The following is a 57,671-nucleotide window of genomic DNA, read 5'->3' as shown; positions in this document are numbered from 1 at the left end:
TTATTAGATATAGAACAACGATTTGGCTCAGAATTGATTACAGATCAATATGAACATTATTACCGTCAAATGTTAAATAAAGGTGAGAACTTGCATGAGTAATGAACTATTTGAAAAAGCCAAACCCATATTAACTCAAATACAACAACAAGGATTTCAAGCTTATTTTGTAGGTGGCTCTGTAAGAGATTATCTCATGCATAGAGAGATTCACGATATAGATATTACTACAAGTGCAACACCAGACGAGATTGAATCCATTTTCAGCCATACTATCCCAGTAGGAAAAGAACATGGTACGATTAATGTAGTATTCAATCATGAAAATTATGAAGTAACAACATTTCGTGCAGAAGAGGAATATATTGATCACCGTCGCCCAAGTGATGTTCATTTCGTAAGAGATTTATACGAAGATGTTCAAAGACGTGATTTTACAATAAATGCGATTGCAATGGACACTGAGTACAAGACATTTGACTATTTTAATGGTGAAAGTGATATTCATCAAGGCATTATAAGAACAGTGGGTAATCCTTCTGAAAGATTTGCCGAAGATGCACTTCGTATATTAAGAGGTTTACGTTTTCAATCTCAGCTTAACTTTTCAATAGAAGATAACACGTTCCAAGCTATGGTAAATCAAATTGAAGATATCAAATATTTATCCATTGAACGTATTATCGTTGAACTAAAGAAATTAATCAGTGGTCAAAATATTGCTACTAGCTATCATCATTTAATTCAATTAGATGCCTTTAAATATATTCCATATTTTGAAAAATTAGACATGCAACGTTTAATAATTGATGAACCTATGCAGTTTGATGTATGGATTGCTATACTTAATGCGAAAATGAATAATGAAGAACCATTATCAAAACTTAAAATAAGTAATAAAGAACAATCACATATTAAGCATCTGGTTTCAATCATCAATCAATTACCGGAAGTCAATTCAAAATCAGATTTAACAATGATGGTGTATGATTTTGATATTAATGATATTTTAACTATTATTGAGCATACGCCAACTCTTTCTAAAAATCACATTAAAACTGCAAGTCCACTGATTATAAATCAACAGACAATTAAAGATTCATATCAACAATTACCTATTAATCAACGACAACAACTAGCTATAAACGGGAATGATTTGATGCAACATTTAAATCAACAAGGTGGTCCATGGGTCAAAGATGTCTTAAGAAAAGTAGAAATTGCCGTCGTAACTAACAAAGTAAGCAATACGTATAATGAAATAATGAAATGGGTGGATAGTCATGTCAAAATATAGTCAAGATGTTGTAAGAATGCTATATGAACATCAACCTGAATATATTTCAGGTCAATACATAGCAGATCAACTTAATATTTCAAGAGCAGCTGTTAAAAAAGTCATTGATCAATTAAAACTAGACGGTTGTGATATTGAATCTATTAATCATAAAGGGCATTTACTAAAAACACTCCCAGATCATTGGTATAGTGGTATTGTTAATCCGATTATCGAGCAACGTGATTTATTTGATCAAATAGAAGTGATGAGTACAGTAGATTCAACACAATTAAAAGCGAAACAAGCACTAGTAGGTAATCATGATACCTTTTTAATATTGAGTGATGAACAAACAAAAGGGCGAGGTCGCTTTAATCGAAATTGGGCTTCTAGTAAAGGCAAAGGTCTTTGGATGTCACTAGTACTTCGTCCTGATGTACCGTACGCAATGATTCCGAAATTCAATTTATTTATGGCATTAGGAATTAAAGATGCGATTCAACAATTTTCAACTGATGATGTTACGATTAAATGGCCTAATGATATATACATAGATGGCAAAAAAGTGTGTGGTTTCCTAACAGAAATGGTTGCCAATTACGATGCGATTGAAGCAATTATTTGTGGTATCGGTATTAATATGAATCATCAAGAAACTGATTTTGATGAAGAGATAAGGCATAGAGCAACAAGTATGCGTATACATTCAGAATACGATTTTAATCGTTATGAATTTTTAGATATATTAATTAAAGAAATTGAAAAGCGATATAATCAATTCTTAAAAGTACCATTTGAAGAGATTCGTGAGGAATATATTGCAGCTACAAACATGTGGCAAAGACCATTACGTTTCACAGAAAATAATGAACAATTTATCGGTGAAGCCATTGATATTGATCATGATGGTTTCTTAATGGTTAAGGACAATCAAGGACAACTTAGAAGGTTAATTAGTGCAGATATAGAATTATAACAATGTAAACTAGGAGAGATAGCTATGGGAATAGCAACATATGCAGTTGTTGATTTAGAAACTACAGGTAATCAACTTGATTACGATGATATTATTCAAATCGGCATTACTTTCGTTCGACAAAACAAAATAATAGGCACATATCATTCAATGATTCGAACTGATTTAGAAATACCTCCGTTTATTCAAGCACTTACTTCAATTGAAGAGACAATGCTTGAACAAGCACCGTATTTCAAAGATATTGCTAATGATATTTATCAACAACTTAAAGACTGTGTATTCGTTGCTCATAATGTCGCGTTTGATTTAAACTTCATTAAAAAAGCATTTAAAAATTGCAATATCAAATACCGACCTAAACGAGTTATGGATACGTTAGAATTATTTAAAGTTGCCTTCCCAACAGATAAAAGCTATCAATTAAGTGAATTAGCCGAAGCACATAACATCCCTCTAACAAATGCACATAGAGCAGATGAAGATGCTACAACCACGGCTCACTTAATGATTAAAGCCTTTGAAAAGTTTGAACAATTACCGCTTGATACATTGAAACAATTATATTATTTAAGTAAAGACTTAAAATATGATTTATATCACATTTTATTTGAAATGGTAAGACAACATAAATCCGCAACATTAGATCAACAATTTGGTCAATTTGAACAAATTATTTATAAAAAGCAAGTAGATTTAAAAGGACCTGTTACTGAATTTAATGGCACATTAAAGACGCTATATAAAAAAGCAACTAAACAATTAGATTTAACATATCGACCGCAACAACTTTATTTATCAGAAATTATTTTAGAACAACTTATGCATGGTGAAAAAGCCATGATAGAAGCACCACTTGGAAGTGGCAAGTCTCTAGCATACCTTTTAGCTGCGTTAATGTATAATATCGAAACTGGTCGACATGTTATGATTTCAACAAATACAAAGTTATTACAAAGTCAATTATTAGAAAAAGATATACCGGCTTTAAATAACGCACTCAATTTCAAAGTCAACGCAACACTTATTAAAAGTAAAAATGACTATATTTCACTTGGACTTATAAGCCAAATTTTAAAAGAAGAAACTAACAATTACGAAGTTAATATACTTAAAATGCAATTATTGATTTGGATTACAGAAACGGATACAGGTGATATTCAAGAATTGAACTTAAAAGGCGGACAAAAAATGTATTTCGATCAGAAGATTGAAACTTATGTTCCAGTTCGTCATGATATTCATTACTATAATTACCTCAAACGCAATGCTCAAAATATCCAAATTGGCGTTACGAACCACGCTCATTTAATTCATTCTGATGCTGAAAATTCAATTTACCAGCTATTTGACGATTGTATTATTGATGAAGCACATCGCTTACCTGATTATGCACTTAATCAAGTTACAAATGAATTAAACTATGCAGATATTAAATATCAGTTAGGGCTTATCGGTAAAAATGAAAATGAAAAATTATTAAAAGCCATAGATCATTTAGAACAACAACGTATTTTAGAGAAATTAGATATAGCTCCAATAGATGTGTTTGGTCTGAAATCAAATATTAACGATATTCATGAACTTAATGAACAGTTGTTCAATAATATTTACGATATTGTACAAAACGCAGACGTATATGACGATGACATACACAAATATCATTATGTTTACGAATTTGACAATGATCAGATTATCAAAGATTTACATCGTTTAATACACAAATTAAACAAAACATTAGAAGTGTTTAATGGCATGAGTCACAAAACTATAAAGACTATGAGAAAGCAATTATTATACCTAAAAGAGCGTTTTAGACAAACAGAACAAAGTTTGAAAGATAATCATACAAGCTTTATTTCAATTAAAAATTTAAGCCAAAAATCAACGATTCGTTTACTTGTAAAAGATTATGCTGTTAAAGATATTTTGACACAACAAGTCTTAGATAAATTCAAATCCTTAACATTTATTTCAGGAACATTAACGTTTAATCAGTCGTTTGACTCCTTTAAAAATTGGTTTAACAAAGATGTTAAATTTAATACGTACGAAGTGGCATCAGCATTACAAAATACTAAAAACACTAATGTATTTATTCCGTCGGATGTCGCACCATACAACTATAAGAATGTCGACGATTATGTAGCATCAATTGTTAATTATGTTATTGAATATACAACGACAACAGAATCTAAATGTTTAATCCTTTTTACAAGTTATAAAATGATGCATATGGTTCAAGATATGCTTAATGAACTGCCTGAATTTGAGGATTATGTCATATTAACACAACAACAAAATCAAAATTATAAAATTGTTCAACAGTTTAACCACTTTGATAAGTCTATTCTTTTAGGTACTTCAACATTCTTTGAAGGTTTTGATTTTCAAGCTAATGGTATTAAATGCGTCATGATTGCGAAATTACCGTTTATGAATAAAAACAATGCTAAATATTGGTTAATGAATTCTGAATTTACATCAACTTTTAAAGATTATGTATTACCTGATGCTGTGACACGTTTCAGACAAGGTTTAGGGCGCTTAATACGACATGAAAATGATAAAGGATTAATTGTGTCATTCGATGATCGTCTCATCAATAGTAATTACAAAAGTTTCTTTGAACAAACATTAGAACATTACCGCCAGAAAAAAGGTGACATTAATCAATTTAGTAAATTATTATCACAAATCCAAAAATCAGTGGATAAATAAAAGTTGTGTGATAGGATACATATACTTTTAATTCAACTTGTAGAAGTTGGTAATATATTTTGTTAAAATAAATAAGTATTGAAAAAAGATAAAATAATAGGAGACTGGTTATGAATACAACGATTAAACAAGCAAAACAACATCTTAACCAAGAAGTGACAATTGGCGCTTGGTTAACTAACAAACGTTCTAGTGGTAAAATTGCGTTCTTACAATTACGTGATGGCACTGGATTTATGCAAGGTGTAGTAGTGAAATCAGAAGTAGACGAAGATGTTTTTAATTTATCTAAAGAAATTACACAAGAGTCTTCTTTATATGTAACTGGTACAATCACTGAAGATAACCGCTCAGATTTAGGCTACGAAATGCAAGTTAAATCTATCGAGGTTATCCATGAGGCTCATGATTACCCAATTACACCAAAAAATCACGGTACTGAGTTCCTTATGGATCACCGTCATTTATGGTTACGTTCTAAGAAACAACATGCTGTTATGCAAATTAGAAACGAAATCATTAGAGCAACTTATGAATTCTTTAATGATAATGGCTACACAAAAATTGATCCACCAATTTTAACTGCAAGTGCTCCAGAAGGCACAAGTGAATTATTCCATACTAAATATTTTGATGAAGATGCATTCTTATCACAAAGTGGGCAACTATACCTAGAAGCTGCAGCTATGGCTCACGGATATGTATTTTCTTTCGGACCAACTTTCCGTGCAGAAAAATCAAAAACAAGACGTCATTTAATTGAGTTTTGGATGATTGAAGCAGAAATGGCATTTACTGAACATGCAAGAAGCTTAGAAGTTCAAGAACAATTTGTGGCACACGTTGTACAATCCGTTCTTAAAAACTGTGAATTAGAATTAAAAATATTAGATAGAGACACATCAAAACTTGAAAAGGTTGCTACGCCATTCCCTAGAATTTCTTATGACGATGCAGTTAAATTCTTAAAAGAAGAAGGATTTGATGATATTGAATGGGGCGAAGATTTCGGTGCACCGCACGAAACTGCTATCGCTAATCATTATGATTTACCAGTATTTATCACTAATTATCCTACAAAAATTAAACCATTCTATATGGAACCTAACCCTGAAAATGAAGACACAGTATTGTGTGCTGATTTAATTGCTCCAGAAGGTTATGGTGAAATTATCGGTGGATCAGAACGTATCAATGATTTAGAGTTACTTGAACAACGTATTAATGAACATGAATTAGATTCAGAAGCTTATAGCTATTACTTAGATTTACGTCGTTATGGTAGTGTACCTCACAGTGGCTTCGGTTTAGGATTAGAACGTACGGTTGCTTGGATTTCAGGCGTAGAACATGTACGTGAAACTGCACCATTCCCACGTTTATTAAATCGTTTATACCCATAAGCATCATTCATTTAAATTTAAGTTATTATATTACATGTCGTCCAGTCGTATAAATAGACTGGGCGTTCATTTTTATCTTATACTAATTTATAATGATGCATTGCATTTTATAAAGGGCATCCATAAATCCTTCTATTTAATCAAATATAATGAAGGTCTAAATTTTAATGATAGGAGGGGTTACAATGGACAAGTTTCAATTAAAAACACGGCCAGTTGTGATTCGTCGTGAATTGTTAGATCATTACAGTGAACTAGGTATAGATGAACAAGATTTAATCATTTTAATCAAACTTATTTATGCATCAGAAACATCAAATAAACAACCATCCATTGAATCACTTCAACAGGGATCTACGATGCAACCACGTGAAGTTACTGCAGTCATTCAAAATTTAATTCAACGAGAATTATTAGAATTAAACGTTAATAAAGATGAAGAAGGTCGCTTCACAGAATATATGAATTTAGATCCTTTTTATGAAAAACTAAGTCAATTGCTTAAAAAGCAAACAATTGATACCAATGAACAAAGTGATAAAGAAAAGTTTAAAACATTATTCCAAATGATAGAACAAACATTTGCTAGACCATTGTCACCTTATGAAATTGAAACGTTGAACCAATGGATTGATGTTGATAAACATGATATATCAATTATTCAAGCTGCTCTTGATGAAGCAAATAGCCAAAATAAATTAAGTTTTAAATATATGGATAGAATATTGTTAAATTGGAAGAAAAATAATGTCAAAACAATTGATGACTCAAAAGAAATTAGAAAGCAATTTAATAAACCAAAAATGAAACACACTGTTAAGAAAGTACCAAAATTTGATTGGTTAAATGGAGAGAAATCAGATGATTAGTAAGAAAAAAGCACTTGAAATGATTGATGTAATTGCCGATATGTTTCCAGATGCAGAATGTGAACTAAAACATGATAATGCATTCGAATTAACAATTGCAGTACTTTTATCTGCGCAATGCACCGATATATTAGTTAATAAAGTTACTCGTTCATTATTTGCCAAATATAAAACACCAGAAGATTATCTAAATGTAAGTGATGAAGAATTACAACAGGATATTCGTTCCATTGGATTATATAGAAATAAAGCTAAAAATATCAAAAAACTTTGCCAATCATTACTTGATCAATTTGATGGAAAGATTCCACAAACACATCAAGAACTAGAAAGTTTAGCTGGTGTTGGACGTAAAACTGCAAATGTCGTAATGAGTGTCGCTTTTAATGAACCTTCACTCGCTGTAGACACACATGTGGAACGTGTTTCTAAACGTTTAGGTATTAATCGCTGGAAAGATAATGTAAGACAAGTTGAAGATAGACTTTGTTCTGTCATACCAAAAGACCGTTGGAATAAAAGCCATCATCAACTTATTTTCTTTGGTCGATATCATTGTCTCGCTCGTAAGCCAAAATGTGATATTTGTCCATTGTTCAAAGATTGTAGAGAAGGTCAGAAAAGATACAAAGCAAGTTTGAAAGAAGCGTGAAACATTTGATAACTAAACAAGACTTTGAAGAGTTAGAACAACAACTCGATCAATTCGCAAGCCAAAAACAATTAAAATCAGCAGAAGCAAAACCAGTTATAGATGCTTATTTCAAAATGATTATAAGTTATTTTAAACAAATAAATGAAATCAATGAGTTAAATCTAAATGAGCTTGATAACTATCCAGTTGTTCCTATGAATTTTGGTGAGCGCTATCAATACATGTTAGCAAGAAAATATCATTTTATGGGTTATAGACAAATGAAAACATTAAAATCCGAGTTAATAAAAATGAATGCTTCGTACCAAATTCGTAAAAAAAGAAACCAATAAATGTATTGTGATTCACTAATCATTTCATACTTATAATAAAGTTGAAGTACCCACTGGTTAAATCTAGTAGGTACTTTTTAATTTATATAAAAACAAAAAAACGCCCAAATCCTATTTTAGGATTTGGGCGTTTCGTCTATATTATGAAGCTTTATTATTAAATATTGAATTAAAGCTGAATAGACTAGTTAGGGCATTTCCGCTTTGTTGGGAACTGCTATTTGAACTATTTGAGCTGTTAGAGCTTGATGAACCATTTGATGATGATCCATTACTTCCATTGCTGTTACCGCTATTAGAAGATGTTGATGAATCACTATCACCATGTGTGCTCTTATTAGTTGTATTACTATCTGAATGTCCTTTTACTGATAATGAATCAGGGTCACTACCTTCAACTGAGCTTGGTTTTTTAAAGTCTTTACCATCTCTTGAAGAAATGTCTGACATGACTTCTTCAAATAGATATTGTGGATATTCTTGTTCAGAATGTCCTACGAAAGAGTTAGTTCCGTATTCTTTAACTTTGTTGAAGCCCATCCACACTGACATAGTGTATTGAGGTGAGAATCCGTTGATCCAAACATCTTTGGCTGCATTATCAGGTAAGTTATATTGACTATAAACTTCAGCACCGTAAGTACCAGTACCTGTTTTAGCACCCATATTAACACCAGATACGCCGTGACCATAAGCTGAACCATAGGCTTTAAATGTACCTTTAAGCATTTCAGCTAACATATAGGCTGTAGAATCTTTCATTGCTTTATGGCTAGTATGATCATATTCAATAGTGTCACCATCGTGAGTAACAACTTTTTGAATTGAATGAGCATTGTTATAAGTACCACCATTTGCTAATGAAGCAAATGCAGATGCTAATTGAGTTGGTGAGAATTCTGATGAAGAACCACCAAGTACTTCAGATGGTCCAATTTTACCATCGTAATCTAAACCAACTTTAGATGCGAATTTCTTAGGTGCATCGTTACCTGCGCTAGATTTAGTTTGTTGCCAAGTTTTAAGGGCAGGGATGTTGAAACTTTGTCTTAATGCATCATATGCAGAGACAGTTCCGTGACTCTTCGTATCATAGTTTCGGAATGTTGAACCGTCTACTTGATATGAAGATTCGTCTTGAATAGCATGATTAGTTGCCCAATTCATGTTTTCAATAGCTGGACCATAAGCTAAGAATGGTTTTAATGATGAACCAGTAGGATGTGGATCTGTAGCTTGGTTTCTGTCAACGACGTCTTTATAATTACGTCCACCAGAAATGGCTACTAAACCACCAGTTTTACTATCTAAGATAGTAGCACCAACTTGTTGGTCATCGTTTTTGTAGAAGCTACCATTGTTAATCTTATCTTGAAGCGTTTGTTGAACATCTTTATCCATATTTGTATAGATCTTAATACCACTTTGAAGAACGTTACCTAAGTTTTCTTTCTTGAAGTGTTTGTTATTCATTAATTCTGATTTAACAAAGTTCACATAAGATGCTAACTCTGGGTTTTTATCTTCTGTAGTATTTTGACGTTCTTTATCACTTCTTTGAACTAAGTTAGCTTTAACATCGATTTTCTTAGCTTTCTCATATTCTTTATCGCTTATTCTATGATGATAATGCATTAAGTATAATACAGTGTCTTTACGATCTTCAGCTTGTTTAGGATGATCGTAAATATTGTAATTATTTGGTACTTGAGGTAAGCCGGCTAGGTAAGCTTCTTCAGCTAAGTTTAAATCTTTAAGGTCTTTATTAAAGTAATACTTAGCAGCAGCTTTAACACCAGTTACACCATCAGAGTAGTAAATTTTATTCAAGTAAACTTGGAATATTTCATCTTTACTGTACTCTTGTTCTAATCGGTATGAAAGGTAAGCTTCTTGAGCTTTACGACCGATAGATTTTTGTTGTGATAAGAATGAATCTTTAACAACTTGTTGAGTTAAGGTAGAAGCACCTTGAGCCCCAAATCCACCAGTTAAGTTTTTACCTATTGCACCGAATAGACGTTTATAGTCCAAAGCACCGTGATCATAGAAGCGATTATCTTCTGTAGCTAAGACGGCATCTTTCATACTTTGTGGTACATCTTTGATATTCACATGTTCATGACGTTGACCATAATCTAACGTCTTAACTAAGTCACCGTTTTTATCATAAATCTTAGCAGGGATAGGATCCTCTAACTTAGATTCAGTGAATGCAGGTGCTTTCCATGCGTAATATGCAAATAGTAAGATACCGAGTAACAATAGAACAATAAAGGCAATAAACATAAAGCCAATAATCTTAATAATCGTTCTCTTCACATTTCTATTCTTTTTTTCGTCGGACTTCCCATTATTGCCTTTATTTTTAGGCTGAGAAGACCCTTTGTTTTCCGTCATACGCGGTCCTCACTTTCATCTAATATCAACTTATCAACTGCTTTGAGGTAATTCAATCTAGGTTGATACTGATAAGGAATATGGTAACCATTTTTTCGTATTTCTTCAACTGTTATCGATTTTTTAATATCTTTTTTGTATCTATCCCAAAAGAATTCAAATTTAGAATAGGGTAATAGATAAACTTCATCAAGTGATTTAAATCTTATCATTAAAAAAACAATACCTCGTTGTTGGTATGTGTTCTTCATATGATCAACTTGATGATCATGGATATTATTCAAGGGGAAAGAAGTTTTATTCTTCGTTTCCTTTGCTTCAAAATCGATATAATAGCCATTATAGACACCATTATAATCTGTTGTTGAAGGCGTACGAAAATAAGCTTCATTTATCACAGCTTTACTCCGTTTTGGATAGTGAACATTGACTATCTGTACAGGAGTAGGTTTCTTGTGAATGACTGCGATGCCACTTTTTAAATAGTAAGCATTAGAATGCTCAATATCTTTTTCCAGTGACATACCTCGTCCACCATATTCAATATTACTTGAGTATGATGACGATTTGCGTCCGTCCAAAGTCTTATTTTCTTTGTATGGTTGACCATTAGGATAATTCATATATTTCACCACACAAGTCTGGTAGTAAACTGCGATTATTATACACAAGATTTTACAATTAACCAAACTTTTATAAAATTAATGCATTTTTCACTAACCTAAAATACATCAAAACTTATTTTAACGTGCTTTCATTAAATAAACAATAAAAATAGACACATTTATTTCCTTTGTATGCTTATTTAACACGTTTATTTTTATATAAAGCATAGTAAACAGGTAGTTTTTTTATTTAACGTGCAATTTATAACTATAAAAACAATACGTCACGTATGACGGGGGATAAACAATATGATAGATTAATAATGTAGGAGGCTACTAGATGTTAGATATCATTAAAAATTTAATATTAGAAGTCAATCATATGGGCCAAAAATATGAACGAGTTAGAGAAAAAGAGGAAGACGAAGATTTTCATAAAGTTGTAGAACCATATGTTCGAAATATAGATACACAGCTCAATCAACTGAGAAACTATGAACAATCACTCGTTAATACTACATATATGAACAAGAAGAAAGTTGATTTATTATTTAAAAATATTGAAGAACTTTCCGTAGAATGCCATTTTAAACGAACAAGTCGAAAGCTTTTTACAGAAAAAATTAAAGCTGTACAATATGATTTGAATAATATTTTAAAATTTAATGTTTAAAGAGGGAAATTATGGTTAAAACTGTTTATATCACTGGATATAAATCTTATGAATTAAATATATTTAAAGATGATGCTCCAGAAGTTTACTATCTAAAGCAATTTATTAAACATAAAATTGAACAGTTATTAGATGAAGGTTTGGAATGGGTATTAATACAAGGTCAGATGGGCATTGAATTATGGACTGCAGATGTTGTTATTGAATTAAAAGAAATATACCCCGAACTTAAACTAGGTGTGATAACGCCTTTCGAGGGACATACATCTAAATGGAATGAACAAAATCAAGCTAAGTACATGAATATTATTAATAACGCTGATTTTACTGAAAGTGTTTTTCATTCTGAGTATCAGGGGCCGTTTCAATTTAAACAAACCGACCAATTTATGCTAGACCATACTGATCAAACTTTATTAATATACGATGAAGAACAAGAAGCAAGTCCTAAATTTTTTAAATCTATGTTAGTTGATTTTATGGAAAAAACAAACTATACTTGTGATATTGTGACGTTTGATGAACTCACTGACTTCATCAACGACTTGCAGTGGTCTCAAGATCAAAGTTTCGAATGAGGTGGAAAAAATGTCAGATGTTTCATTAAAATTATCAGCAAAAGATATTTATGAAAAAGATTTTGAAAAAACTATGGCTCGTGGCTATAGAAGAGAAGAAGTAGATGCTTTTTTAGATGATATCATTACAGATTATCAAAAAATGGCAGACATGAATAATGAAGTTGTAAAACTTTCAGAAGAAAACCACAAATTAAAAAAAGAACTTGAAGAATTAAGATTACGTGTTGCGACAACTAGACCACAAGAGAATAAAAACTTTTCTTCAAATGGTTCTAACAACAACGCATCATCAAACAATGTAGATATTTTAAAACGTATCTCTAACTTAGAAAAAGCAGTATTTGGTAAATAATATTTGAATTGGTTTAGACAAAGCTTTCTATTAGTGTGAGCGTAACACTTTGTTTCCATTTAGATGGGGACTTAAATTTTAAAAGGCTTTGTCTAGACCCTTTTTTATGTTATACTCTCAAAGGTGATATTTTGGGTAATCGCTATAGTGATATAGAGGAAAGTCCATGCTCACACAGTCTGAGATGATTGTAGTGTTCGTGCTTGATGAAACAATAAATCAAGGCATTAATTTGACGGCAACGAAATAACCTACGTTCTTTGAATAGGGTTAGAATAGTTTGAAAGTGCCACAGTGACGTAGCTTTTATAGAAATATGAAGGGTGGAACGCGGTAAACCCCTCGAGTGAGCAATCCAAATTAGGTAGGAGCACTTGTTTAGCGGAATTCAACGTATAAACGAGACACTAACATTTTAAATGTTATGGTAGACAGATGGTTACCACCAACGTACCAGTGTGGCTAGTGCACGTTTAGAGTACAATGGAACAGAACATGGCTTACAGAAATATCACAACTAGTTTAGCTCTCCCATCAAACGGAGAGCTTTTTTTAATGATATATTTACTTAAATCAATTTTACCAAAAATATTTTAATTCACTTTATAAAAATAAATGACTATGTATGATTAAACTTTAAAAGTATCTTTGTTAAAATAAACATAAATCAAATGAATCTAAAGGAGAACAATGCATGTTTCAATTATTAGCAGTATGTCCAATGGGATTGGAATCAGTAGTAGCTAAAGAAATACAAGAATTAGGCTATGAAACACAAGTAGAAAATGGTCGTATCTTTTTTGAAGGTGACGAAAGTGCTATTGTTAAATGTAACTTATGGTTACGTACAGCAGACCGTGTCAAAATCGTTATGGGGCAATTTAAAGCCACAACATTTGATGAACTTTTTGAAAAAACTAAATCATTACCATGGGAAACAATTATTGACCAACAAGGGAGTTTTCCTGTGCAAGGACGCATTGTAAAATCAACACTTTATAGTGTGCCAGACTGCCAAGCTATCACTAAAAAAGCCATCGTTGAATGTCTAAAACATGCATATAATGAAAAAGGCTGGTTAAATGAAACAGGGACTAAGTACCCAGTAGAAGTTTCTATTTTAAAAGATAATGTATTACTTACAATTGATACATCTGGCTCTGGATTAAACAGAAGAGGTTATCGTTTAGCTCAAGGTGAAGCGCCAATTAAAGAAACGCTAGCTGCAAGTTTAATTAAATTAGCCAATTGGACTGGCGATACACCATTAATTGATCCGTTCTGCGGTTCAGGGACTATTGCTATCGAAGCATGTCTAATTGCACAAAACATTGCACCTGGGTTTAATAGAGACTTTGTATCTGAAGAATGGAATATCATGCCACCAAATATTTATGATGAGATGCGAGATGAAGCTGATAAGCAAGCTGATTACGATAGAGAGATTCAAGTTTACGCTTCTGATATTGATCCAGAAATGGTTGAAATCGCTAAACGTAACGCTGAAGAAGTTGGCTTATCAGATATCATTCAATTCAACGTTAAAGACGTCAATACATTAACGATTGATAGTGAAGAACCTATCGCTTTAATTGGTAACCCACCATATGGTGAACGTATCGGCGATAGAGAAGAAGTAGAAGAAATGTATCGTTATATGGGTACATTGATGAAACAACACCCATATCTATCTACTTATATCTTAACAAGTAATAAAGAATATGAGTTTTTAGTAAATAAAAAAGCAACAAAACGTCGTAAGTTATTTAACGGTTATATTGAATGTACTTATTATCAATATTGGGGTAAGAAACCTCAAACGAAAGATTAAATTAATCAAACAGTTCATTAGCACTCTCATTGCAACTATAGTAAAGTTGTTTTGAGAGTGTTTAAATTTAAATTACTGATGAAATTAATAAATAATATAATCAATACATGAGAGGAGTAATATATATGAAGAATGTTTTAATTATTGGAGCTAATGGTAGAGTGGCCATTGAAGCAACCAAAATTTTCTTAGAAAACTCAAATTTTAATGTAAATCTATTTTTAAGAAATGCACACCGTATTCCAGATTATGGTTCAAACAGAGTAACTGTATTTGAAGGTGACGCTAAAAATCAAAGCGATTTAGAGAAAGCATTAGATAATATCGATATCGTATTCACTGGAACATCTGGTTCACTTAATCGTCATGCTGAAACGATTGTAAAAGCCATGGATGCAAAAGGAATTAAACGTTTAATTTTAATTGCTGCCCCAGGAATCTATGATGAATTACCTGAACCATTTAATGAATGGAACAAACAACAATTTGGCGAGAAACTTAATTTATATCGTCAAGCTGCAGATACAATTGAACAATCAGATTTAGATTATACAATTATTAGACCAGGTTGGTTAACTGATAAAAATGAAAACATTTATGAAATCACTACAAAAGATGGCCAATTCGAAGGTACTGAAGTATCTAGAAAAAGTGTCGCAAACTTAGCAGTACAAATAGCAAAACACCCTGATTTACATTCAAAAGAGAATATTGGTGTATTCAAGCCAGGCACTGAAGGCGACAAACCAGCTTGGTTTGAATAATCCTTCCCTAAATTCATAGGTTTTGAGTAATATATATGATAATATTTTAAGTAATATCATAATCTATGATTATTGGCTTACTCAAAAGAGGTTATGACAAAGTATCTTACATTAAAATTGCGTTTTGGATTTTAAGTCGTTTTGTCTTGACCTCTTCTTTTTTTATCGAAAGAACTAAAGGGGATTAAAACGTATGACACACACTGAACAATTAGACATATTATATAAACTAAAAAAAGAAGTCGAAAAATCAAACAACACTGCTTTATTAAACACAATTAATCAAGTTATTAAAAAGGTTTACAAAAATCAATTTACTACTTCATTTGTTGGTCACTTTTCAGCAGGTAAATCAACACTAATTAATTTGTTATTAGAACAAGATATTTTACCTAGCTCTCCAGTACCAACAACAAGTAATACAGCAATCGTCTCAGTTTCTGATTCAGAAGACATTATTGCCAATTTACCGGATCAACAATATACAAAATTAAAAACATACGACGAAGTAAAACAGATGAATCGCCAAAATATAGACGTAGAGTCTGTAGAAATCAACTTTAAGTCTGATAAATTTGATAATGGCTTTACATTTCAGGATACACCCGGCGTTGACTCTAACGTAGCCACTCACCAAACTACAACTGAACAATTTATGTATACGAGTAACGTATTATTTTATACTGTTGACTATAATCATGTTCAATCAGCACTCAATTTTCAATTTATGAAACGAATTAATGAAGTAGGTATCCCTGTTGTGTTCATCATTAATCAAATAGACAAACACAATGATGACGAACTTTCATTTGATACATTTAAATCTAGAGTTGAAAAATCAATTAACGAATGGGAAATTAAATTAGAACATATTTATTATGTATCTAAATTTGACCATCCTGAAAATCAAATCAAGCAATTATCTGATTATCTCTTATATTTAGACGAAAATAGAGAATCAATGGAAGATTATATTGAACGCACAGTATCATTTATTACTGATGCACAATTATCATATATCCAAAATGAAATGCAAAGTATTTTAGAATACTTAAATATTGAAGAAGAATTTGAACAAGCATATTTAAATTTCCAACAAACACAATCTGTATCAGAAGAAGCACAATTACTAAATGATAAAGATAAACTAAAGTCTTATCTCAAACAAAAACGTAAAGACATTTTAGAAAATGCTTATATTATGACTCATGATATGCGAGAACAATTAAGATCGTATTTAGAAAGTAAGGCTACAGATTTTAAAGTAGGTGGATTTTTCAATAAATCTAAGAAGAAGGAAGAAGCACAAACAGAACGTTTAAACAAAGCAGTTGATATGCTTCAAGAAAAGATAAACACCCAAATTCGCCAACCTATGAGAGAAGATATGTCATTTTTAACACGATTTATTAATCAGAAAAATATTAATGAACATATTTTAAATCAGTCTTATGATATACCAAACGATTTAGTTTCTTCTTTATATCAACCACAAACAACTATAAGTAATACGTATGTATTAACATTTTCTGATGAAGTGGTTAAAGCAATTAATCAATTTGTTGAACGCCAATCAAATCCATTATTTGAAAAGGCCATTCAACATGTTCAAGCTAACGAAATAGAAACTGAAGATAGTGAAGCATCAGAAGAGTATCAACGATATATGAAATTAAATAATTTGAAAGAATCTCTAACAACACGCAATTATCAACATTATTATATACATTTAGAAGATTCTTTAGATAAATTAACAGGACGTACTGAAGCTAATTTCACGATTAAACAACAAAATGATACAACACATCATCAAAATAGAGACTCAATTCAATCTGAAAGCGACGATGTCTCAAGTTCACAAATTGATATTGAAAAGGCATTAAATGTAATCGAAGATATACCGTTATTTGAGCGAACTCAAATGGACATAAAGCAAACATTAACTCGTCTAGATCAAAAAATCACAAAAATTGGCGTATTTGGTACATTCAGCGCAGGAAAGAGTAGCTTAATTAATGCCTTATTAGGTGGTCAATATTTAGTAAGTTCACCAAACCCAACAACAGCGGCGACAACCGAATTGACTTACGGTGAAAATAGCAGTATTACTTTAAAATCATCAAAGCAATTACTTCAAGAAATTAACCAAATGCTTGAATACTTCAATCAGTCATTCGATTCACTTGATGAATTTATTAATAGTGATATAACGCAATTAAAATCAAAATTAGAAAAAAATCAACTTGCGTTTATTTCTGCTGTAGAAAAACATTATGACATGTATATCAATATGTTAAATGATGGAGAAGTACATCAAATCGACCAAGATGATGTTAAAAAATGGTCTGCAGAAGATGAATATGCAACATTTGTTAAAACAGTTCATTTACAAGTACCTGTTGAATGGCTTAAAGGAAAAATTATTGTCGATTCACTTGGTTTACATTCAAATAACCAACGACATACAAATGAAACAGAACAAATACTTACTTCTTCAGATTTAATTTTATATGTTAGTTACTTCAATCATTCATTTACTGACAATGACAAAGCCTTCATTGAACATATGAAAGATATGAATCAGCTAAACGAAAATCAAGCTTTCAAAATGATTATCAATGCGGTTGATTTAGCCGAGAGTGAACAAGATTTAGATGCTGTTAAAGATTACGTTGCTGATGCACTTAATCAAGTACAGTTACAATCTGACGTTTTTGGTGTATCTAGTCGAGAAGCATTAAAATCTAACGATGAAGGTATCAATCAATTGAAAGAAAGCATTCAACACTTTGTCGACATTGAATCTAAGACAATTCTAGAACAACAAATGATTCATCAACTACAACAAATCGACAAGTCATATGTTGAAATGATAGAAGAATTTGAATCTAATAAAGATGATATTGCTAAGCGTCAACAAAAATTAGAAACATATAAAGACCAACAAAGACTTGGTCATCAACTGATAGATACAACATCACAATATACGAATAATGAAGTTGAAGAACAAGTTTATCATTTAAATTCACGACTAAAACTTCAATTAATGGACGATATTAAATCTGTATATAACAGTCAAATGACTCAAAATAGTGATTTTAATGAAGAAAAGAAAAATTCGACTAAAATTTATTTAGATCAAATTCATCAAAGACTGTTCTTAGAACAATCATTAATTACTGAAAGAATTAAAAGATACTTTAATCAACAATTAGATGAACAAGTGGCACCTGTGTTACAACAATTAAGTAAATTGCATATCATAGTTAATCCACGTTTCAATTTACAACCAGATGTCATTGATAAACCGTTACTTCATATTGAACTTAACGATATGATGAGTGAATTACCTAAACAATTAACAAAACGTAAAATCCTTAATCCAAATTCACAGAAAGAAATTCACGAATATATTTGTCAAAGTACATTAGAATTGCTTCAATCAAATTTCAATCAGTTAAGACAACAATTGGAATCATATGTTAATCAAATGTCTTTAGAAGCAGAAGAACAATTTAACAGTATCGAAGTAAACATTCAAAGTCAGATTAACGAACTGTTATCATTTAACTTGGATGAATCATTAATTACACAACTCAAAGATAAACATCAACAATTAGTAGCAATCATTTATTAAGAAAGAAGGATTACCAAAATGCCTAACAAAGTTTTACTCGTTGATGGCATGGCATTATTGTTTAGACACTTTTTTGCAACTAGTCTACACAGTCAATTCATGTATAATTCAAAAGGCGTGCCTACCAACGGCATTCAAGGGTTCGTTCGCCATATCTTCTCTGCTATCAAAGAAATTCAACCAACTCACGTGGCTGTTTGTTGGGATATGGGACAATCAACATTTAGAAATGATATGTTTGGTGGTTACAAACAAAATCGATCAGCACCTCCAGAGGAATTGATACCTCAATTTGATTATGTAAAAGAAATCTCTGATCAATTTGGCTTCGTTAATATTGGTGTTACTAATTACGAAGCAGATGATGTGATAGGAACATTAGCAAAATCATATTCAACAGATAATGACGTTTATATTATTACTGGCGACAGAGATTTACTTCAATGTATTAATGAAAATGTGGAAGTATGGCTAATTAAAAAAGGATTTAATATTTATAATCGTTACACATTAAATCGATTCAATGAAGAATATCAATTAGAACCTCAACAATTAATTGATATTAAAGCGTTTATGGGTGATACTGCAGATGGTTATGCTGGAGTAAAAGGGATAGGCGAGAAAACGGCTATTAAATTAATTCAACAATATGGCAGTGTAGAAGAAGTCATCAATCAAATTGACGCTTTAACACCCGGACAAAGAAATAAAATTAATGACAATATGAATGAATTACATTTATCTAAACGTTTAGCTGAAATTCATACAGAAGTTCCTTTAGATAGTGAACAATTATTTATGGATATGGCTTTTGCCACAACATTAAATCATATTCTATCTATTTGTAATGAACACGAACTATACGTTTCAGGAAAATATATTTCAAGTCATTTATAAGACAAAGCAATCTAAACTCCATATGGATAATCTTATTGATAAGAATATCCATATGGGGTCTTTTTTAAAATTTTGTGACTTAGAATCATTATATTTAGAATAATAAATAAATTTTAATACAAAATCATAATGTTTTATGCTATTATAATTTGGAGCATAAATAAATTGTTCAATACCATATTGTGTATGTATATAATTTTACAAGCGATTTCGAGGAATATTTAGAATTCATTGTTTGATAAATAGCGTTATTGTAATTATTTATATATACATAACATTACATCTACGAAACAACATCAAGACAAGGAGTGAACAATAAAAGTGAACAATCGTGAGAAATTACAGAAGTTTAGTATTCGTAAATACACAGTTGGTACATTTTCAACTGTAATCGCAACATTAGTATTTTTAGGATTTAACGCATCTAATGCACAAGCTGAAGAAACAAGTTCTAATGTGCAACCTAAAAATCAAACTTATCAGCATCAAGATGGACAACAGTCAAACACATCTGATTTAGCTAAACAAGAAACAAATACAATTTCACAGACAACCGATAAAGCAAATACTAATGTAGAAACTTCTATCGATAACTCAAGTCAAGAGTCTACAAAAGTAGCAAATTCAAAGAAATCTAATCAATCAGAACAAAATAGTTCTAAAGCACCGCTTCAAAATTCAGAAAATAATGTAAATAAGAATCAAGAAGTTACAAATTCATCTGATTTAGAGCAGGGTAACACATTACAAAATGAACAACTTAATCATGCTGAGAATAAATTAACTGCACATGTTGAAGATAGCTCACGTCAAATTGACCTAAATAATAACAATGACAATGCTCAACCTTCACAAATTGATAAAAATGCTTTACAAGCATTTTTTGATGCAAATTACCATGATTATCGCTTTGTTGATAGAGAAAAAGCTGATAAAAGGGCTTTCAATCAAATAAAAGCAGCATTCGATAAAATTAATTTATTATTAGGAAGTAATGATGCATTAGACAATAAAACATTGCAATTAGCATATAAAGAATTAGAACAAGCTGTTGCAACTATTAAAACTCTACCTAAAAGACAAGCTCAAGTACGACGTAATCACCGTATAGAAGAACGTGCAGTAGAAACAAAATCTGGCTCAGATTATCAAAATGCTAATTCTGCATATTATGTAACTAATAACAACGATGGCTCGGGGTATTCAGTAGGTACATACATAAGTGCATCAAATCGTGTACCACCTATCCATCTACCTAATCCAAGATGGAATACCTTACGTGCAGCTGATACAAAAGAAATTGCATTAGTTTATACAAAACAAGTAAAAGACGGTTATGAATGGACTATTAAGTTCAATAAAAGTCATTGGAATCACGAACATATGGTATTTTGGTTTGGTTTACCTGAAGGACAAACTCCAGTCGGGCGAACAATTTTTAGTATTTTAAACAAAGAAGGCACACATTCTTTCAGTAGTTTTGAAGATAAGTCTCTCTCAGAATTTTGGAAAAATACCAGATCGCTTGACAATGGAGCAGCCGATAGTTTTGTTCAAGGCCCAATCCAAAACCATACATTTTATGATGACCCAACTTTTCAAATAAGAAGTTTTACTGATTTTTCTAGAGCAGGTGATTACTTTAATCAGAATGGGGCAAGCGAAACCGCTAAAAACTTTGGGTTAGAAAACTTTAAATTATTAAATAAAGAAAAGCCAAGTGAAATACCCGGGTTAGATAAAATATATGCTTTTATTGGACATGGTGAAAATAGTTATACTATCCAATTTAAAACAACAGGCCCAACAGCAGATAGACTTTATTATGCAGCAGGGGGACGTGCATATGAATACAACCAACTGTTTATGTACAACCAATTATATGTTGAACCAAGATCTGAATTAACAAAACGTACAGAATCCCTATACCAAACTATCAATCGTACTTATCATTTAGGCAACACAGTAACTGCATATGATCCAGATAGAAGAATGGATGTAACGAGATACGTTTTAGATGGTACAAAAAATAGTAATGATTTTGTTACTGATCCACTTAGTTATGTAGCTTCACCGAACAATCGTGTTTTAGGGTTTTTCCCAGCAGGTGTCGATTATAGTCATAAAAGAACACCAGGCTCTATATCACCATTAAATTCATTCCAAGTACATCAAATGTTTAACGATAGTACACTAGAAGAAGCTGCAAGAACTGGTAGACCTATTAAATTTATGATTGGTTTTGATATTCAAGATGGAGCTGGAAATGAAGAAACAATTGTACCTGCCCAATTAACTGTCAAACCCGCTGTTCGTAATATTATCAATTTCTTTACAAATGATGAAACTTTAGACAGAGGAGAACAACCTATATCTAAAGCAGCTAATCACCCAGTATTTGCAGTAAATCCTGGTGAAATGCAAAATAGTACTTCACAAGTAGGAAATAAAACTGTACATAATCAACCATTACGAATTAATTTGGTTAGTAATGAACCTTTTACTGATAATGATTGGACTATAAGCGGTTTCCCAAGTACACTTAGAATTGAAAATTCTGTAGATCGTGTGAATACAAATTATGAAAAGAATATTGAATTAGTTGGAACGCTTGCACCTGGTGATTATTTTGGAACAGTTAGATTTGGTAAAAAAGAACAAACTTTTGAAATAAGAGTAAAACCAGAGCCACCTCATATCGATACAACAGCTGAGGAATTGCGTGGTAAAGGTGGCACAAAACAAGATATAGTAGTCTCAAACGTACCACTAGATCCTAAAGCAATTGTATATTTAATCAATACTGGACCGTTAGGACGTAATGGTACAAATGATCCAAATACTGTTCCTATTAATTATAATATTTTGGCAACAGGTAATGCTGACGGAGAACATAGTACTATAACTATTTCCAAAGATAGTTACAATATACTACCTTTACCAAAAAGCGGTAATATTAAAGCAATAGTTTTTTATAATAAAAATGTTCAATCTAATTGGGGCAATGAAGTAGAAATATTACCAGATGTTACATCACCAACAATTAGTAACCCAATAAATAAGGAAAATAAATATTATAGAGGAGATAATGTTAGTTTTACTGTGAATGTGTCAGATGAACAATATGGTTCTGGTCTTAAAAGTACTAATATTACAAATTTACCTAGTGGATGGACATCTAACTTTGTTAAAAATTCAGATGGACGAACAGGAGTTTTAAGTATATCAGGTACTATACCTAATAATCAGGCTTTTAATAGTCACATCACTTTTACGATTACAGCAACTGATAACGCAAACAACATAAGCCAAGGTAAGCAAATATCAATAGATGTTGGAGAAATGAGTCAAGATTTTCAACCTATAGGTCTAGATAATGCTGAAAAGATAAAAGTATCAGATCCAAGATCGGTAACAGATCTTGAAAATATACTTAAAATATTACAAGCGCTTCGAAGCAAAAATGCAACTATAATAGATAAATTAGCTCAAAGAAATCAGATTGTTGTTAATTCAAATGGTTCTGCTAGATTTACTTATTTAGATGGGTCTACAGATAACATGCCTGCTTCAGATATAATCACTTACAATCCTATTAGAAATACAGCATTTGCTAGTGGAGATAATTTAAAACAAGCTACAATTGTTATCGCTAAAGGGCAATCATATAATATTGGTGATTTAAAACAATATTTTGCGCTAGAAGATGGATCTGCGTTACCAAATGATTCATTTTACAATATTTCAGGGGATAATACATTACCTACTGCATCACAAATTTCACGTCTTGATGCAGGAACATATGACTATCAAGTTCTAGCTGCTAATGCGTATCATCAAACTCAAGCACCGTTAACTTTAACTTTAAAAGTTATAGATGTTCAACAACCAACAGATGATCAAAGGGTATATAGAGTATCAAATTATCAATTAACTGATGAAGAAGTTACTCGCGTTAAACAAGCGTTTATTAATGCTAATAGTCAAGTACTTCCATTAACAGAAAATGACATCACTGTAAATAACCCTGATGCTAGACAAGGTGTAAGTACTGTAACTGTGACAGTATCTAAAGATAGATTAGTTAAGACATTTACATCTAATTTGAATAATATGTCATTCCTTCGTTGGGTTGACTTTCCAAATGATTACCAAGTCAGTTGGACTAATCCTAAGATAGCAAATAGACCAACTGATGGGGGACTTGAATGGACACCTGATCATAAATCTTTAATTTATAGATATGACGCTACTTTAGGCCAAGATTTTAATACAAATGAAGTATTAAACTTATTAGTTGCTAATACTAATATTCCAGGTTTAAGAACTAACATTGTCGGTACTGAAAAAGAAGCTGCAGAAGCTGGTAGAAGAGCATCTAATACAACAGGATACTCTTTATCTACACCAAAGACAGATGGTCAAAGTTTATATACACTCGATGGCCAAGTTATTCAAGTACTTGATATTGTAACAACTAATACCGGTATCGGTGGACAAACAATTACTTATTCTAATTTGAGTAACAATAGTCAAAATTCAACATTAGTGAATGTAGACAAACCAGCTATTAATGGTGCAGGTGCATTTACTATTGATAAAGTTATTAAAAACAATACAATTAGCAATGCACATCATTCGATTTATCGAGCTCAATTATATTTATCACCTACAGGTCCTAAACCTTATATTGAATATTTACGTTCAAACATGGATCGTACAACTGACACTATTAATGTGTACTTTGTTCCAAGTGATAAAGTTAATCCAACGATTTCAGTTGAAAATTCAAATAATCAGCAAGTTTATTCTGGGGAAACATATACAAATCATATTACTGCTAATGATAATTATGCATTGCAAGATGTTACAGTTGCACCTACCTCGCAATTAACGGGGAATGTATCAAATAATAATCAACAAGCGTCGTTTACAATACCGAATGTAACTAGTTCAACATCTAAAGCAATTAACTTAATTGCAACAGACACAAGCGGTAATAGTACTGAACATTCATTCAATATAGCAATCAAACCATTAAAAGATAAATATCGTGTTTCAACAACTTCTACAGCTCAAAATCCAGTCAGAATCGCTAATATTAGCAATAATGCGAGTATTTCACAAGAGGACCAAGAAGCTATTACAAACTCAGTTACTTTGACAGAAATAGTACCTAATAGAAGTTATGCCACAGCATCAACAAATGAAGTTCAAAGTAAAACTGTAAGTAATGTTCGTAGACGCGGTAATAATGCTGATGTAACTGTTACAGTAACTTATACAGATGGAACTTCATCAACTGTAACCGTATCAGTTAAGCACATTCTTTATAATGTGATTGCTTCACCAAAATTTACAATACAAGGTCAAAATTTTGTTAGTGGTAAAGGATCAGCTCCAAGTGATTTCTTCACATTAGATAATGGAGACCCTGTACCTGATGCGACAATCACATGGTTACCAAATAACACACCTAATAAAAATAATGCTCAAATAGGTGAAAGCATCACAGTTAGAGCTAATATTTTATTTGATGGTGAAACTTCACCAATTGAAAAAGAATCATCGTATATGGTTGTAAAGACTGTGCCTAAACAAGTATTTGTTGCACCTAAATTGGGAACATTCCCTGATATTACTGACGTCAACAACCCTAAAGAATTTTTAAAACCTATTAATAACTCATGGTCTAACCAACCTGAAAATATGAGATTTGAGTTTATTGGCAATAATGGCTTAGGACCAAATACACGTCAAATAGGATTCCAAACTAGACTAGTACGTGTAACTTATGCTAATGGTCAAACTGAAAATGTTAGATTCTTATCTAAAGTACGTCCAGACCCACCAATTATTGATGCAAATTCTGTAAGTTACAAAGCTGGATTAACAAATCAAGAGGTTAAGTTATCTAATGTATTACCAAATTCAACAGTCCAATTATTTAAAGCAGATGGCACACCATTAACAATTACAAACCCACAATTTGGCGACAATCGTACACTAGTCGTTACTGTCTCTGATGCATTACCTGATGGTGATATTAAAGCTACTGCAACGTTGTCAGAAGGTAATCTTTCTTACACATCTATAAATGATCGTGGCCAAGTTACAAATGAAAGACACTCTGAAACTGTAGATTCGTTAGATAGTGATAGTGTTCGAGTAACACCACAGTTACAAGCTATTGACGAAGGAGCAGTATTAGTTAAAGGTGGAAATAACTTTGATTTTGATCATGCAGAACGTTTTATTAAGAATGTACCAAGTGGCGCAACAGCTACATGGCAAGATAATCCTGATAATTGGAAAAATAATGTAGGCTCATTTACTAAAACAGTTACAGTCACATTACCAAACGATCAAGGCACTAGAACTGTTGATATACCAGTCAAAATTTATCCATCAGCAGTCGCAATTAGTCCTGCTCGTGATAAAAAGGGTACAAATCTTACTCACGGCACTCAAGCTATTAATTATATAATTTTTGAACCAAATCAAAATACAACAGGAATTACTGCTGAATGGGCTAATAATTCTGCACCAACTTCTAATACTGCAGGCGTACAAAACTTAACAATTAACGTAAATTATCCTGGTATACCTACACCAGTGCAAGTACCTGTAAAAGTGTATGTATATCAATTTGATTTCCCTCAAAGTGAATATACAACAACAATAGGTACAACATTTGCGTCAGGCATTGATGCTTCTCAATATGCTCATAATGAAAATGGTGATGGCCTACCTACTGACGGGTTCACATATCGTTGGAACAAAACTGCAACTGGTACTAATAATGCAAGCTGGTCAGCTATGAACAAACCAAATGCAGCTAAAGTAGTAAATGCTACATATGATGTTTTATACAATGGTCGAACATTTGCGACATCTCAACCAGCTAAATTTATTGTTAAAAATGTTCAACCAACTAAACCAACTATCAGTGAAACAGCTCAGGGTGTATTAACAATTGCACCAGGTAATGATCAACGTATTAATACAAGTTCTGGTAATGTTACAACTTATGCCGATAGATTAGTAATTAAACGTAATGGAAATGTAATTACTTCATTTAATAGAAATAATAATAGAAGCCCTTGGACTAAGGAGCAAACTGCTCATACTGTAGCAGGACTCGTAGGTACTGGTAATGGAATTACCGTTGCAGCAGGAACATTTAACCCAGCTGATACAATTCAAGTTATCGCAACTCAAGGTAGTGGAGAATTAACTAGTGCTGAACAACCAAGTGATGAATTCACAGTTATAGCACCACAACCGAATCAAGTTTTATCTACTGCATGGGACAATGGTCAATTAGACATTACACCTAATAACCCAACAGGCAATTTAGTTAACCCAACAAATGCTGTTGATATTACTTACACTGAAAAACTTGCTAATGGTACTGAACAAAATAAAACATTACATGTTGTTAAAGGGGCAAACGGCAAGTGGTCTATAGCTGGTCAACCAAGTTACATTACATTAGACAGTACAACTGGTAAAGTAACGTTTAATGCTAATACAATTAAGCCAAATTCAGAAGTAACAGCAGTTGCTAAAGCAGGTTCTGGTAATGCAGCAAGTTCTAATTCTAGAACATTACCATCACCAACAGAGCACACAGTAACAACGGATCAAATTATTAAAGAATTCGGCGACAATGTTACTGCAGAAGAAATCAACAATGCTGTACATGTTAATAACAAACAAAATGCTGCTATCAAACAAGGTACAAATATGCCTACAAACTTAGATGGCGGTAGCACAACAACAATTCCTGTCATCATTACTTATAACGATGGTAGTACTGAAGAAGTTACAGAAACAATCTTTACGAAATCAGATAAGCGTGAGTTAATTGCCGCTAATACACATTTAGATGATGCAATTAGTACTGACGGTAAAACACCATCAAGTATTAATCAATATAACCAAGCAATGACAGCTGCCGAGCAACAAATCAATGCTGCTAAAGCTGAAGCAAATCAAGTCATTCAAGATCAATTTGCGTCACCTCAACAAGTTAGTGCTGCTTTAACAAAAGTACAAGCAGCTCAAACGAAAATTGATCAAGCAAAAGCATTATTACAAGATAAAGCTGATAATAGTGAACTAGTAACAGCGAAAAACAACTTACAAGCAGCTGTTGATCAAGTACCTTCAACAGACGGTATGACTCAACAAAGTATTGATAATTACAATACGAAACAACAAGTGGCTCAAGTAACTATTACTAATGCACAACAAGTGATTGATAATGGTGATGCGACTGAACAAGAAATTGCTGATGAAAAAGCAAGCGTAGAACTTGCATTAACTGAACTTAACGAAGCAAAAGCTAATTTAACTGCTGATACTACTGCATTACAACAAGCAGTACAACAACTTGATAGAACTGGTTCAACTACTGATAAGAAACCAGCTAGTATTACAGCTTACAACCAAGCAATGCAAGCACTTAATAGTGATTTAACTAGTGCTCGTAACAATGCGAATGCCGTCATTAATAAACCAATTCGCACTGTACAAGAAGTACAAGATGCGATGACTGCAGTAAATAGAGTCAATGAACAAATCACTCAAGCTATCGATCAATTACAACCTTTAGCAGATAACAGTGAATTAAAAGCAACGAAAGCTAAACTTGATGAGGAAATAAATAAATCTGTATCAACAGATGGTATGACTCAAGAATCAATCAATGCTTACCAAACAGCTAAACAAACGGCTCAAGCTGAATCAAATAACGCACAACAAGTCATTGATAATGGAGATGCAACTGACCAAGACATCGCAGCTGAAAAAGCTAAAGTTGAAACTCAATACAATAACTTAAAACAAGCTATTACTAACTTAACGCCAGACCAAGCACCGTTAGAAGCAGCGAAAAATGATTTAGAAAATGATATTAACCGTTCGACAAGTACAACTGGTATGACTCAAGATACAGTGAATGCATTTAATACAAAACTTGCTGCAGCGAAAGAAAAACTAAATGCTATTACTCAAGTATTAAATGGCAGTCCTTCAGTAGCAGAAATCAATACAAATACAAGCCAAACTAACAGTGTTAAATCTGAATTAGATCAAGCAATAACAAATCTAACACCAGACAAAGCACCACTAGAAGCGGCTAAACAAGCGTTAGAGCAAAGTATTAATCAACCAACTGATACTGTTGGTATGACAACCGCTTCACTAAATGAATATAACCAAAAATTAGAAGCAGCACGTCAAACTTTAAATGCAGTGAATCAAGAACTTGCTGGCCAACCATCAGTTCAAACTATCAATGATAAAGTGACTCTAGCAACTAATGCTCAATCTGAGTTAGATCAAGCAAGAGCTGGTTTAACTTTAGATCGTCAACCAACTTTAGAAGCATTACAACATGCAACAAGTCTTAACCAAGCTCAAAAAGATAACTTTAGAGAGCAAATTAATGCTGCATCAAATCATGCTGGTCTTGAAACAATTAAAAATAGTATTAACTCATTAAATACTGCTATGACAGCATTACGAGACAGCATTAATGATAATGATTCAATCAAAACTGGTATTAACTATACTGAGGCAACATCTTCTAACAGAACAAATTATGATAATGCAGTAAACGCAGCTAAAGGCATCATTGGAGAACAAAATAGTCCAACAATGTCTCCTGACGCTATTAATCAAAAAGCAAATACTGTTAAATCAACTAAAGCTGCCTTAGATGGAGAGCAAAACTTACAACGTGCTAAACAAGAAGCGATTGATACAATTACTAACGCTAATGACTTAAATCAAGCGCAAAAGAACGCTTTAACACAACAAGTAACGCAAGCTCAAAATGTACTAGCAGCGAATGATATTAAACAAAATGCAATTGCTTTAGATACAGCTATGGCCAATTTAAAACAAGGTGTCGCTAACCACGCTCAATTAGTTCAAGACGACAACTATGTCAATGCAGATACTAATAAGAAGAATGATTATGATACTGCTTATAACCAAGCTAACGAAATCATTAATGGCAACGCTCAAAATCCAACGTTAATACCTAATGATGTAACTAACGCATTACAACAAGTGTCTCAGGCTGAAACTGCATTAAATGGTTCTGATAACCTTAACAATGCGAAACAAGAAGCTCAAACAGCACTCGATCAATTAACGCATTTAAATGATGCTCAACGTCAACAGTTACAAACACAAATCAATGATGCCCATCAAGTTGATACTGTTAATGCAGTGAAACAACTTGCATCTAATTTAGATATGGCAATGAGTAACTTACAACAAGCTATTGCGAATAACGATGCGGTGAAACGTGGCGAAGATTACTTAGATGCAGATACTGAAAAGCAAAATAACTACAATCAAGCAGTATCAACTGCTAAACAAATCATTAATGAAACAACTCAACCAACAATGACTGTTGATGCAATTAAACAAGCAATAAACCAAGTTACATCAACAGAATCTGCATTAAACGGTGAAGAAAAGCTTGAACAAGCAAAACAACAAGCAAACAATGAGTTGAATACACTATCTCATTTAAATAATGCTCAAAAAGCAGACATCACTTCTAAAATTAATGATGCAACTAATATTGCTAACGTTAATTCAGTGAAACAATCTGCCAACGATTTAAATACTGCAATGGGTAACTTACAAGATGCTATTAGCAACGAAAATGACACATTAAATAGTCAAAATTATCGAGACGCATCATCTGATAAACAAACTAATTACACATCAGCAGTTAATGAAGCTAAAGCAATCCTAGCTCAAAACGGTCCTAATAAAACTCAAGACCAAGTTAATGCAGCTATTGCTAAAGTGAATACAGCTAAGAGCGAATTAAACGGTAACCGTAATTTAGAACAAGCACAACAAACTGCTAAACAAGCATTATCACAATTAACTCATTTAACTGATGCTCAAAAAGATCATTTAACAACTCAAATTAATAACAGTACAACAGTGGCAGATGTTCAAAGTATCCAAGGTAATGCGAATACGTTAGACCACGCGATGGATACATTAAGACAAAGCATTGCTGACCAAAATACTGTAAGAAATAGTGAAGATTATAACGATGCATCACCTGATAATCAAAATTCATATAATAACGCAGTAACTTCAGCTGAAGACATCATCAATGCTTCAACTAAACCAGAGATGAGTGCTGATACAATTAATGCGAAAGCTCAACAAGTGCTTCATGCTAAAGGCGATTTAAACGGTGACGAAAACTTATCAGCTGCTAAACAAAATGCACAACAGTATTTAGATACGTTATCTCATATTACTAACCAACAAAAAGATAACTTAAATACTCAAATCACTAATGCTCAAAATATTAGCCAAGTTGAACAAGCAAAACAAGTTGCTCAAAGTTTAGACACTACAATGAATAACTTACAAGATGCTGTTAATAATGAAAATCAAGTAAAAGCAACAGAAAATTACACTGATGCAGATACTAATAAACAAACAGCATACGATGAAGCGATTGCAGCTGCCAAAGCGATTTTAAATAAAGATGCAGGTCCTAACACACCACAAAATGATGTAGAAACAGCATTACAAAGAATTACTAATGCACAAAATGAATTGAATGGTGATCATAAAATTAATGATGCTAAAACAGCAGCTATTCAACATTTAGGTACATTAAATCATTTAACTACTGCTCAACATAACGCATTAGAAAATGATATCAACCAAGCAACTAATCTTGCTGGCGTTGAACAAGTAAAACTAAATGCTGATGCATTAAATACATCAATGGGACAATTACAAACACTAGTTGATAATAAAAATAATATTCAAAATAGCCAAAACTATTTAGACGCAGATTCACAAAATCAATCAAATTATGATATGTATCTTGTAACTGCTGAAGCAACTGTAAACAAAGCGACTGGACCAAATACATCTAAATCAGATGTAGATACTTTAGTTAACCAAATTACTCAAGCACAACAAGCATTAAACGGTCAACAAAACTTAGATCAAGCTAAACAAAGTGCAATCAATACAATTGATCAAAGCACTAACTTAAATACTGGTCAAAAAGACGCTTTAAAAGCTCAAGTTACTAGTGGTAATCGTGTTGCAGATGTAAATGGCGTTAACCAAGTTAAAACAACTGCTCAGAACTTAAATTCAGCTATGCAACAATTACAACAAGCTATCGCGAATAAAGATGAAACTTTAAACAATCAAAACTACTTAGATGCTAATACAGATAAGAAAAATGCATATACTGGAGCAGTAGCAAATGCCGAAAGTATTTTAGACAAAACGAGTGGCACAAATGCTGATCAAAACGCAGTTGAACAAGCAATTCAAAACGTTACTCAAACTGCTAGTGAATTAAATGGGATTCAAAACTTACAAATAGCTAAAAATGATGCAACACAAGCAATTGAAAACTTAGCACATTTGAATACACCACAGAAAAATGCACTAAAAGAGCAAGTTAACCAAGCTCAAAATGTAGTAGCTGTTACTGACCTTCAAAATAATGCTAATGCATTAGACACTGCAATGGATCAATTACAACAAGCTGTAGCTGACCATAATACAATTGTTACTGATGGTAATTACACTAATGCAAGTGCTGAGAAACAAGGTAAATATACTGATGCTTACCAACACGCACAAAACTTAATTAACGGTTCGCCAGATGTTGTTACAAATCCAGCAGACATCAATACTGCTACACAAAATGTAATCAGTGCTGAAAATGAATTAAATGGTAATACAAATCTTACAAATGCGAAACAAGAAGCAACAGAAGCACTAAGTCATTTAACAGATCTCACTGATGCACAATGTCAAAGTATTACAAACCAAATTAACAGTGCTACACAACTTGATGAAGTTGCTAATATCAAGTCAAATGCAAATGCACTTAACAATGCGATGACTGATTTAAGACAAGAAATAAGCCATCAACAAGCAGTTAAAACAAGTCAACCATTTGTCGATGCTGATAACGATAGACAAACAGCCTACAACGATGCGATTAATCATGCTGAAAGTATTGTTAGTGAAACTACTCAACCAGAACTTAATCCTTCAAACGTTTCACAAGCTATGCAACAAATTAAAACAGCAGAAACTGATTTAAATGGTGCCGCTAACTTAACACGTGCTAAAGAAAATGCATTACAAGATTTAAATCAACTGACTCATTTAAATCAAGCACAACGTACTGACTTTACTAACCAAATAAATGATGCTGCAAATATTGCAACAGTAACTCAAGTTACTTCTATTGCTTCATCACTTGATCAAGCAATGGGGCAATTAATTGATGCTGTTAATGAGCAAACTGATGTTAAACAAAGCATCAATTACACTGATGCTGAACCAGCTAAACAACAGGATTATATTAACGCAATAACAAGTGCTGAAAGCATCACGAACCCAACAACTGGTTCTAATGCAAACCAAACTCAAGTTGAAACAGCACTGTCAGCAATTAATACTGCTAAACAAGCGTTAAACGGTACGCAAAAAGTCAATGAAGCTAAAAATAATGCATCTCAAGAATTAAATGGTTTAGATAATTTAAATAATGCTCAAAGAGAAAATGTAGCTCAAAAAATTAATCAAGCTCAAACAGTTGCTGAAGTAGAGAAAATTAAAAAAGATGCTCGAGATTTAAACACAGCTATGACTAAATTAAAAGAAAGCTTGGCTGACAAAGACAATACGTTAGATAGTCAAAATTATTTAGATGCTGATAATAATAAGAAAACTGATTATACAAATGCAGTGACAAATGCTGAAAATATTTTAAACCCTACACAAGGTACAAATCTAACTAAAGAACAAGTTGAAGCTGCAACTAACCAAGTTAATTCAGCTAAGAATGATTTAAATGGTACTCAAAACTTAAATAACGCTAAACAACAAGCTACAACAAATATCGATGGATTAACTAATGTTACTGATGCTCAAAAAGAAGCACTTAAACAATTAGTTGGAAATTCATCGAATGTAGCAGAAGTTCAAGCTAATTTACAAAAAGCTCAAGACGTTGACCAAGCGATGAATCATTTAAAACAAAGTATTGCAGATAATACAGCAACTAAGAATGATCAAAACTACTTAGATGCGTCACCAAATAAACAAGAGGCATATAACAATGCAGTTGATAGTGCAAAAGATATTATTGATAACACTTCTAATCCATCATTAGATCCGACTGTTATTAATCAAGCCACAACTAACGTGACAAACGCTAAAAATGAATTGAATGGTAATGATAATCTGAACCAAGCAAAACAAGAGGCTAATCAAACAGTAGGTGGACTTGATAACTTAAATAATGCACAACAACATGCTTTAAATGAGCAAATTAGTCATGCAACATCAGTTGATGAAGTAAATCAAATTAAAAACAATGCTCAAAATCTAAACAATGCTATGGCTGGTTTAAAACAAGCAATTGCCGATAAAGATTTAACAACATCAAAAGTTAACTTCACTGATGCTGATCCTGAAAAGCAAGCTGCTTACAATCAAGCTATTACAAATGCTGAAAATATATTAGATAAAGCTAGTGGCAGTAACGTATCTCAAACTGAAGTTGAACAAGCAATTCAACAAGTCAACAATGCTAAACAAGCATTAAACGGTGATGCAAACGTTCAACAAGCTAAAGACGAAGCAACTGAACTCATCAATAATGCGAGTGACTTAAACCAAGCTCAAAAAGATGTATTAAAAGGTCAAGTGAATAATGATACAACTGTTGCTGAAACAAATGGTATTAAACAAACTGCTCAAGACTTAAATAATGCAATGACACAATTGAAACAAAGTATTGCAGATAAAGATCAAACTAAAGCTGATGGTAACTTTACAAATGCTGATACTGATAAACAAACTGCATACAACAATGCTGTCACTCAAGCTCAACAGTTAATTGACGGAGCTCCAAATGTAGTTGTAACACCAAGTGAAATTACTGATGCGCTTAACCATGTTAATCAAACTAAAGACGAATTAAACGGTAATACAAACTTAGCTAATGCTAAACAAACAGTTACAAATGCAATTGATCAATTACCAAACTTAAATCAAGCTCAACGTGATGAATATAATAAACAAATCACACAAGCTACAGCAGTTCCAGATGTAAATGCGATTCAAACAGCTGCTGAAAAGCTTAACGAAGCTATGACAAACTTGAAACAAGGTATCGCTAACAAAGACGATATTTTAGCAGGCGAAGACTATCACGATGCCGATCAAGATAAACAAGCAGCATTTAACGATGCTATCTCTGCTGCACAGGATTTATTAAATCAAACAGCTAGTCCAACAATGGATCCAACTCAAGTGACTAACGCTTTAACGAAAGTTCAAGAAACGACTCAAGCATTAAATGGTAATGAAAAACTTGAAACTGAAAAGCAAAATGCAAAAGCAACAATAACTACACTTGATCATTTAAATAGTGCACAACAACATGCTCTAACTGATCAAATTGATCAAGCACCAGATATCGAACATGTTAACCAAATCAAACAAGTAGCGGAAAACTTAAATAATGCTATGACAGCCTTATCTAATGGATTACAAGATAAGACAGAAATATTAGGCAACATCAATTACACAGATGCTGATCAAGATAAGGAAGATGCATATAATGCTGCTATTGCACATGCTGAAAATATCTTAGATAAAGCTAATGGTGGCAATGTACCTCAAACTGAAGTTGAACAAGCATTACAACAATTAACTGATGCGAAACAAGCATTAAATGGTAATAACAATGTTCAAAATGCCAAAAATGAAGCAATTCAAGCTATTGAAAATGCAAGTGAGTTAAACCAAGCTCAAAAAGAAGCGTTAAAACAACAAGTAGATTTAGCTACTACAGTTGATAAAGTCAATGGTATTAAACAAACAACGCAAGATTTAAATCAAGCAATGGCTGATTTAAAACAAGGTATTGCAAATCATGACCAAGTGATTACAAATGGTAATTACTTAAATGCAGATCAAGATAAACAATCAGCATATTCTGATGCAGTAAATCATGCTCAACAAATTATTAATGGAACTCCAAATGCTATAGTTAATCCACAAGAAGTAACTCAAGCATTACAACAAGTGACTCAAACTAAAGGCGAATTAAATGGGGATCAAAATCTTCAAACCGCACAACAAAATGCGACAACAATAATTGATCAATTACCTAATTTAAATACACCTCAAAAAGAGGCGCTTAAACAACAAGTAACTCAAGCAGGTTTAGTTCCAGATGTTGATCGTGTAAAACAAACTGCTAATGATTTAAATACTGCAATGGGTAACTTGAAACAACAACTTCAAGCTAATAGTCAAGTGCCGCAATCAATTGATTACACTCAAGCAGATAACAGTAAGCAAGTTGCTTATGACAACGCTACAAATCATGCTCAACAAATCGTAGATGGCACACCAACACCTGTATTAAACGTTGATGAAGTTAATCAAGCACTAACAAATGTTAATCAAACTAAAGATGACCTTAATGGTAATGAAAACTTAGATCAAGCTAAACAAGAAGCAACAACTCAGCTTGGTGCTTTACAAGATTTAAATCAACCACAACATGATGCACTTACTGAACAAATTAACCAAGCACAATCTATTGATGCTGTTAACCAAATTAAACAAACTGCACAAGAAGTTAACAATGCAATGAATCAATTAAAACAAAGCATTGCTAATAAAGATCAAGTATTAGGTAGTGAAAATTATCACGATGCTGATGCAGACAAACAAACAGCATACACGAATGCAGTGAACCAAGCAGAAACTATTATTAATCAAACATCTAATCCAACGTTAATTGCTAGTGACATCGAGAACACGATAAACCAAGTTAATAACGCACATAACGAGTTAAACGGTGATGCAAAACTTGCTACTGAAAAGCAAAATGGCAATACAGAAATTAATGCAATGTCTCATTTAAACGATGCTCAAAAACAAGCACTCACAACTCAAATTGAACAAGCACCAGATATTGCAACAGTAAATCAAGTTAAGCAAACTGCTCAAAACCTTGATCAAGCAATGAATCAATTAGCTCAATCAATTAATGACAATGCACAAACATTAACTGATGGTAATTATTTAAATGCTGATCAACAAAATCAAGAAGCGTATAACCAAGCAGTTGCTAATGCTGAAAATGTATTAAATCAACATGCTGGCACAAATGAAATTCAAGATGCAGTTGAACGTTTAACAAATACAGTTAATAATGCGAAACAAGCGTTGAATGGTAATACAAACTTAGCTCAAGCTCAACAAGAAGCTACTCAGTTTGTTAATCAATTACAACATCTTAACGATGCTCAAAAGCAAAATTACAATACTCAAATTAACCAAGCACCATTAGTTACAGATGTTTTAACAATAAAACAAAACGCTCAAGCGCTTGACCAAGCTATGGAACAATTGAGAAATAGTATTGCAGATAACCAAGACACATTAGCTTCTGAAGACTATCATGATGCGACAAATGAACGTCAAAATGACTATAACAATGCAGTAAATGCAGCAAATAATATCATTAACGAAGCTACTTCACCAATCATGGATTCAAATGATATCAATTCAGCTACATCTCAAGTGAACACAACTAAAGTAGCACTTGATGGTGATGAAAATCTTGCAAATACTAAACAACAAGCTACTGAAACGCTTAGACAATTGAGCCATTTAAATCAAGCTCAAGTCCAATCTTTAGAAGCTCAAATTACTCAATCGTCAGACATAGCTACAGTGAATCAACACTTACAAACTGCACAAGATTTAAACAGTGCAATGGGTAATTTAATTCAAGCTATTGCTAACCATAATGACATTGAACAACAAGGTAACTTTACAAATGCGGATAATGATAAACAGACAGCATACACTGATGCAATTGCGAATGCAGAAAGTATCATTAACCCACAAACGGGTCAAAATGCATCACAAACAGAAGTAGAGCAAGCAATTACTCGTGTTCAAGATGCGTTACAAGCATTAAATGGTGATCAAAACTTACAAGATGCAAAAGTCAATGCTGAACAAGCAATTAATGCACTAGTTGATTTAAACGATCCACAAAAACAAGCTTTAATACAACAAGTGAATAGTGCGCCATTAGTGACTGATGTTCACCAAATTGAACAAAATGCTAATACACTAAATCAAGCTATGCATGGTTTACGAGAAAGCATACAAGATAACGCAACAGTCAAAACTAATAGTATTTACATTAATGAAGATCCAACAGAACAACAAAACTATGATCAAGCAGTTCAACATGCGCAATATATCATCAACGAACAAACTGCTACGTTAGATGAAAATACTATTAATCAAGCTACTGAAGCAGTTAACAATGCTAAGCAATCGTTACATGGTGATGTGAAATTACAAAACGACAAAGACCATGCTAAACAAATAGTTAGTCAGTTATCTCATTTAAATGATGCTCAAAAACATATGGAAGATGCATTAATAGATAGTGAAACTACAAGAACAGCTGTTAATAATGACTTAACAGAAGCACAAGCACTTGATCAATTAATGGATACGTTACGTCAAAGCATTGCTGACAAAAATGATATTCATGCAAACAGTCAATATATTAATGCTGAACCTAACAAACAACAAGATTATGACACTGCTTTACAAAATGCTGAAAATATCATTGCTGGAACTAATAACCCAACAATTAATAAAGGTGATGTATCTCAAGCAACTCAAGCTGTCGATAATGCGAAACAAGCATTAGACGGAGTTCAAAGATTAGAAGAAGATAAACAAAATGCAGGTACATCATTAAATCAATTTGATCATTTAACACCTGCTCAACAGCAAGCTATAGAAAATGCTATCAACAACGCTTCCACTCGTGATGAAGTTGCACAAAAACTTGAAGAAGCGCAAGCACTTAATAATGCAATGCAAGCTTTAAAAGATAGTATTCAAGATCATGCACAAGTTGAAGCGAGCAGTAAATTTATTAACGAAGATCCTACTCAAAAAGGTGCTTATACTGATGCAGTTAACCATGCTTTAGACATTATAAATAATGATTCAAATCCAATACTAGATAAGTCTGCGATTGAACAAGCAACTCAAGCAGTATATAATGCTAAAGATAATTTACACGGTGATCAAAAATTAGCTGATGATAAACAACATGCTAATGAAACTCTAAATCAATTAAATAATCTTAATACTGCTCAACGTGATACGCTACAAAATCAAATTAATGGTGCATCAACTAGAGATGAAGTTGCACAAATTATCAATAATGCTCAAGCACTTGATTTAGCAATGGAAAATCTAAAAGTAAGTATTAAAGACCAAGCTCAAACTGAAGCGAGTAGCAAATTTATTAATGAAGATCCTGCACAAAAAGACGCATATACACAAGCAGTACAACATGCTCAAGACTTGATTGACCAAACGTCTAATCCTACATTAGATATCACTCAAGTTGACCAACTAACTCAAGCAGTGAATAATGCCAAAGATAATTTACATGGTGACCAAAAACTTGAGCAAGCGAAACAACGAGCTTTAGAGAGCTTAAATAACTCAACTGATCTTAACCAACCACAACATCAAACGCTTGAAACACAAATCAATCAAGCAACAACTAGAGATGACATTAATCAAATCTTAGTAAATGCTGCTGACCTTAATACAGCAATAGGCAATTTAAAAGCAAGCATTAATGACCAAGCACAAGTTGAAGCAAGTAGTAAATTTATTAATGAAGATCCTGCACAAAAAGATGCATATACTGAAGCAGTAAATAATGCCAAAGATTTAATCAAGCAAACTTCAAATCCAACGATGGATACAAGCCAAATTGAACAAAAAATCCAAGACGTTATCAATGCTAAAGATAATCTTCATGGTGATCAAAAACTTGAACAAGACCAACAGCAAGCAACAACTACTGTTGATAGTTTAGATCATTTAAATCATGCGCAACAACAAGCTGCTAAAGATGCAATTGCTAGTGCTACAACTAGAACAGAAGTAGCACAATTAGTTCAAACAGCAACTCAACTTGATCAAGCGATGAAATCATTAAAAGATCAATTGAATCAAATTAATACTGATAAAACTGAGCCTAATTACACTGAAGCTTCAACAGATAAACAAGATGCATTAAATCAAGCAATAAGTAATGCTGAAAATATCGTTAACCCAGCACAAGGTACAAATGCTAATCAAACTGAAGTTGAACAAGCTTTAACACAACTTCAAGAAACTGCAAATGATTTAAATGGTAATCAACGTGTTGCTGATGCTAAAGCACAAGCTAAAACAGATATCGATCAATTAACACATCTTAATAACGAACAGCAAACTGCTATTAAACAAAATATTGATAACGCTACTCAACTTCAACCAATTGCTCAAATAGTTGAACAAGCAACTCAATTAAATACAGCAATGCAACAATTACAAGATGCAGTTAATGATCATACTAATGTTGAAAATTCAGTTGATTACAGCCAAGCAGATAACGATAAACAACAAGCATATCAACAAGCAATAACACATGCTCAACAATTACTTACAGAAAATGCATCGCAACAACAAGTTGAACAAGCTTATCAGGACATACAACAAACTAAACAAGCATTAAACGGTGATGAAAGAGTAGCTGAAGCGAAAACTCAAGCTAACCAAGCTATCGATCAACTCAATGCTATTAATGATTCACAACATCAATCTTTAGTTGAAAGAGTTAATCAATCAAATGACTTAAATGAAATTCAACAAATTGTTGATGAAGCTACATCATTAAATACAGTCATGAATCAACTTCAACAGACTATCAATGATAATGAAGCATCAACTAAAAATAGTGGTAATTACATTAACGCTGAAGCTCAATTGAAACGAGACTTCGACCAAGCAATTACTAACGCTCAAGATGCAGTTGATAAAGCAAATGGTCTAAACTTACCTAAAGAGCAAATTCAACAATTAATTGATGCTATTTCAACTACAAAAGATGCATTAAATGGTGATCAAAGACTTAATGATGCCAAAACTAAAGCGTTAGAAACATTAGACCAATTAACTAACATTAATAACGCTCAAAAGCAATTAGCTACATTACAAATCAATAATGCTGATACATTAAATAAAGTGACTCGAGCTATTAATAAAGCAACAGCAGTAGATCAAGCGATGAATGCTTTAAAACAATACGTTCAAAATAATGAACTACCAATAAAATCTAGCTCAAACTTTATTAATGCCGATGATGATTTAAAAGCCCAATTCAATAAAGCTATCTCTAATGCACAAAATGTATTAAATAAAGATAGTGGAAATGCATTAACAAATACTGAAGTGGGAGCATTAAAACAAGCTATCATAGATGCAGAAAATGCATTAAATGGTGATCTTAAAGTTTCAAATGCTAAATCAAAAGCTGATAAATTTATAGATAGTTTAGATCAACTTAACCAACCACAAAAAGTGGCAGCACATGAAGCAATCAAGAAAGCTAATGATTTAGATACTATAAATGACATTATCAATGATCAAATAGAATTAAATGATGCAATGGCTGAACTTAGAGATCTCGTTGAAAATACTATTCCAAACAGTGAAAATAGCATCGACTTCCAAAATGCCGATCAAAGTGCAAGAGATAATTTAAATGAAGTTAAATCAAATGCACAACAAATGCTAGATGGAAACAACAATAATGATACAGATGTTAACGATGTTCGTGGAATGATAGAATCAATTAAAGAAGCAATTAACCAATTAAATGGTGAAGAAAGATTACAAGAAGCGAAAAATGATGCCATCCAAGAAGTTAATAAAGCTTTAGCAGATAAATTGAAAGAAATTAATGCATCAAACGCTACTGAGCAAGATAAGACTGACGCTATTAATAAAGCCAAAGAACTTGCTAACCAAATTATTAATGATATTAATAATTCGACTAGTAACGATCAAGTCAATAAAGTTCAACAATCAGGCAACAAAGCAATCGATGAGATTCATGCAAATGAAATACCTAAAGCTAAAATAGATGCTAAAAATGATATTGAACAAAAAATCAATGACCTTATTACTAAGATTACAAATAACCCTGATTTAACTGATACAGAAAAACAACAGTTAATTAATCAATTGAATCAGTTAAAACAACAAAGTAATAATGATATTGATAATGCAACAACTAAAGAAGATATTGATCGAATTAAGCAAAAACTAGAAGATGCTGTTAATAATATTTCTAACTATGTCAAAGCTAAAGTTGATGCTAAAAACGAAATCAAAGATGCTGCTGCAGCTAAAATCAAAGAAATTGATAATAATCCTGATTTAACACCAGAACAAAAAGCTGCCGCTAAAGACGAAGTCAATCGCCTTAAAGAACAAGCATTGAAAGATATTGATAACGTGACAGACTTAAACGGTATTGATGAAGCTAAATCTAATGCGCAAGATACAATCAATCAATTTGATCCAAATCAATTTACGATTGATCAAGCCAAAGATAAAGCGAAACAAGCTATCGAAGAAGCAGCTAACAATAAACTTAAAGAAATTGATAATAACCCTGACTTAACGCCAGAACAAAAAGCTGCCGCTAAAAACGAAGTCAATCGCCTTAAAGAACAAGCGTTGAAAGATATCGATAATGCGAAAGACTTAACTGGCATTGATAAAGCGAAATCTCAAGCTCAAGATACAATCAACCAATTTGATCCAAATCAATTTACGATTGATCAAGCGAAAGACAAAGCGAAACAAGCTATCGAAGACGCAGCTAACAACAAACTTAAAGAAATTGATAATAATCCTGACTTAACGCCAGAACAAAAAGCTGCTGCTAAAGACGAAGTCAATCGCCTAAAAGATCAAGCGCTTAAAGATATTGATAATTCAAAATCACTTGAAGATATAACTAAACAACAACATAAGTTTATATCTCAGATTATTTCTGTAAATCCAATTAAAGATTTAGTGAAACGTAAAGACGATGCTATTAAAAATATCAATAAAATATCTACACAAAAAGCTAAAGACATAAGAAACAGTAGATTTGGTACTGCAAGTCAAAAACAAGATGCTTTAAATCGAATTAATAGCATAGTTAATGACACGATTAGAAGAATTAAAAATGCACACACACCACAAGAAGTGGATGATGCATTGAGAGATGGTATTAATCGTATCTTAGCTGTTCAAATCAATACAAATATTGGCAGAAACAGAAATCAATTCAACAATACTTTAAATAGACCTTTCGATTTAACTAGAGTAGTTAGAGCTAATCAAACTAATGCTACTACTATCTTCGGAAATGGAACTAAAGAAAAATTAAATGGCAGCGTCCCTAGCGATAAATCTAAACAAAGCAAAGATAAAAATAACAATCATCAAAATACACATAGTGTGACAGATTCAATTGCTAATGTACTTAAAAAGACACTAGGATTTGTAGGCATTTCTGGATTATTAGCTAGTTTCTGGTTTGTAATGGCAAAACGCCGTAGAAAAGAAGAAGAAGAGGAAATGTTGAATCATAAAGATACTATTAAAGATGATAAAAAACATTTATTGAGTGATAACGACCACGAACCATTGTTATTAGCTAAACAGAAAAAAGATGAAACAGAAACTAACAAACAAACTTCAAATTCTTCAAAAGAGAAAAAGCTAAAAGGTAATGATAAAGATGCGCCTATATTAATTGCTAAAAAGAAACAAAATCATAAAGATAATGAAAATAAAGCAAAAGGTAAATCAACATCTAATAACAAAAAAGTCACAAACTCAAAAAAGAAGAAAAAGAATAATAAAAAACCTTCAAAACGTAAAAAATAAAACTCAATAAATTTATCCTAATTCTTCAAATAGAAGGAGCACCGATTGAATATTCATCAATCGGTGCTCCTCTTTTTACTATTTACGCTTTAACAATTTAAATAAAGCCTGTTGTGCATGTTGATTAGCTTCTTTATTTTGTTCTCTAGGAACCCATTTTACAAACAATAACTCAAAATCTCTTTCCAATAATTCTAATTGTTCAAAATAGGGTTTAAATTTAGCATTTTTAATATATCCCGCATCAACACTATCCGCTATCAACTTCGAATCTGTGTATAGAAGGGCATTACTTACTTTTAGTTCTCTTGCATGTTCCAATGCATGAATGCACGCTGCCCATTCAGCACTATGATTATCCATTTCACCTAATTCATGAGTGAAAATATGATGTTGATCATCTTCTTTAATGACGATAGCACAAGTACTCATTCCAGGATTACCTTTTGTCGCTGCGTCAAAATTAATTTTTGCCATTTTCACACCTGCTTATATCAAAATTCCTTACAATCTAAATCATAATATCTATTTTAATCAAAAGAACAATAATTTAAAAATACTTCAATTAAAAACATCAAATTATGGATTTATATAAATAAAAAACACGCTTCAACTCAATTATAAATTAAGTAAAGCGTGTGGCCACTATATATTAATAACCTTCATCCAATTTACTAATTTTACCTTTACGATAAAATGATTTCGCAATATAGCCAAATGGCACATTGAAAATAGTAGATACAAGTTTTAATACATATGTTGTTATGAATATTTCAAATACTGCCATACCAGGTAAACTTCCGATAAATGCGATAGATACGAAAAGGGCAGTATCAATGATAGAACTAATTACAGTACTACCATATGCTCTTATAATAAATGTTTTATCAGAACTAAATATTTTTTTAATTAGTGAGAAGATAAACACATCTATATGTTGTCCGATAATATATGCAACGATTGAACCTAATGCAATTCGTGGTACGACATCAAAAATGGCATGAAATGCGCTTTGAGCTGTGTCTTCTGGAGCAGGGATGAAATGTAATGACATTTGCATGACAATAATCATAACTAATGTTGAAGAAAATCCTAACCACACTGCGCGTTTAGCTACCTTTCTTCCATAAATATCATTCAATATATCAGTAGCCAAATAAATAGACGCAAACATGACATTACCTAAAGTAGCTGAAATACCAAATATTTCAACAGTTTTGATGACTTGAATATTAGCAATAATTGTACCAATTGCTACCCAAGCTATTAAACCATGTTTACCAAACAATCGATACATCACTACCATTAAAATAAACGTTACTAAAAACGTAGCTATTCCAAAAATTTCATTATACATATACTTTTCCTCCTAAATTTTGTTAATGCGGGTGTTTAGAAACCGCTAAAATAACTTAACCATTCTACTTGAAAAATGTTACTAATGCAATACGTAACGTTAATTAAATTTGTGGTTCTTAATAGCAAATTGATTATTGTTAATCCATCCATAATAAATGCTATAATGTTTACATGTGAATGATTGAGGTAGTATTAAAAACTAAATGTATCTCTTTATTTGCGACATAATAAACGCTATAGCTAAAGGGAGTTGAGAATATACTTACTTATTCCGAACAACAAGCTATAAATCGAATTGATCAATTATTGACTACGTATTGTCATCAATGTCCATTAAAGTCGCATATAAGAAAGACTGAAAATAAGACGCAGGCACATCATTTTTGTATCAATGAATGTTCAATTGGTAAACAAATCAAACAAATTGGAAACGAACTTCAATAGGAGGTAGTTAATATGGAAATTGTTTCAATTTCAGAAACACCAAACCACAACACTATGAAAATCACTTTAAATGAATCACGTGAAGATATGAAATCAAATACTTATACAGAAGCTCAAGAAGGGCAACCTGAATTCATCAATGCATTATTCGACATCGACGGTGTGAAATCTATTTTTTACGTTATGGATTTCATCTCTGTAGATAAAGAGGATCAAGCTGATTGGAATACACTTATTCCTCAAATTGAAGATAAATTCAACCAATAATTAAATTAAATTTCATGGAGGGACACATTTATGGAAATTTTACGTGTAGAACCTACACCGAGTCCTAATACTATGAAAATTGTTCTATCTGAAAAGAGGCAAGATAATAAATCAAATACTTATACTGAGGTAAACGAACAACAACCTCAATTTATTAATGATTTATTAAATCTTGAAGGTGTTAAGTCTATTTTCCATGTTATGGATTTTCTAGCTATAGATAAACAACCTAAAGCCGATTGGGAGAATGTTTTGCCATTAATTACATCTACTCTAAATAATGAAAAAAATGAGAATCAAGAGTATCAACCAGATGAACATTATGGCGAGATTAAGGCAGAAGCATTAATGTTTAAGGGTATACCATATCAAATTAAATTATCAACTCAGCAAGATGAAAAACGTAAACAATTGCCAGAGTTTTATGTAGACAATATGCTAAAAGCTCAAAAAGATAATGATAATGTCGCTTTTCTAAGAAAATGGGAAAATTTAGGCATACGATATGGCGACATAGATGAAGTCATGGATGACGTTTATGAAGAAATATTAGCGTTATACCCAGCGTCAAGAATAGAACAATTAGTTAACGAAGCACTAGAAACAGATATTGTTATTCCCGAAAGTCATTATAAACATGTAACATTAGCTGAATTTCAACAAGCTTCTGATTGGAAAGAAAAATTACGTATGCTTAAAGCATTTCCAACGCCGACTTTTGACGATATTCCTTTATTAGATTATGCATTAAATGAGGAAAAGATTCCGCTTCGTCGTGAGGCTGTAGTTTTACTAGGTATGGTTGAGGATAAAGACATTTTACCTTATATTTATAAAGGGTTACACGATAAGAGTCCTGCCGTACGACGAACTGCAGGGGATTGTTTAAGTGACTTAGGTTATAAAGAAGCACTTCCAGAAATGGAAAAAGCATTAGATGATCCTCAAAAAATCGTTCGTTGGAGAGCTGCTATGTTTATTTTTGATGAAGGAAACGAGCAACAGCTAAATAGCTTAAAAGCACATGCTAATGATTCAGCGTATGAAGTTAAATTACAAATTGAAATGGCCATTTCTAGAATAGAAAATGGGGATGAAGCCCTAGGTTCAGTTTGGAAACAAATCGCTAATAGAAATAAATCCTAATAATTACTAAAAGGAGCATAAAATTATGAATGCCTATGATCAATATATGAAAGAACTTGCACAACAAATGCGCTCTGAACTTACAGATCATGAGTTTGAAAGTTTAGAATCTAGCGAATCAGTAAATCAATATATGAATAATGTAAACGAAGACGATACAACATTTGTTGTTATTAATTCAACATGTGGTTGTGCAGCAGGTTTAGCACGCCCAGCAGCAGTAGCAGTTGCTGAACAAAATGAAGCTAAACCAACTCATAAAGTAACTGTCTTTGCAGGACAAGATAAAGAAGCTACTGAAACAATGCGTGAATATATTCAACAAGTACCTTCAAGTCCTTCATTCGCATTATTTAAAGGACAAAATCTCGTTCATTTCATGCCTAGAGAACATATCGAAGGTAGAGATATTAACGATATCGCAATGGATTTAAAAGATGCATTCGACGATTATTGTGAAACAAAATAATGCTGATTAGAGTGATACGGGAGGCTCATATTAATTTGAGTGTCCTGTATCGCTTTTTTATTAATAAGAAAAATTGACCCTTCATTAATTTTATCAAATATCTTGTTTCATACTTTTTTATGCGTCTAATTACCAGTATAATAATATTAATGTGACTATTGAAAGATAATAGGATTCCACTTCATTACATAAAATATAGAAAGGATGTATACAACCATGCTCAATTCATTCGACGCAGCATATCACGGTCTTTGTGAAGAAATCTTAGACATTGGAAATCAACGAGATGATCGTACACATACAGGCACAATTTCAAAATTTGGTCATCAACTAAGATTTGATTTATCCAAAGGCTTTCCTTTATTAACGACTAAGAAAGTTTCGTTTAAACTTGTAGCTACAGAATTATTATGGTTTATCAAAGGGGATACAAATATCCAATATTTATTAAAATACAATAATAATATTTGGAATGAATGGGCTTTTGAAAATTATGTTAATTCTAATGATTATCATGGTCCAGATATGACAAATTTTGGCCATCGTTCATTACAAGATAGTGATTTTAACGAATTATATAAAGTTGAAATGAAGAAATTCAAAGAGAAAATTTTAACTGATGATACGTTCGCACAAAAATATGGTGATTTAGGAAATGTATACGGTAAACAATGGAGAGATTGGGAAGATAAAGATGGCAACCATTTTGATCAACTTAAAACTGTTATCGAGCAAATTAAACAAAATCCTAATTCACGCCGTCATATCGTTTCAGCTTGGAACCCAACTGAAATCGATACAATGGCATTACCTCCATGTCATACGATGTTCCAATTCTATGTACAAGATGGAAAATTAAGTTGTCAATTATATCAACGTAGTGCAGATATCTTTTTAGGTGTTCCATTTAATATTGCAAGCTATGCCTTACTTACTCATTTAATAGCTAAAGAATGCGGTTTAGAGGTTGGGGAATTTGTCCATACTTTTGGTGATGCACATATTTATTCAAATCATATGGATGCTGTACAAGAACAACTTTCTCGTGATAGTTTCAATCCACCTCAAATCAAAATTAACTCAGATAAATCTATTTTTGATATCGACTATGAAGACATAGAATTAATTAACTATGAGTCTCATCCAGCTATCAAGGCACCAATTGCAGTATAATTTTTAAATTAATCTTAATATTGATAAGTATTTTACAAATTTTCAAATTTATCTTTAGAAAACTTCCTTAATTACTACCTAATAGTAACGAATTGTATTCAATTTATGTTACATTTAATTTATGAAATCGATACACTAATGCCCACATATCAAGGAGGACAATGAAATGACATTATCTATTTTAGTCGCACATGATCAACAAAGAGTCATAGGTTATCAAAATCAATTACCATGGCATCTTCCTAATGATCTTAAACATGTTAAACAATTATCTACAGGTCATACATTAGTTATGGGAAGAAAAACATATGAATCTATAGGCAAACCTTTACCTAATAGACGTAACGTTGTTTTGACTAATAATAAGTCATTTCATCCTGAAGGTGTGGACGTTATTCACTCTTTTGAAGAAATAAAAGATTTAACAGGTCATGTGTTTATATTCGGTGGCCAAACTTTGTTTGAAGAAATGATTGATAAAGTAGACGATATGTATATAACTGTGGTTAATGGTAAGTTTCAAGGAGATACTTTCTTTCCTCGTTATACTTTTGAAGATTGGGAAGTTGAGTCCTCAGTTGAAGGCGAACTAGACGAAAAAAATACTATTCCACATACATTTTTACATTTAATAAGGAAAAAATCATAGGGGGACTATTTATGGTTAAGCAAGTTATCGTTACAGATTCTACTTCAGATTTACCTCAAAGTTATTTAAAAGAAAACGCAATCCATGTCATCCCATTAAATCTTACAATTAATGGTAAATCTTATGTTGACCAAGTTGACATTACATCTTCGGAATATATTGACTATTTAGAACAAGATGCTGATGTTAAAACAAGTCAGGCTTCTATCGGAGAAATAATTAACGTTTATGAAAAACTTGGTAAAGATGATGTAGAAATTATTAGCATACATTTATCTTCTGGTTTAAGCGGTATGTATAATACAGCTTACCAAGCTAGTCAAATGGTAGATGCTAATGTCACTGTAATTGATTCCAAATCTATTTCTAACGGTCTAGCTTATCAAATTAAACATATCGTTGAACTTATCGAAGAAGGTACGTCAACATCTGATATTGTTGATAGTGTTAAAAAGTTGCAAGACAACACTAAGTTATTTGTAGTAATTGGCCAATTAAATCAATTAATTAAAGGTGGACGTATAAGTAAAACTAAAGGACTTATAGGTAATATCATGAAAATCAAACCTATAGGTACGCTCAATGATGGTAAATTGGAACTCGTTCACAACGCTCGAACACAAAACACTAGTATCAATTATTTAAAAAAAGAAATTTCTGAATTCATTGAAAATCATAAACTTAAATCAGTAGGTATTACTCACGCAAATGCCATGGATTTTGTAGATAAAGTTAAAAATACATTTACAGAAGCTTTTAATTTCCATAATTATGATGTAAATGTTACAACACCTGTCATTTCAACACATACAGGTAAAGGCGCTATTGGATTGGTTGTTGTTCGCGAAAACTAATCCAATATATAGATATTTATAAACTTTTGAGCGTTTATCTTTATTTCTTTAATATAATATCGTAAATTATTAACAAAATAGGAAGGAGGCAATCAAATGGCTTATGCAACGTTAGCTGGAGGTTGTTTTTGGTGTATGGTAAAACCATTCACATCATATCCTGGTATTAAATCAGTTGTTTCTGGATATAGTGGTGGGCACGTAGAAAATCCTACTTATGAGCAAGTATGTACTAATCAAACTGGTCATGTAGAAGCTGTGCAAATTACCTATGATCCTGAAATAACTTCATTTGAAAATATTTTAGATGTTTACTTTAAAACATTTGACCCTACAGACGATGGGGGTCAGTTTTTCGACCGTGGTGAAAGTTATCAACCTATCATTTTTTACCATGACGAAGAACAACGTAAAGCTGCAATACTTAAGAAACAACAAATTGATGAACAAGGTATTTTTAAGAAACCTGTTATTACTCCAGTTAAACCATATAAAAACTTCTATCCTGCAGAAGACTATCATCAAGATTACTATAAGAAAAATCCTGAACATTACGAACAATATCAACGAGGTTCAGGCAGAAAAGCATTTATAGAATCACATTGGGGGTCTCAACATGATTAAGAAGAATAAAGATGAATTAAATGATATGGAGTATCTTGTTACACAAGAAAATGGAACAGAACCTCCATTTCAAAATGAATATTGGAATCATTTTGAAAAAGGTATATATGTCGATAAATTGTCTGGCAAACCATTATTCACTTCAGAAGAGAAATTCGAATCTGATTGTGGTTGGCCTAGCTTTTCGAAAGCAATCGACGATGAAGAAATTATCGAGCTAGTAGATAAAACGTTTGGTATGGTTAGAACTGAAGTACGTTCTGAAGATGCAAATAGTCATTTAGGACATGTATTTAACGATGGTCCTAAAGATAAAGGCGGTTTAAGATATTGTATCAATTCAGCATCAATTCAATTTATACCATATGACAAATTAGAAGAATTAGGTTACGGTGACTTAATACAACACTTTGAGAAATAGGAGTGGAACAAAATGTTTAAAAAATTATTCGGTAAAAGTAAAGAAGTAGATAAAAATATTCAAGTTTATTCACCATTATCAGGTGAATACGTTAAAATCGAAGACATTCCAGACCCAGTATTTGCTCAGAAAATGATGGGCGAAGGATTTGGTATTAACCCAACAGAGGGTACTGTAGTATCACCAATCGAAGGTACAGTAGATAATGTTTTCCCTACAAAACATGCTATTGGTCTAAAAGCTGAAAATGGACTTGAATTATTAGTTCATATCGGATTAGATACTGTTCAATTAGACGGTGAAGGTTTTGAAGTATTAGTGGATAGTGGTGACAATGTTAAAGTTGGAGATCCAATTATCAAATTCGATGTTGAATACATTAAAAATAATGCAAAATCAGTTATTTCTCCTGTAATTATTACTAATTCTGATCAAACAGCATCAATTCATTTTGATGATGTTCAAGCAGCAGTTAAAGGTGAAACAAAAGTCATTGATGTGACAATGAACTAATGAAAAATTATTCATTTTATCAATTTGCTATGACAGTTAGAGGTAGAAAAGATGATAAAGGGAAATTAGCTGAACAAATATTTGAAGATTTAGCATTCCCACGTCATGAGAATGATTTCAACGAACTATCTGAATATATCGAAACTCATGGTGATTTTACTCTATCTATGTCAGTCTTCGATGATTTATATGAAGAATATACTGAATGGCTTAAATTTTAATAATTATGTATTTATCGCCTGTGACAATAGAATTTTGTTACAGGCTTATTTTAAATTCTTTTTAACTTTATCATGTTATATTTCAGTTGATTTTGAAGAATAATCCATACATACTGTAAGTATCATTTTGAAAGCAAATGATTAAATGTATTAAATTGAATTTAAAATAAAGATAAAGTTATCATAAAGATGTTTCACTCAAAGACATCAAATTGAATTGTCACCATTTTTAAAAGGAGTGATTATGTGACTAATAATAAAGAGGATCAAACGCCAGATGAGCAACAAAATTCAATACAAGATAAGAAGAAAGATAAACCAAAGAAACCAATTCATCTTAAATTATGGCAACTGATTACATTACTAATAAGTATTATCGTTATAACTGCGGCTATTACCGTTGCAGCAACATTACTAATCAGTCATCACATGAGTGGTTTAAATAAGGAACAACGTGCAAATTTACATAAGATTGAATATGTTTATAAAACTTTAAATAAAGATTACTATAAAAAACAAAAATCTGACAAACTATCACAAGCAGCTATAGACGGTATGGTTAAAGAATTAAAAGATCCTTATTCAGAATATATGACTAAAGAACAAACGAAATCATTCAATGAAGGTGTGTCCGGTGATTTTGTCGGTATAGGCGCTGAAATGCAAAAGAAAAACGATCAAATTAGTATTACTAGCCCTATGAAAGGCTCCCCAGCGGAAAAAGCAGGGATCAAACCGAAAGATGTTGTTACAAAAGTTAATCATAAATCAATAAAGAATAAGCCACTAGATGAAGTCGTCAAAATGGTTAGAGGTAAAAAAGGAACAAAAGTAGTCTTAACGATTAAACGAGGCTCAGTAGAAAAAGATATTTCAATTAAACGTGATACTATTCATGTTAAAAGTGTTGAATATGAGAAGAAAGATAATGTTGGCGTAATCACAATTAATAAATTCCAAAACAATACTTCTGGCGAACTTAAAAATGCTGTCAAGAAAGCACACAAACAAGGTGTACGAGATATTGTTTTAGATTTACGTAACAATCCAGGTGGATTATTAGATGAAGCTGTGAAAATGGCAAATATTTTCATAGATAAAGACAAAACTGTTGTCCAACTTCCAAAGGGTGATGACAAACAACAACTTAAAACAGAAAATGACCCATTAAAAGAAGCTAAAGACATGAAAGTTTCAATCCTAATTAATGAAGGTTCAGCAAGTGCATCAGAAGTATTCACTGGCGCACTCAAAGATTATCACAAAGCTAAAGTCTATGGTTCTAAATCATTTGGTAAAGGTATTGTTCAAACAACACGTGAATTTGATGATGGTTCACTATTGAAATATACAGAAATGAAATGGTTAACACCTGATGGCCATTATATTCATGGTAAAGGTATTCAACCAGATGTAAAAATAGAAACTCCAAAATATCAATCTCTAAATGTCATACCTAATAAGAAAACATATAAAATCGGTGATGAAAGCAAGCATGTTAAAACAATGAAAATTGGGTTAACTGCATTAGGATTCAAAGTTGATAACGAATCTAAAACATTTGATTCAAGCTTAGAATCGGCTATTAAGAAATTCCAAGAAGACAACAATTTAAAAGTAACAGGTGAATTTGATAAAGAAACAAATGATAAATTCACTCTAAAATTAGTCGAAAAATCTAATAAAAATGACACAGTTTTAGATAAATTAATCAAGAAGTTGAAATAAGTTTAAAAAGATGAAAATATGTGAATTAAATGATGAAAGCTTTTTAACCTATAACTATAAATACAAAGAGGTGTTTTAGATTATGATTAGATTAGCAACAAAAAATGATCTTTCAAGTATTGAGAATTTAGTAGAAGAAGCAAAAGAAATTATGGAGAAATTCAACAATAATCAGTGGGATGACAAATACCCTGTCACTGAACATTTTGAAGAAGATATCGAATCTGAAACACTTTATGTATTAGATGTTGATAATGAAATTTATGGTTTTATTGTCATCGACCAAAATCAATCAGAATGGTATGATGAACTAGAATGGCCTATTGATCGTAAAGGGGCATATGTGATACACCGTTTAGCTGGTTCCCAGTCTTATAAAGGTGCTGCTACTGAATTATTCCAATTTGCAGTAGATATGACAGAAGAGCACGGTGTTCATGTCATATTGACTGATACATTTGCACTTAATAAACCAGCTCAAGGATTATTCGAAAAATTTGGCTTTACAAAAGTAGGCGAAGCCGAAATTGATTATCATCCTTTCGATCGCGGTGCACCATTTTACGCATATTATAAAAACATATAAGAATAGAGGTTATATTTATGACTAAAATCGCATTTACAGGTGGAGGAACAGTTGGACACGTTTCAGTTAACTTAAGTCTGATTCCAACTGCAACAGACAAAGGCGATGAAGCTTTTTATATTGGATCAAAATCTGGAATAGAAAGGGAAATGATTGAATCTCAATTACCAAATATTCCATATTATCCAATTTCTAGTGGTAAATTACGACGCTATTTATCATTTGATAATGCTAAAGACATCTTTAAAGTTTTAAAAGGTGTTTTAGATGCTCGCAAAATTCTAAAAAAACAAAAGCCAGATTTATTATTTTCTAAAGGTGGGTTTGTTTCTGTACCAGTAGTGATTGCAGCTCGTTCTTTAAAAATTCCTACAATCATTCATGAGTCAGATTTAACACCAGGTTTAGCCAATAAAATTGCATTGAAATTTGCTAAAAAAATCTATACAACATTTGAAGATACATTAAATTACTTACCTAAAGACAAAGCAGACTTTGTTGGCGCAACAGTACGTGAAGATTTAAAACAAGGTGATAAACAACGTGGTTACCAATTAACTGATTTTAAACAAGACAAAAAAGTGTTACTTGTTATGGGTGGTAGTTTAGGAAGTAAAAAATTAAATGACGCTATAAGAGAAAATTTAGAAGCTTTATTACAACAATATCAAGTTATTCATCTTACAGGTAAAGGATTAGTAGATAATTCAATAAATAAAGAGGGATATATACAGTTTGAATTTGTTAAAGATGATTTAACTGATTTATTAGCTATTACTGATACTGTTGTCAGTCGTGCAGGTTCAAATGCAATATATGAATTTTTAACATTAAGAATACCAATGTTATTAATTCCTTTAGGTTTAGATCAATCCCGTGGTGATCAAATAGATAATGCGAAAAACTTCGAATCTAAAAGTTATGGTCGAGCTATTCCTGAAGATGAACTTACACAAGTAAGATTGATACAAGAACTTAACCATATCGAATCTAACCGTGATGACATCATTAAACAAATGCAAACTTACAAAGAAAGTTACACTAAAGAAGATATATACGATAAAATTATCAAAGATGCTTTGAATCAATAGGGGGGAATATTGCAATGAGTCGATTAAAACGAATTTCATTACTTATCATTTTTACTTTGATATTCGGTATCATTGCATTCTTTCACGAATCTCGATTAGGTAAGTGGATTGATAATGAAGTATATGAGTTCATTTATGCCTCAGAAAGCTTCATCACTACATCTATTATGTTAGGTGCAACAAAACTCGGTGAAGTTTGGGCAATGGTATGTTTATCTTTAATACTAATCGCTTATTTAATGTTAAAACGTTTAAGAATAGAAACACTCTTTTTTGTAATTGTGATGAGTTTATCTAGTATTATAAACCCTGTATTAAAAAACATCTTTGATAGAGAAAGACCAACGTTATTACGTTTAATCGATATTACTGGTTTTAGTTTCCCAAGCGGTCATGCAATGGGATCTACTTCTTATTTTGGTAGTATCATTTATATTCTTAATAGAACTGATTCAGGTTTATCTAAAGGCGTACTTATTGGCTTAGCAACCTCACTAATATTAATGGTATCAACATCTCGTGTATACCTAGGCGTACATTATCCAACAGATATTATCGCTGGTATTATAGGCGGAGCCTTTAGTATTGTTTTATCAACATTGATCTTAAACAATAAATTACAAAGCACTTAAATTTGAAGAGATACTATTTTACTAAGAGGGGCATATATCTAAATTAACATTAGATATATTCCTCTCATTTTTCTATATATGTATATAACTAAGAAAGGAGCGAAAAGATGACACATAAAACATATAACTGTCCAGTAGAAGCAGTAATTAGTTTAATTGGTGGAAAATATAAACCTATTATATTGTGGTACCTCCTAAATAATACTTTACGTTTTAATGAAATCCAACGATTACTACCTCAAGCTTCTCCAAAAATGTTAAGTCAACAGCTTAAAGAACTACAAAAAGAAGGTTTCATTGAGAAGGTTATTTACCCAGAAGTACCTCCTAAAACAGAATATTATATGACAGACTACGGAAAAACATTGGAACATATTTTAAATGAAATGTGTAATTGGGGAGAGGAGTTTATGAGAGATTATATTGTTAAGCCAACAGATAGCTAGTATCTATTAATCCATACTTACCTTTTGGATACTATCTTACATTAAAGTGCGTTCTTCTCAAGTTAAATATGTAATGCTACTATTAATTAAAATCAATTGGGAAGGAATGACTTAAATGTTAAATGAAATTAAATGGCCAGAAAAATGGTTACCAGGTACAACAGATAATTTTGCTTCAAATGAAATCATCGTTAAAGATTTATCATTTGATAATGTTATAGAGAGTTTATTAAACACTTCTAAATGGGAAAATTACTATTCAAATAGTAGCGATATTTATATGTATAATCAAGATTCTCCAGTTTTAAAACAAAATACACGTTTTAAATTTAAAACATTCGGTTTTGATATAGAAGCTGAAGTTGAAGAATGTATGGTTGAAGATAATATCGCAAGAATCGCATGGCATGGCTGGAATAATGCAACAGGTGATGAATTCTTAGATGTTTATCATGCTTGGCTTATTGAAAAATTATCCCATAATAGACTAAGAATTTTAACTCAAGAATCACAAATTGGTAAACCAGCGAAAGACATGGCTAGTGACAACACTTATCCTATGATTAATGGACATCAGGAATGGATAACTACATTAGCTAACTTTTCAATGTAATATATTAATATCATAAAGAATAGAGCATTAAGGTGATTGAAATCAAAGTCATCTTAATGCTCTTTTTTTTAATATCATTCACAATAGATTTTAATCAAAAAGTTCATACTGTTTTAGAGTTTTTTCTATTTTATTTTTGAGACTGTCTTGTTGCTCTTTTTCTTCTTTTCTCATTTTTTTATGTTCTTCAACATGACTTGGTCTGGACACCCAATTTTGGAATGATTTTTTCTCATCCCACTTTGATACAATAGAATATTCTACTTTTGATTTTGTTTCATTTTTCCATACTTCAGCATCGATTAAACCTTCGAATCCTTCAAAGTCTGATTTCGCATTTTTCGCTTTATTTAATAAAATTTCTTTTGCAGATTCATCTGATGTAGAAAAAGTAACTTGTGCAATAAACATTTAAAAATCCCTCCAATAGATTTATCGTATCAATTAATTGAAATACATTATCAATTATAATCAACTTTTACAGAATTCTCTAACGATTGAATTCTAATAACTCTTCGGTTCGCATGAGCTTTCCTCATGCATAACTCCCTCTAACGAATCA

The 57,671-nt window shown here is 32.0% G+C and carries 38 protein-coding genes and 1 other RNA gene (1 of these 39 running past the window's edge); 34 read left to right on the top strand and 5 right to left on the bottom strand.

What is annotated here, in order from left to right:
- From bshA to HMPREF3125_RS10515, 8 genes are all read left to right on the top strand, one after another.
- On the top strand, positions 1–102 hold the final stretch of the coding sequence (gene bshA, locus HMPREF3125_RS10550) for an N-acetyl-alpha-D-glucosaminyl L-malate synthase BshA (RefSeq protein WP_070453789.1). Its footprint begins 1,038 nt before the window's first position; only the last 102 of its 1,140 coding nucleotides appear in the window; its start codon lies off the left edge, out of view; the stop codon is at positions 100–102.
- Positions 95–1,297 (top strand): CCA tRNA nucleotidyltransferase, encoded by a 1,203-nt coding sequence (locus HMPREF3125_RS10545; RefSeq protein ID WP_070453786.1) that lies wholly within the window; start codon positions 95–97, stop codon positions 1,295–1,297. The genes bshA and HMPREF3125_RS10545 overlap by 8 nt, the downstream gene beginning before the upstream one ends.
- Positions 1,284–2,255, top strand: coding sequence for a biotin--[acetyl-CoA-carboxylase] ligase (locus HMPREF3125_RS10540; RefSeq protein ID WP_017637975.1), 972 nt, complete (start codon positions 1,284–1,286; stop codon positions 2,253–2,255). The genes HMPREF3125_RS10545 and HMPREF3125_RS10540 overlap by 14 nt, the downstream gene beginning before the upstream one ends.
- Before the next feature lie 24 nt (positions 2,256–2,279).
- Positions 2,280–4,976 (top strand): helicase C-terminal domain-containing protein, encoded by a 2,697-nt coding sequence (locus HMPREF3125_RS10535; RefSeq protein WP_070453784.1) that lies wholly within the window; start codon positions 2,280–2,282, stop codon positions 4,974–4,976.
- 110 nt (positions 4,977–5,086) lie between these two features.
- On the top strand, positions 5,087–6,379 hold the full coding sequence (asnS, locus tag HMPREF3125_RS10530) for an asparagine--tRNA ligase (RefSeq protein WP_070453783.1): 1,293 nt from the start codon (positions 5,087–5,089) through the stop codon (positions 6,377–6,379).
- A 185-nt stretch (positions 6,380–6,564) separates the two neighbouring features.
- Positions 6,565–7,248, top strand: coding sequence for a DnaD domain-containing protein (locus tag HMPREF3125_RS10525; RefSeq protein ID WP_017637978.1), 684 nt, complete (start codon positions 6,565–6,567; stop codon positions 7,246–7,248).
- Positions 7,241–7,900 carry an endonuclease III gene (gene nth / locus HMPREF3125_RS10520; RefSeq protein WP_017637979.1) on the top strand — a complete coding sequence of 220 codons (660 nt, stop codon included), beginning with the start codon at positions 7,241–7,243 and terminating at the stop codon, positions 7,898–7,900. The genes HMPREF3125_RS10525 and nth overlap by 8 nt, the downstream gene beginning before the upstream one ends.
- A 5-nt stretch (positions 7,901–7,905) precedes the next feature.
- Positions 7,906–8,235, top strand: coding sequence for a YpoC family protein (locus HMPREF3125_RS10515; RefSeq protein ID WP_070454071.1), 330 nt, complete (start codon positions 7,906–7,908; stop codon positions 8,233–8,235).
- A gap of 141 nt (positions 8,236–8,376) precedes the next feature.
- Here HMPREF3125_RS10515 and HMPREF3125_RS10510 read toward each other — a convergent pair whose 3' ends face one another.
- Positions 8,377–10,635: a transglycosylase domain-containing protein gene (locus tag HMPREF3125_RS10510; RefSeq protein ID WP_070453781.1), complete on the bottom strand. Its 2,259-nt coding sequence runs from the start codon at positions 10,633–10,635 to the stop codon at positions 8,377–8,379.
- Positions 10,632–11,258, bottom strand: coding sequence for a Holliday junction resolvase RecU (gene recU / locus HMPREF3125_RS10505; RefSeq protein WP_017637982.1), 627 nt, complete (start codon positions 11,256–11,258; stop codon positions 10,632–10,634). The genes HMPREF3125_RS10510 and recU overlap by 4 nt, the downstream gene beginning before the upstream one ends.
- A 322-nt stretch (positions 11,259–11,580) precedes the next feature.
- Here recU and HMPREF3125_RS10500 point away from each other — a divergent pair, with 322 nt between their 5' ends.
- The 9 genes from HMPREF3125_RS10500 to ebh all read left to right on the top strand — a co-directional run bounded on the left by HMPREF3125_RS10500 (position 11,581) and on the right by ebh (position 43,873).
- The gene (locus tag HMPREF3125_RS10500) at positions 11,581–11,913 is read left to right on the top strand and encodes a DUF1798 family protein (protein ID WP_070453779.1); all 333 of its coding nucleotides are present in this window, start codon (positions 11,581–11,583) and stop codon (positions 11,911–11,913) included.
- A gap of 11 nt (positions 11,914–11,924) precedes the next feature.
- Entirely contained in the window at positions 11,925–12,491 is a 567-nt protein-coding gene (locus HMPREF3125_RS10495) for an SLOG family protein (RefSeq protein ID WP_017637984.1), read from the top strand.
- A gap of 10 nt (positions 12,492–12,501) precedes the next feature.
- Positions 12,502–12,846, top strand: a complete 345-nt coding sequence (gene gpsB / locus HMPREF3125_RS10490) for a cell division regulator GpsB (RefSeq protein ID WP_017637985.1) — start codon at positions 12,502–12,504, stop codon at positions 12,844–12,846.
- A 127-nt stretch (positions 12,847–12,973) separates the two neighbouring features.
- An RNA gene (rnpB, locus tag HMPREF3125_RS10485) (RNase P RNA component class B) lies at positions 12,974–13,354 on the top strand.
- A 186-nt stretch (positions 13,355–13,540) separates the two neighbouring features.
- Entirely contained in the window at positions 13,541–14,677 is a 1,137-nt protein-coding gene (locus tag HMPREF3125_RS10480) for a THUMP domain-containing class I SAM-dependent RNA methyltransferase (protein ID WP_070453777.1), read from the top strand.
- 125 nt (positions 14,678–14,802) lie between these two features.
- Positions 14,803–15,441: an SDR family oxidoreductase gene (locus tag HMPREF3125_RS10475; RefSeq protein ID WP_017637987.1), complete on the top strand. Its 639-nt coding sequence runs from the start codon at positions 14,803–14,805 to the stop codon at positions 15,439–15,441.
- Between the two features lie 193 nt (positions 15,442–15,634).
- Positions 15,635–19,078 carry a dynamin family protein gene (locus tag HMPREF3125_RS10470; protein WP_070453775.1) on the top strand — a complete coding sequence of 1,148 codons (3,444 nt, stop codon included), beginning with the start codon at positions 15,635–15,637 and terminating at the stop codon, positions 19,076–19,078.
- Positions 19,079–19,096: 18 nt separating this feature from the next.
- Entirely contained in the window at positions 19,097–19,975 is an 879-nt protein-coding gene (locus tag HMPREF3125_RS10465) for a 5'-3' exonuclease (protein WP_070453772.1), read from the top strand.
- A 321-nt stretch (positions 19,976–20,296) separates the two neighbouring features.
- The gene (ebh, locus tag HMPREF3125_RS10460; RefSeq protein WP_070453770.1) at positions 20,297–43,873 is read left to right on the top strand and encodes a hyperosmolarity resistance protein Ebh; all 23,577 of its coding nucleotides are present in this window, start codon (positions 20,297–20,299) and stop codon (positions 43,871–43,873) included.
- 78 nt (positions 43,874–43,951) lie between these two features.
- On the opposite strand, the gene HMPREF3125_RS10455 is transcribed toward ebh, so the two are convergent.
- Together HMPREF3125_RS10455 and HMPREF3125_RS10450 are read right to left on the bottom strand one after the other, a co-directional pair.
- A complete protein-coding gene (locus tag HMPREF3125_RS10455; protein ID WP_029055345.1) occupies positions 43,952–44,350 on the bottom strand; it encodes a ribonuclease HI family protein in 399 nt (132 codons plus the stop codon).
- A 175-nt stretch (positions 44,351–44,525) separates the two neighbouring features.
- Positions 44,526–45,230 carry a queuosine precursor transporter gene (locus tag HMPREF3125_RS10450; RefSeq protein WP_017638021.1) on the bottom strand — a complete coding sequence of 235 codons (705 nt, stop codon included), beginning with the start codon at positions 45,228–45,230 and terminating at the stop codon, positions 44,526–44,528.
- Between the two features lie 260 nt (positions 45,231–45,490).
- On the opposite strand from HMPREF3125_RS10450, the gene HMPREF3125_RS12575 reads away from it, so the two are divergent.
- The 17 genes from HMPREF3125_RS12575 (at position 45,491) to HMPREF3125_RS10370 (ending at position 57,109) form a co-directional block, all read left to right on the top strand.
- On the top strand, positions 45,491–45,676 hold the full coding sequence (locus HMPREF3125_RS12575) for a zinc-finger domain-containing protein (RefSeq protein ID WP_081581220.1): 186 nt from the start codon (positions 45,491–45,493) through the stop codon (positions 45,674–45,676).
- A gap of 12 nt (positions 45,677–45,688) precedes the next feature.
- The gene (locus HMPREF3125_RS10445; protein WP_017638020.1) at positions 45,689–45,943 is read left to right on the top strand and encodes a NifU N-terminal domain-containing protein; all 255 of its coding nucleotides are present in this window, start codon (positions 45,689–45,691) and stop codon (positions 45,941–45,943) included.
- 30 nt (positions 45,944–45,973) lie between these two features.
- Entirely contained in the window at positions 45,974–47,089 is a 1,116-nt protein-coding gene (locus HMPREF3125_RS10440; RefSeq protein WP_070453768.1) for a conserved virulence factor C family protein, read from the top strand.
- A 25-nt stretch (positions 47,090–47,114) separates the two neighbouring features.
- The gene (brxA, locus tag HMPREF3125_RS10435; protein ID WP_017638018.1) at positions 47,115–47,558 is read left to right on the top strand and encodes a bacilliredoxin BrxA; all 444 of its coding nucleotides are present in this window, start codon (positions 47,115–47,117) and stop codon (positions 47,556–47,558) included.
- Between the two features lie 216 nt (positions 47,559–47,774).
- Positions 47,775–48,731: a thymidylate synthase gene (locus HMPREF3125_RS10430; RefSeq protein ID WP_070453766.1), complete on the top strand. Its 957-nt coding sequence runs from the start codon at positions 47,775–47,777 to the stop codon at positions 48,729–48,731.
- 166 nt (positions 48,732–48,897) lie between these two features.
- Positions 48,898–49,380 (top strand): dihydrofolate reductase, encoded by a 483-nt coding sequence (locus HMPREF3125_RS10425; RefSeq protein WP_017638016.1) that lies wholly within the window; start codon positions 48,898–48,900, stop codon positions 49,378–49,380.
- A gap of 11 nt (positions 49,381–49,391) precedes the next feature.
- On the top strand, positions 49,392–50,234 hold the full coding sequence (locus HMPREF3125_RS10420; RefSeq protein ID WP_017638015.1) for a DegV family protein: 843 nt from the start codon (positions 49,392–49,394) through the stop codon (positions 50,232–50,234).
- A gap of 96 nt (positions 50,235–50,330) precedes the next feature.
- Positions 50,331–50,858, top strand: a complete 528-nt coding sequence (msrA, locus tag HMPREF3125_RS10415; RefSeq protein ID WP_017638014.1) for a peptide-methionine (S)-S-oxide reductase MsrA — start codon at positions 50,331–50,333, stop codon at positions 50,856–50,858.
- Complete coding sequence (msrB, locus tag HMPREF3125_RS10410; protein WP_017638013.1) at positions 50,851–51,279, top strand: peptide-methionine (R)-S-oxide reductase MsrB; 429 nt, start codon at positions 50,851–50,853, stop codon at positions 51,277–51,279. Before msrA ends, msrB begins: the two co-directional genes overlap by 8 nt.
- 12 nt (positions 51,280–51,291) lie before the next feature.
- Positions 51,292–51,792 (top strand): PTS sugar transporter subunit IIA, encoded by a 501-nt coding sequence (locus HMPREF3125_RS10405; RefSeq protein WP_070453764.1) that lies wholly within the window; start codon positions 51,292–51,294, stop codon positions 51,790–51,792.
- On the top strand, positions 51,792–52,013 hold the full coding sequence (locus tag HMPREF3125_RS10400; protein ID WP_017638011.1) for a YozE family protein: 222 nt from the start codon (positions 51,792–51,794) through the stop codon (positions 52,011–52,013). The genes HMPREF3125_RS10405 and HMPREF3125_RS10400 overlap by 1 nt, the downstream gene beginning before the upstream one ends.
- Positions 52,014–52,307: 294 nt before the next feature.
- Complete coding sequence (locus HMPREF3125_RS10395; RefSeq protein WP_371106455.1) at positions 52,308–53,741, top strand: S41 family peptidase; 1,434 nt, start codon at positions 52,308–52,310, stop codon at positions 53,739–53,741.
- 82 nt (positions 53,742–53,823) lie between these two features.
- A complete protein-coding gene (locus HMPREF3125_RS10390; protein WP_017638009.1) occupies positions 53,824–54,327 on the top strand; it encodes a GNAT family N-acetyltransferase in 504 nt (167 codons plus the stop codon).
- Positions 54,328–54,344: 17 nt separating this feature from the next.
- A complete protein-coding gene (locus tag HMPREF3125_RS10385; RefSeq protein WP_070453760.1) occupies positions 54,345–55,418 on the top strand; it encodes an undecaprenyldiphospho-muramoylpentapeptide beta-N-acetylglucosaminyltransferase in 1,074 nt (357 codons plus the stop codon).
- Positions 55,419–55,432: 14 nt separating this feature from the next.
- Positions 55,433–56,050 (top strand): phosphatase PAP2 family protein, encoded by a 618-nt coding sequence (locus tag HMPREF3125_RS10380; protein WP_070453758.1) that lies wholly within the window; start codon positions 55,433–55,435, stop codon positions 56,048–56,050.
- A 107-nt stretch (positions 56,051–56,157) separates the two neighbouring features.
- Positions 56,158–56,496, top strand: coding sequence for a winged helix-turn-helix transcriptional regulator (locus HMPREF3125_RS10375; protein WP_070453755.1), 339 nt, complete (start codon positions 56,158–56,160; stop codon positions 56,494–56,496).
- 115 nt (positions 56,497–56,611) lie between these two features.
- Positions 56,612–57,109, top strand: coding sequence for an SRPBCC family protein (locus HMPREF3125_RS10370; protein WP_029055353.1), 498 nt, complete (start codon positions 56,612–56,614; stop codon positions 57,107–57,109).
- A gap of 90 nt (positions 57,110–57,199) precedes the next feature.
- On the opposite strand, the gene HMPREF3125_RS10365 is transcribed toward HMPREF3125_RS10370, so the two are convergent.
- The gene (locus tag HMPREF3125_RS10365; protein ID WP_070453753.1) at positions 57,200–57,520 is read right to left on the bottom strand and encodes an antibiotic biosynthesis monooxygenase family protein; all 321 of its coding nucleotides are present in this window, start codon (positions 57,518–57,520) and stop codon (positions 57,200–57,202) included.
- Positions 57,521–57,671 lie beyond the last annotated feature (151 nt).

This window comes from Staphylococcus sp. HMSC13A10 (assembly GCF_001808005.1).
Lineage (GTDB): Bacteria > Bacillota > Bacilli > Staphylococcales > Staphylococcaceae > Staphylococcus > Staphylococcus pasteuri.
Note: the sequence above shows the minus strand (reverse complement) of the source record. Positions and strands in the feature narration are given on the sequence as shown.

Bases quoted from the DNA above. Each gene is read 5' to 3' on its own strand.
- HMPREF3125_RS10545 (WP_070453786.1), top strand. From the start codon at position 95: ATGAGTAATGAACTATTTGAAAAAGCCAAACCCATATTAACTCAAATA.
- HMPREF3125_RS10540 (WP_017637975.1), top strand. From the start codon at position 1,284: ATGTCAAAATATAGTCAAGATGTTGTAAGAATGCTATATGAACATCAA.
- HMPREF3125_RS10535 (WP_070453784.1), top strand. From the start codon at position 2,280: ATGGGAATAGCAACATATGCAGTTGTTGATTTAGAAACTACAGGTAAT.
- asnS (WP_070453783.1), top strand. From the start codon at position 5,087: ATGAATACAACGATTAAACAAGCAAAACAACATCTTAACCAAGAAGTG.
- HMPREF3125_RS10525 (WP_017637978.1), top strand. From the start codon at position 6,565: ATGGACAAGTTTCAATTAAAAACACGGCCAGTTGTGATTCGTCGTGAA.
- nth (WP_017637979.1), top strand. From the start codon at position 7,241: ATGATTAGTAAGAAAAAAGCACTTGAAATGATTGATGTAATTGCCGAT.
- HMPREF3125_RS10510 (WP_070453781.1), bottom strand. From the start codon at position 10,635: ATGACGGAAAACAAAGGGTCTTCTCAGCCTAAAAATAAAGGCAATAAT.
- recU (WP_017637982.1), bottom strand. From the start codon at position 11,258: ATGAATTATCCTAATGGTCAACCATACAAAGAAAATAAGACTTTGGAC.
- HMPREF3125_RS10500 (WP_070453779.1), top strand. From the start codon at position 11,581: ATGTTAGATATCATTAAAAATTTAATATTAGAAGTCAATCATATGGGC.
- HMPREF3125_RS10495 (WP_017637984.1), top strand. From the start codon at position 11,925: ATGGTTAAAACTGTTTATATCACTGGATATAAATCTTATGAATTAAAT.
- gpsB (WP_017637985.1), top strand. From the start codon at position 12,502: ATGTCAGATGTTTCATTAAAATTATCAGCAAAAGATATTTATGAAAAA.
- HMPREF3125_RS10480 (WP_070453777.1), top strand. From the start codon at position 13,541: ATGTTTCAATTATTAGCAGTATGTCCAATGGGATTGGAATCAGTAGTA.
- HMPREF3125_RS10475 (WP_017637987.1), top strand. From the start codon at position 14,803: ATGAAGAATGTTTTAATTATTGGAGCTAATGGTAGAGTGGCCATTGAA.
- HMPREF3125_RS10470 (WP_070453775.1), top strand. From the start codon at position 15,635: ATGACACACACTGAACAATTAGACATATTATATAAACTAAAAAAAGAA.
- HMPREF3125_RS10465 (WP_070453772.1), top strand. From the start codon at position 19,097: ATGCCTAACAAAGTTTTACTCGTTGATGGCATGGCATTATTGTTTAGA.
- HMPREF3125_RS10455 (WP_029055345.1), bottom strand. From the start codon at position 44,350: ATGGCAAAAATTAATTTTGACGCAGCGACAAAAGGTAATCCTGGAATG.
- HMPREF3125_RS10450 (WP_017638021.1), bottom strand. From the start codon at position 45,230: ATGTATAATGAAATTTTTGGAATAGCTACGTTTTTAGTAACGTTTATT.
- HMPREF3125_RS10445 (WP_017638020.1), top strand. From the start codon at position 45,689: ATGGAAATTGTTTCAATTTCAGAAACACCAAACCACAACACTATGAAA.
- HMPREF3125_RS10440 (WP_070453768.1), top strand. From the start codon at position 45,974: ATGGAAATTTTACGTGTAGAACCTACACCGAGTCCTAATACTATGAAA.
- brxA (WP_017638018.1), top strand. From the start codon at position 47,115: ATGAATGCCTATGATCAATATATGAAAGAACTTGCACAACAAATGCGC.
- HMPREF3125_RS10430 (WP_070453766.1), top strand. From the start codon at position 47,775: ATGCTCAATTCATTCGACGCAGCATATCACGGTCTTTGTGAAGAAATC.
- HMPREF3125_RS10425 (WP_017638016.1), top strand. From the start codon at position 48,898: ATGACATTATCTATTTTAGTCGCACATGATCAACAAAGAGTCATAGGT.
- HMPREF3125_RS10420 (WP_017638015.1), top strand. From the start codon at position 49,392: ATGGTTAAGCAAGTTATCGTTACAGATTCTACTTCAGATTTACCTCAA.
- msrA (WP_017638014.1), top strand. From the start codon at position 50,331: ATGGCTTATGCAACGTTAGCTGGAGGTTGTTTTTGGTGTATGGTAAAA.
- msrB (WP_017638013.1), top strand. From the start codon at position 50,851: ATGATTAAGAAGAATAAAGATGAATTAAATGATATGGAGTATCTTGTT.
- HMPREF3125_RS10405 (WP_070453764.1), top strand. From the start codon at position 51,292: ATGTTTAAAAAATTATTCGGTAAAAGTAAAGAAGTAGATAAAAATATT.
- HMPREF3125_RS10400 (WP_017638011.1), top strand. From the start codon at position 51,792: ATGAAAAATTATTCATTTTATCAATTTGCTATGACAGTTAGAGGTAGA.
- HMPREF3125_RS10390 (WP_017638009.1), top strand. From the start codon at position 53,824: ATGATTAGATTAGCAACAAAAAATGATCTTTCAAGTATTGAGAATTTA.
- HMPREF3125_RS10385 (WP_070453760.1), top strand. From the start codon at position 54,345: ATGACTAAAATCGCATTTACAGGTGGAGGAACAGTTGGACACGTTTCA.
- HMPREF3125_RS10380 (WP_070453758.1), top strand. From the start codon at position 55,433: ATGAGTCGATTAAAACGAATTTCATTACTTATCATTTTTACTTTGATA.
- HMPREF3125_RS10375 (WP_070453755.1), top strand. From the start codon at position 56,158: ATGACACATAAAACATATAACTGTCCAGTAGAAGCAGTAATTAGTTTA.
- HMPREF3125_RS10370 (WP_029055353.1), top strand. From the start codon at position 56,612: ATGTTAAATGAAATTAAATGGCCAGAAAAATGGTTACCAGGTACAACA.
- HMPREF3125_RS10365 (WP_070453753.1), bottom strand. From the start codon at position 57,520: ATGTTTATTGCACAAGTTACTTTTTCTACATCAGATGAATCTGCAAAA.